The organism is Leifsonia sp. YAF41 (assembly GCF_052113185.1).
Lineage (GTDB): Bacteria > Actinomycetota > Actinomycetes > Actinomycetales > Microbacteriaceae > Cryobacterium.
On sequence record NZ_JBFRCS010000003.1, the window covers coordinates 166,620 to 223,527 of the forward strand.

Here is a 56,908-nt window from a genome sequence, read left to right on the forward strand (position 1 = left end):
TGCACCTCCAGCTCGACGAGATCGTCGATGCGGTGCGCGAGTTCTCCGATGTGATCGCCGAGCGGATGCGCGCGCTCGACTGTGTGCCAGATGGCCGCAGCGAGACGGTCAGCGACACGACCAAGCTCCCGCCCTTTCCCGACGGCGAAGTCAGCACGTCGGACGCCGTCGACCTGATCACCGAGCGGCTGACCGCGACGGTGAACAACGTTCGTGCCGTGCATGACGAGGTCGACGATGAAGATCCGTCGACCGCCGATCTGCTCCACGGCATCATCGACACGCTTGAGCAGTATGCCTGGATGGTCGGCGCCGAGAACCGCACGCCGCGCAAGCCCGGGTTTGAGCGCGTGGCCCGAGTTCTCTGAGGCTCGACCATGGCAGGGCCCCGCCTTCCGGATCTGACCGACCGTCCGCACACGCTGCACGTGGAACGGGTGATGGTCTCGCATCCCTCCGACCTCTACGATGCCTGGACCGAGTGGTTCGAACTGTGGTTCGCGGCCCGCGGTTCGGTGTCGATGCTCGCCGAGGTGAACGCGCCGTTCTTCTTTCAGACCGAGTTCGAGGGCAAGAGACACCCGCACTATGGACGGTTTCTGCGCCTCGAGCACGACCGTCTCGTCGAACTCACCTGGGTGACGAGTGGAACGCTGGGTGCCGAAACCGTGGTCACGGTCGAGCTGATCCCGCACGGTGAGTCAACGCTGCTCCGTCTTACCCACGCCGGATTCCCGAACGCCGAGCTGAAGGAACAGCACGCCGCGGCCTGGCCGGAGATTCTTGATCAGCTCGACGCACGGCTCATTGAGCACAGCGGGCAGTGAAGCGCAGTCCACAGCTTCGCACGGAGTTCGCGCCAGGCCCGCCGGCATCGCTACCGTGGGACCATGTCAGAAACAGCCGAGGTGAGCATCCGTGTGCATGATGGCATCGGCCACCTCACCCTCAACCGTCCGGAGGCGTTGAACGCCCTCACCCATTCAATGGTGCTGTTGCTGACCGAAGCACTCACCGCGTGGCGGGACAGTTCTGAGGTCTCACTCGTCGTTCTCGACGGCGCCGGCGACCGCGGCCTCTGCGCCGGCGGCGACGTGCGCGTTCTCTACGACAACGCCGTGTCGGGAGACACCGCTGCCTCGCTCGCCTTCTTGCGCGACGAATACCGGCTGAACGCAATGATCGCCGAGTACCCGAAGCCGTTTGTGGCGATCATGGATGGCGTCACAATGGGCGGCGGGATCGGTCTGGCCGGTCACGCCAGCATCCGTGTCGTGACTGAACGCTCGAAGCTGGCCATGCCGGAGACCCGCATCGGCTTCTGCCCGGATGTCGGCGGCACCTGGCTGCTCGCCCGCGCTCCGGGCGAACTGGGTACCTACCTGGCGCTGAGTTCGGCGACCATGAGCGGCTCGGACGCCCTCGTGCTGGGCTTCGCCGACTACTTCGTGCCGTCGCGGTTGCTGCCGCACCTGTTGCTGGCCTTCGCCGAGCGCGCAGATCCCGGTTCACCGAGTGAGATTGTGCTCCTTTTCGACGAAACGCCTGAGCCGTCGGAACTCTCCCTTCGTCGCGACTGGGTCGACGCCTGCTTCTCGGCCGACACCGTGTCAGAGATCATCGCGCGACTCGACGACTACGCCGCGACCCATTCCAGCGAAGAGGCGAGGGCCGCCGCCGATGCGCTGGTCTCCCTCTCCCCGACCGCGGTGACCGTCACGCTCGCCGCGCTCCGCGAGGCACGCGGTCTACCCGGTCTGCGCGCCGCGCTGGAGTTGGAGCACCGCGTCTGCGCCTGGCTGCTCGATCAACCTGACCTGCGTGAGGGAATTCGCGCGCAGATCATCGACAAAGACCGCTCACCCCGTTGGAACCCGGCACGCCTCGATCTGCTTTCGCCCGATCTCGCCGCCCGCGCCCTGCAGCATCCGGTGACCGACCCACTCTGGTAAAACGCATCACAGGGTTCCACAGATGAGCCTTGTCGACCCCTTGGCACGTGGGTAGTTTGAGCCTCAAACCTGCATTCAGAGGCATTCCATCAGACCCGGTGCAGTTCACAATTGTGCGGAGCTTCCGCATAGTGCCTGCACGAAAACTCCCTGCTAAGGAGACATCATGTTTCGCACAACCAAGAATTCAAGAAGAGCACTTCGCCGCACCGCGATCGGGGTACTCGCCCTCACCGCACTACTCGTCCCGGTACAGTCGGCCGCCGCGAACAAGCCAACCGCTCAGACCGTCATTGAGCTGCCAGGCGCCACATCGGCCGAGGGAATCGCGGCCGGACGGGGGAACACCTTCTACGCGGGCGATCTGAACCTCGGCGACATCTACCGCGGAGACGTTCGCAGAGGCACCGCCGAATTGTTCATCGACGCTCCGGACGGCCGGGCAGCGGTGGGGATGAAGGCGGACGTACCCAACAATCTGCTGTTCGTGGCCGGAGGTGCCACCGGCCAGGCCTACGTCTACGACACCAGCACCGGTGACACCGTGGCGACATACCAGCTGACCGCGGAGGCCTCCTTCATCAACGATGTCACCCTGACCCGGGAAGGCGCCTGGTTCACCAACTCCGTGCGCCCCGAGTTGTATCTTGTTCCGGTCAGCCGCTCGGGTGAACTCGGCAGTGTCGAGACGCTGACCTTGACGGGCCCGGCCGCCGACATCGCATCCGCCTTCAACCTCAACGGCATTGCCGCTTCCGCCAACGGCAAGACTCTCATCGTCGCCCATTCAGGCAACGGCGCTCTGTATACGGTCGACCCGGATAACGGTTCGAGCGCTGTCATCGCCGACGTGAGCGTGCCCGCCGTCGATGGCATCGTCGTCCGCGGCAACAGTCTGTGGGCGGTGCAGAACCAGCTCAACCAGGTCAGTCGCGTCGCACTTGCCTCTGACCTTTCGTCGGGCGAAGTGCGTGACGTGATCACAAGCGCCGACTTCGAGACGCCGACAACGGCGGCCCTGTTCGGCAACACCCTCGCCGTGGTCAACGCGAAGTTCTTCACTCCAGGAGCGACTGATTTCGAGGTCGTTCTTGTCCCTGCTCGCAACTGAACTGCTCGTGCTGAGCCTGAAGCATCGGCCGCCCACCTACCCTGGTGGGCGCCTTGCAGCGCGGGCGACGCGGCGGTAGCGTGACAAATATCTGACGGGTGCCCGGTGCCGTTCGGGTGCTGACGGCGCTCGCCATTGGACGTGCGCATGACCTCATCAGTTGCCCTGGACCGTGGACGTGTTTCGTATGCGGAACACCACTGGACCGGCGCGTTCAGCGCCTGGCGAGACGCTGATCAGGAGGGCGGTCTGCCGGCGCACGACCTCGAACTCTGGGGAACAGCGGCAGTGCTGATCGGCAGAAACGCCGACGGGGTCGAGACGTTGACGAGGGCGCACGAGGAGTTCCTTCTCGAAGGAGATGTCGTCAATGCGGCACGATGCGCGGTCTGGATCGGCCTGCACATGATGGACCTCCGCGAACCCGCGCAAAGTGCCGGATGGTTCGCCCGGGCTCAGCGGCTCGTCGGCGAGAGTCCCGACTCCAGCTCTGTTGAGGGGTTCCTCTTGGTGCCGGCGGCTCTCGGTGCTCTCTACTCCGGAGAGGGGGAAGCCGCGGCGCGGGCCTTCGACCGGGTGGCTGAATTCGGAGAGCGTTTTGGAGACCCCGATCTCAGCGCTTTGGCTCGGCTGGGGCAGGGGCAGGCGCGGATCATGCTCGGCCAGCTGAATGCAGGATTGGCCATGCTCGACGAGGTCATGGTCGCCGTCACCGCCGGCGAGGTCTCCCCGATTCCCGCCGGCATCATCTATTGCGCCGTGCTTCAAAGCTGTCGCTTGGCTTTCGATCTGCGTCGTGCCCAGGAATGGACGGTGGCTCTGGATCGCTGGTGCCATGACCGGCCTGACATGGTGGCGTTCAGCGGGCAGTGCCAGATGCATCGGGCCGAGCTCTTCTGCCTGCACGGTGCGTGGACTGACGCTCTCGTTGCGGCCCGGGTCGCCGAGGATCGAGCGCAACGGGGCGACCTTGACGCATTTTTCGGTGCCTACTACCAACAGGGCGAGGTGCAACGTTTGCGCGGGGAATTTGCCGCCGCCCTGCAGTCCTACGCTCTCGCTAATCAGACAGGGTTCGAGCCGCAACCGGGGCTGGCGCTGCTCCGTCTGGCTGATGGAGAAGTGAAAGCGGCCCAGTCGGTGCTTCGGCGAGCCGTCGACAGCGCAGACCCGGCAACCCGGCGTCGCCTGCTCGCCGCCCTGGTCGAGATCGAGTTGGCGGCCGGCGACGTCGTCGCGGCGCGCGCGGCCGCCGACGAATTGACCGCGTTCTGCAACACCATCACGATGCCGATGGTGCTCGCCGTCACCGAACAGGCAGAGGGCGCGGTACTGCTCGCCGAGCGAGATGCTCGCGGCGCGCTCGCCAGGCTGCGTCGGGCGAGGACACTCTGGCTGGAGCTCGACGCACCCTACGAAGCGGCCCGCTGCCGGGTGCTCGCCGGACGAGCCTGGCGCACGCTCGGAGACGAAGAGTCGGCGCTCCTGGAGTTCGAGGCCGCGCGGGTGGTCTTCGTCGAGCTCGGTGCGGCGCCGGCGATCATCGAGCTGGATGTCCTGACGCAGGCCACACAGGCACCGGCCGGACCGCTGACCGCGCGTGAGATTGAGGTCGTGAGGTTGATCTCGGCGGGTCTGACGAATCGGGCCATCGCGGGCGAGCTGTTCCTCAGCGAAAAGACGGTTGCCCGACACATCAGCAATGTGTTCGCGAAACTCGGACTCTCGTCCCGGGCTGCCGCCACGGCGTACGCGTACGAACACGGACTGGTCTGACGCGAGCGGCGCCGCCACCGGAGTCTGCATAGTTCTACCCATGCCCGCAGAAGGCGAATGCGCATTACGTCCGACGCGCACGCTCCCGGCCGCTTCATAGCGTTGAGGCATGAACCTTCCGATCCTCGCCGGCGCACTGTCGACCATCCTCTTCGCGCTGAGCTACCTGCCGATGCTGCACAAGGCTGCGCGCACAAAGGACCTGTCGTCGTACAGCCTGAGCAACATCACGATCACCAATGTGGGGAACGTCGTGTATTCGCTCTACGTCTTCAGCTTGCCGGTCGGCCCGATCTGGGTTCTGCACTCGTTCTACCTGGTGGCCTCTGCGCTCATGCTGTTGTGGTTCCTCCGCTTTCGGGCCGCGCATGCGCTCACCCCCACCGGGACGCAACTCGCCGAACAGGAGGCAAGATCATGAACACCAACACCAACACCAACACCAACACCAACACCAACGGTCAGACGGAGGTCGACACCGTCATCGTCGGCGGCGGACAAGCCGGGCTTGCGCTCGGCTATCACCTCGCCCAGCAGAAGCGCGATTTCATCATCCTCGACGCACACGAACGGGTCGGTGACGCGTGGCGAACGCGTTGGGATTCGCTTCGACTCTTCACCCCCGCCAAGTACGACGGACTCCCTGGCCTGCCATTTCCGGGCGACCGCCTGTCCTTCCCGACCAAGGATGACGAAGCCGACTACCTCGAGGACTACGCGGCCCGCTTCCGGCTGCCCGTGCAGACCGGTGTGCGGGTGGACCGACTTTGGCCGGAGGACGATCACCACGTTGTCACGTCAGGCGCCCAGCGCTGGGTCGGGCAGAACGTCGTGGTGGCGACCGGCGGCGGCCAGGATCCCCGGCTGCCGGCTTTCGCCGCCGAGCTTGACTCGCACGTCGTGCAGCTGCATTCCAGTGACTATCGCAACCCCGGCCAGCTTCAACCGGGTGCGGTGCTCGTCGTGGGCCTCGGCAACTCCGGCGCCGAAATCGCGCTTGAACTGAGCCGAACGCATCCGACCTGGCTCGCCGGCCGGCCGAGCGCAGAACTCCCGATTCGTCATGGTCGGATGGCTGCACGGTTTGCCCTCCCCCTGGTGCGATTCCTGGGACTGCATGTGCTCACCCTCAACACGCCCATCGGGCGGAGGTCTGCGCCGAAATTCACGGCGCACGCCGCACCGCTTATTCGCACCAAACTCAGCAACCTCACCGCTGCCGGCGTTCGGCCGACCCCGAGGGTGGCGGGGGTCAGGGCCGGCCTGCCGCGGTGTGAGGGGGGCGAGGTGCTGGACGTCGCGAACGTGATCTGGTGCACCGGCTACCGCGAGGACTGGGGCTGGGTGGACGCGCCCGTTTTCGACTCGGAGGGGCGGCCGCAGCAGCGCAGAGGAGTCGTCGAATCGACCCCCGGCCTGTACTTTCTCGGGCTGGAATTCATGTTCGCCGCCGCGTCGGCGACGGTGACCGGCGCCTGCCGCGATGCGCGGTACCTGGCCGGACGCATCGCCGACACCTCGCCCGGGCTGACCGGCACCAGTGTCAGTCAGAGGTCGCCTGGCGGTACCCGTCGAGTAGAGCATCCGTGAACTGGACCGGTCGTACCACGCTGACCATGTGGCTGGCGCCGGGCACCGTCACCAGCCGGCCGTTGCGGGTGGCCGCGAGATAACGGCGGGCATGGGCGCGCACGTGGTCGAAGCGGCCGTTGACGAAAAGCACGGGCACGTCGATCTCCCTCAGCCGGTCGACGGGGTGCAGCGCCAGCAGTGACAGCAGCACATCATCCATGACCTCCAGGGCGACTCCCCCGGCGATCACGTCGGTTGCCCCCGGCTGCGGAACGAGGAGTCGCACCGTGAAGTCGTTAAGCGCCCGGCCGCGATCGGGAAACGTGTGAATCACCTTCGACGCGACCCGCCAACCSTGCATGATGACGGGGTGAGGCACCGTCGCACAGGCGGCCGCGAGCAGCCCGGCGACCCGGCCGGGGTTCTGCGCCACCCATTCGATCGAGAGATAGCCGCCCAGCGAAAACCCCACCAGGTAGGGCTTGCTCCCGGATGCCTCTGCCGCTGTCACCGCGTCACCGATGACCTTCATGGCGAGGTCGAGAGTGAAACGCTCCCCCAGGCGCTGCCCGTGCCCGGGTAGGTCGATCGCGAGGGTGGGAATGCCGAAGCGGCCGAGGTGCTCCACCTGGTGGCGCCAGAGGGTCGCCGAGGTGCGGAGGCCATGCACAAAGATGACGGTGGCGGGAATGCCCTTCATTGCATCCACGAACTAGACGAGCTGACCGATCTCACCGATCGGTTCGAGCAGTTCAGGGCCATTGCCGTCCGCCGGAAGCGGAGCAACCGCATAGAACTGCAGACTCGCGGCCAGCGGGCGCGACGCGTCGACTGCCGCATCCGCCAAGCCTTGATCACCCGTTGTGTGCGGGTCGAGCCAGTGATCCCACCATTCTTCGGGAAGCACGACCGGGATGCGCTCGTGAAGCGTCGCGAGCGGACCCTGCGCGTCGGTCGTCAAGATCGTCGCGGTCAGCACCCAGCGGGCCGGGTCGGTGTCGGCCAGCGCGGGGTTGCGCCACCACGAGTAGAGGCCGGCAAAAGCGAGAGGCAACCCATCGTCGGAATGCACGAAGTAGGGAGTCTTCTTCGTGCCGGTCGTGTGCCATTCGTAGTATCCGGTGGCCGGGATCAGCGCCCGCTTGGAGGCCAGTGAGTTCTTGAAGGTCGACTTCTCGCCGACGGTCTCGGCACGGGCGTTGAACGTGGGGTAGGGGGCGACGAGCTCTTTCGCGAAGGAGGGAACCAGCGACCAGCGTGCCGATTCGAGGCGCCGTACTGCCGGCTCCTGCTTGGCCGACTCGAGCACGATCGGAATCTGCTCGGTCGGCTTGACGTTCCACGACGGCTCAGGCAGATTCTCGCCCTCATGCTCAACGTCAAACATGGCGACGAGATCGGGCGCCGTATCGGTAATGATGAATCGACCACACATAGGGCTAGGTTACTCCCGGACCCGGTTGATATTGGGAAAGGCGAGCCCGCACGGCACGGTGCACTCACAGCGATTCAGGACGAGAATTAACGTAAACGGCAAGCAGGAGTCCTGCCGTTCGGGAGATGATTCTCATGTTCTGGACAATTCTGTGGTGGACGATCGCAGGCATTATCGTGATCGCATTGGTAATCGCGTCGATCCGCATCGTCAAGCAGTATGAGCAGGGTGTCGTGTTGCGATTCGGCCGGCTGATCGGAACCCGGATGCCGGGACTGCGGTTCATCATCCCGTTCGTCGACGTCATGCATAAGGTGTCACTGCGGATCGTGACGCTGCCCATCCAATCGCAGGGCATCATCACCCGCGACAACGTGAGCGTCGGGGTCTCCGCGGTCGCCTACTATCGGGTCGTCGATCCGGTGAAGTCGGTGATTGCGATCGAGAACGTTGGGGCAGCGATCGACCAAATCGCGCAGACGACGTTGCGCAAGGTGGTCGGTCAACATGCATTGGATGAGACGCTCGCCGAGACAGACACTTTGAACGTGAACATTCGCGAGATTCTTGATGTGCAGACTATCGACTGGGGTGTCGCGGTGACCTTGGTCGAGCTCAAGGACATTCTGCTTCCTGATTCGATGAAGCGCGCCATGGCCAAGCAGGCGGAAGCCGAGCGGGAGAAGCGCGCGAAGATCATCGCCGCCGAGGGCGAGTCCCTGGCTGCTGCGGCGTTGGGTGATGCCTCGGACACGATGATGGCGCATCCGCTCGCCCTCCAGCTGCGCACTCTGCAGACCCTGGTCGACATCGGCGTCGACAAGAACACGCTCGTGGTCTTCCCTGCGCCGTTGATGAGCACGATCGGTGAGCTGAGCAACTTCTTGGCGCGGGAATCCACGGCGAGCGGTGAGTTCGAGGGTGGCGACAAGCCGGGCGATGCCGTCGTCTCTGCGCATCCGTCGGTTCCGCTCGCCGGTCCGCGCACGGTTCCGGAGGCGGTGTGAACCGGGGGTGATCCGGATGTCGGTGGTCACTGTCAGAGTGGTCGGTGTACGGAATTCAGTCGGTCGATGAGCCGCCTTCCGACTCGCCGTGAATGCTGAATCTCGATTGACTTAATAGAACAAGTGTTCGAACATTGAGGTATGTCCATTCCCGCCGTTTCCCCCTCGCTTGCAGCGGGTGCAGACGAGCACGGCGCAGATCAACAGACCGCGCACAGCCGGGTGGCCCAGCTGCAACAACGCATCCAGGGCATGCAGGCCACCAAACTGTCGACGAAGGCGCTGCCCACCCTTCCCGCCCTGGCCGATGTCTTGCCCGGCGGTGCGTTGCGGGAGGGCGCTGCCTACTCGGTCGACGGCTCCACCACCCTCGTGATGGCGCTGCTGGCGGGCCCGTCGCAGAGCGGCGCCTGGTGCGGGGTCGTCGGCCTGCCGCACTTCGGCGCCGAGGCGGCGACCCGGTTCGGCATCGACCTCGAACGACTCGTCTTGGTGCCGTCACCCGGCGAGCAGTGGCTCACCGTCACCGCAGCCCTCGTCGACGTGCTCACCGTGGTGGTCACCCGCCCGCCGCAGAAGGCCAGTGATGCGGATGTCGCCCGGTTGGGCGCCCGCCTCCGCCAACGCGGTTGCGCGCTGATCGTGGTGGGCGAGTGGCCGCAGAGCGAAGCGCAGTTGCGGGTGACCTCGAGCCGGTGGAGCGGCGTGGGGCGCGGGCACGGCCTGCTGACCGGGCGTGAGGTGACGGTCTCGTCCTCCGGGCGCACCGGGTTCGCCCGGGCGAACAGCACGCGGCTGTGGTTGCCCGACGGCGAGCAGCAGTTCAAGCCGGCGAAACCCCAGCTCGGGGCCGTGTCGGCACTCGCTCGGGCCGGCAACGCAGCCGCCCGGAACGGCCTGACCCATGCGGTGGCGGGGTGACCATGTCTTCCCGGCTGACCCGCACGATTGTGCTGTGGTGTCCCGACTGGCCGATTGTTGCGGCAACCCAGGCGCTGGAGTCCGGGGTGAGCGCCGACGAACCATTGGCCCTGATCGAGCACGGCCTTGTCTTCGCGTGTTCGCGTGCCGCCCGGGCCGAGGGGGTGCAGCGCGGTCTGAAACTGCGCGAGGCCCAATACCGCTGCACGACGTTGACCGTTCTTCCCTATGACCCGGTGCACGACGCCCGCGCGTTCGAACCGGTGATCCGTCGCATCGAAGAGATCACGCCGGGAGTGCAGGTGCTGCGGCCCGGAACCAGCGCCATCCGCGCCCGCGGGCCGAGCCGTTATTACGGGGGCGAGGAGGCCGCCGCGCGGGAGCTCATCCGCTGCCTGGTCGAACTGGGCATTCCCGATGTGCGGGTGGGAATCGCCGACGGACCCTTCGCCGCTGAGCAGGCGGCGCGTGCCACCCGGAACCCTGAGAACCCGGTGCTCATCGTCGAGCCCGGCGACTCGCCCCGCTTTCTCGCCCCGCTGCCGGTCAACATCCTGGTCGATTCCCGGCTCGCCACCCTGCTGCACCGGCTCGGCGTGCACACCCTCGGCGACTTCGCCGCGCTGCCCGCCCTCGATGTGCGCCGCCGGTTCGGTGCGGAGGGCGCTGCGGCCCATGAGAAGGCGAGCGGGCTCGACAGCAGAAGCGTCATCGCCCGGGTTCCGCCGAAACTGCACGATCTCACGGTGGAGTTCGACCCGGCGCTCGACCGCGTCGATCAGGTGACCTTCGCCATCCGGGCGGCGACCGAGGGATTCATCGATGCGCTCACCGAGGCGCGGTTGGTGTGCACGGCGGTGGCGATCGAGGTGCACACCGAATCAGGCGAGATCTCGCTGCGCAGCTGGCTGCATCCGCGTTGGTTCACCGCCGGGGATGTCGTCGACCGGGTGCGCTGGCAGCTGCAGGGAGGCGGCAACATCGATACCGGGCTGCGCTCAGGCATCGCGAAGGTGCAGATCACGCCGGAACGGGTCGACTCGACCGGTCACCACGAGCAGGGGCTGTGGGGTTCGGGACCCGACGAACGCATTCACCACGGACTCACGCGGGTGCAGAGCATGCTCGGGCACGACGGCGTGCTCACCGCGGTCATCGGCGGCGGGCGGATGCTGGCCGACCGGCAGATTCTGGTGCCCTGGGGCGATGAGGTGCCCGGGGCCGGCGCCGTACTGCGCGGTGCACAGGCACAGCCCTGGCCGGGCAGCCTGCCCGGGCTGGCACCCTCGACGGTATTCACTGTGCGACGGCCCGTTGCCGTCGTTGCCGCAGGGGGTGAGTCGATCGATGTCGACGAGCGGGGCATCCTCACCGGGGCGCCCAGTTGGTTCTCCCCCACCGCGAAGGCCGCCGACCAGCGCCCGATCGACGCCTGGGCCGGGCCGTGGCCGGTCACCGAGCGCTGGTGGGATGCCGAACGCGGGCGCGGGTTGCACCGCTTTCAGGTGGTCGACGCCGACGGCAACGCCTGGCTGCTCGCGCTCGAAGAGCACGTGTGGTGGGCGGAGGCGCGCTATGACTAACCCGAATCCGCCGAGTTTGACACTTGCGGTCGAGTACCCCCGGTGTGCCGGGGAGTCTCGACCGGAAAGGTCAAACTCGGCGAGGGAGACCTCGCGACAAACCCCGCAACATCCCCTCGTTGATCGAGGAGGATTAAGGACGTGCCCCCATGGGCTGGAGTAACCCCCCGATCCCCTGGTCTGAGCTCGAACGCAAACTGTCCGACCAACGCCGCCCGGGCGGCGCCCCTCCCGCCGCCAACGGGGGTGACAGCCCGGCCTGGTCGAGCAAGCGTCAGCCGTACGAGCCGCACGAGCCGGCTCCGGCGCCGTCCGGCGAGACGGTGCCCTACGCCGAGCTTCACGCACACTCCAACTTCAGCTTTCTCGACGGGGCCAGCTCGCCAGAGCAACTGCTCGAAGAAGCAAGCCGGCTGGGCCTGACCGCCCTCGCCTTGACCGACCACGACGGCCTCTACGGCGTGGTGCGCCTGGCCGAGACCGCCGAGAGCTTTCCGAACGTGGCCACGGTGTTCGGCGCCGAACTCTCGCTCGGGCTCAGCGCGCCGCAGAACGGCGTCGCCGACCCGGAAGGAACCCACCTGGTCGTGCTCGCCCGCCAGGAGGAGGGCTATCACCGGCTGGCCTCGGCGCTCACTCACGCCCAGTTGAACGGCCAAGAGAAGGGCCGTCCGGTCTACGACCTCGACACGCTCGCCGAGCAGGCATCCGGGCACTGGGTGGTGCTGAGCGGATGCCGCAAGGGCGCCGTGCGTCAGGCCCTCGCCACGAGCGGTCCGGCTGCGGCCGCCGCCGAGCTGGCCCGCCTGGTCGACCTCTTCGGCGCCGACAACGTCTACGTGGAGCTGTTCGACCACGGGCACCCGACCGACAGCAGCACCAACGACGTGCTGGCCGAGCTCGCCGCCCAGGCCAGTCTGCCGATCATCGCGACGAACAGCGTGCACTACGCCACCCCGGCTGAGCACCGGTTGGCCGGCGCGCTCGCCGCGGTGCGCGCGCGGCGCAGTCTCGACGAGATGGACGGCTGGCTGCCGGCATCCGGCGGCGCGCACCTGCGAAGCGGCGCCGAGATGGCAGAACGGTTCGCCCGCTTTCCCGGTGCCGTCGCCAACACGGTTCCGCTCGCCGCCGAACTCGCTTTTCCGCTGCGCCGGGCCCGACCGCGGCTGCCAAAATTGAAGGTGCCCGATGGACACACGCCGATGAGCTGGCTGCGCAAGCTCACCTGGGAGGGAGCGGCCACGAAGTACCCCGGCTACGACGACCCCGGCTCGCACAACAGTGTGGCTGAGCGAATCGAGAAAGAGCTCGCCGTGATCGAGGCGAAAGACTTTCCCGGCTACTTTCTGATCGTGCACGACATCGTGCACTTCGCGAAGGGCCGCGGCATCCTCTGCCAGGGCCGCGGCTCCGCGGCGAACTCCGCCGTCTGTTTCGTGCTCGGGATCACCGCCGTCGACTCGATCTACTATCGGCTGCCCTTCGAGCGTTTTCTCTCGAGCCTCCGTGACGAAGAGCCGGACATCGACGTGGACTTCGACTCCGACCGCCGGGAGGAGGTCATCCAATACGTCTACGCCACCTATGGGCGGCTGAACGCGGCCCAGGTGGCCAACGTGATCACCTACCGGCCCAAGTTCGCGGTACGGGACATGGCCAAGGCGCTCGGCTACAGCACCGGGCAGCAGGATGCCTGGTCGAAGCAGATCGAACGCTGGGGCGGGCAGGTGGCCAGCGGCGACCACGACATCCCCGCATCCGTCGTCGAACTCGCCGAGCAGGTGCTCACCTTTCCGCGGCACCTCGGCATCCACTCCGGCGGAATGGTGCTCACCGACCGGCCGGTGGGCGAGGTCTGCCCGATCGAACACGCCCGCAAAGAGAACCGCACGGTGTTGCAGTGGGACAAAGACGACTGCGCCTGGATGGGGCTGGTCAAGTTCGATCTGCTCGGGCTCGGCATGCTCGCCGCCCTGCAGTACACCTTTGATCTGACCGCCGAGCATCTCGGTGAGTCGTGGGCGCTCGACACCATTCCGCGTGAAGAGCAGGGCGTCTACGACATGCTCTGCCGGGCCGACTCGATCGGCGTCTTCCAGGTGGAGAGCCGGGCGCAGATGGGCACGCTCCCCCGGCTGCAGCCGCGCCGGTTCTACGATCTGGTGGTCGAGATCGCGTTGATCCGCCCCGGCCCGATTCAGGGCGGCGCCGTGCACCCGTACATCAGGCGCAAGCTCGGCACCGAGAAGGTGACCTACCTGCATCCGAAACTCGAACCGGTGCTCGAACGCACCCTCGGGGTTCCGCTCTTTCAGGAGCAGCTGATGCAGATGGCCATGGCCGTCGGTGGCTGCACCGGTGAAGACGCCGACCTGCTGCGCCGGGCGATGGGCTCCAAACGCGGGATCGAGAAGATCTCCTCACTCAAAGCCAAGCTCTATGCCGGGATGGCGGAGAACGGCATCGAAGGAGAACTCGCCGACAACATCTACGACAAGATCGAGGCGTTCGCGAACTTCGGTTTCGCCGAGAGCCACTCAATCAGTTTCGCGCTGCTCGTCTACGCCAGCGCCTGGCTCAAGCTGCACTACCCCGGCGCGTTCCTCGCCGCACTGCTGCGCGCCCAGCCGATGGGCTTCTACTCACCGCAATCGCTCGTGGCGGATGCGAGACGACACGGGGTGATCGTGCTGCGCCCCGACATCCTCTGCTCGGGTGCCGATGCCGGGCTCGAGGTGTTGGGGAGTGCGCCGGGCAGCCCGCCAGATGCGCCGGCCTCGGCGACGGCTGCCGCCCCGGGCGGCCAAGACCGCTGCCTCGTTCACGACCAACCGGAGGTGCCGCTCTTCGACCGGTCGATTCCGCCGGACTGGGCGAAGCACCGCCGCGACGGTGGCTTCGCCGTGCGGCTGGGCCTGGCCGAGGTCAACACCATCGGGCAGGATCTCGCCGAACGCATTGTCGCCGAACGCGAGGCCTATGGCCACTTTCGGTCGATGGCGGATGTCGCGCGTCGCGTCGGATTGACCACCGAACAGCTCGAGGCGCTCGCCGCGGCCGGCGCGTTCGACGCACTCGGCCTGGAACGGCGCGAGGCGCTCTGGAACGCCGGGGATGCCAGTCAAGACAAGGCCAGCTATCTGAGCGGCTCGATGGTGAGCGTGCAACCGCCGCTGTTGCCGCTGCTGAGCCCCGCCGAGCAAGTGGTCTACGACCTTTGGGCCACCGGGATCTCGACCGACGACCATCCGATCCGCCATGCCCGCGAGAAGCTGACCGCCCGGGGCGCGCTGCGGGTCGACCAGTTGGCCGAGCATGAATCCGGCCGACGGATCGAGGTGGGCGGGGTGGTCACGCACCGCCAGCGACCGGCGACCGCGGGCGGGATCACTTTCATCAACCTGGAAGACGAGACCGGAACCCTCAACGTGATCGCCGGGATCGGGGTCTGGAACAAGTACCGGCGGATCGCCCGGGAGTCGCCCGCCCTCGTGGTGCGCGGCATCCTGGAGCGTTCCCCCGAGGGCGTGACGAACCTGATCGCCGACAAGTTCGAGCCGTTGACCGTCGGGGCGCGGATGAACTCGCGGGACTTCCGCTAGCTCGGCGGTCGAGCCATCCCGTTGGTCGAGCCTGTCGAGACGGCGTTACCCCACAATGCGTGCAGCGGCCGGAAACTCGAAATCGCGAGCCGCTCTCGAGACCCGGTCGCGAGATCTCGACAAGCTCGATCAACGGAAGCGAGCGACCATTGGCTGCACACGAGCTCCACGCGGTTCCTAGACTCAGCAGCATGGTCGAATATGCACGCCCGCCGATTCGGACTCCGTCGTTTCGGGATGCCTCCGGAGATGTCATCAACTATGGGCACCGCTGGGCCGATGGCATGCCTCCCGAAGACTCCTACACCGTCGTCTCGAACTTGGATCGGTACGCCCCGCTGCACGTGGTCGCCGAAGCGCTCATCGAACATCTTGAACGCAGATACCTCGTCACCGTGAGCCACGACCTGGCCAACGCGGCCGACATCCTCCACCATCGTGACGACATCCTGCGCGTGACCAAGCTGACCCCGATGAATGTGGATGCGGCGGCGCTGACGTTTGTCTTCACCGCGTTTCCGTCGGTCATCGTTCACGCCGGGGCGCTGCTCGATTTGTTGTACCCGGTGTGCGGTTGCGATGCCTGCGACGAGGATGTCGTGAGGCTGGCCACTGACCTGGAGTGGCAGAGTCTCGCCGTTACCGCCGGCAACTTTCAGGAGCGATACCGGCCAGGTGCCACCCCCTGGTTCGGATTTTCACTCAATGCCGTTGATGGCAGCGGAGGAACCGGCGGGGATTCCGCTGTCGAACAGCTGACGGCTGCGAGACGCGCCATGGCCACGGAGCTCTTGCTGGCCGCGCCGAACGGTTGGACGGCCTGGCGGCCACGCGCCTGAAAGTGTGTCGCTGAGACACCGGATCTCGACAGGCTCGATCAACGGGGCGGCCCGATCACCGATTCGGCTAACGTAAAACAGTGATTGACGATCGATACGGACAGGACGTGCTCGCCCCCGGATGGCGAGAAGCCGGCAGAACCCTCATCAACAAGCAGGAGGCCACCCGGGACCTCGTCGTCGAAGAGGTGGCGACCGGGTTCTGCGGCGCGGTGACGCGCGTCGAGAAGGGAATCGTCACTCTCGAAGACCGCCACGGCAAACTGCGCCTGTTTCCGCTCGGCACCGGATTCCTGGTCGACGGCGTGCCCGTCACCCTCATCAACCCCACGATGAAGACCACCCAGCAGCGCGCCCGCACCGCATCGGGATCGATGGCGGTCGCCAACACACCGGCCCGGGTCGCATTGCCGAGCCGCATCTTCGTCGAGGGCCGCCACGACGCGGAACTCGTTGAAAAGGTCTGGGGCGCCGACCTCAGGATCGAAGGCGTCGTCGTTGAGTACATCGAGGGCGTCGACAATCTGGCCGAGCTCCTCGCCGAGTTCAAGCCGAGTGCCACGCGCAAAGTCGGGGTGCTCGTCGACCACCTCGTGCCCGGATCCAAGGAGAGCCGAATCGCCGAAGCTGTGGCGCGCGGGCCGCACGGCCGTCATGTGCTCGTCGTCGGACATCCGTATGTGGATGTCTGGCAGTCGGTGAAGCCGGCCCGCCTGGGGTTGACCAGCTGGCCGAAGATCCCCCGCTCGATCGAGTGGAAGCACGGAATCTGCCAGGCGCTCGGCTGGCCACACGCCGAGCAGGCCGACATCGCCCGAGCTTGGCAGCGGATTCTCGGGCAGGTTCGCAACTACGCCGACCTGGAGCCTGAGCTGCTGGGACGGGTCGAACAACTCATCGACTTTGTGACCGTAGATAACGCTTGATAACGAATTTCTGAAAGGTTCAGGTGAAAACGCAGCTTCATGGTCTAGTGTTTAGAAAGAAGTTGTAGTGCTTGCACGTCTTAAAACGCATTGACCCCGGTCTGTGCGCCACATTCCTTTCGGAAGCGGACGACGAATACCGCGACGAACGGTCCCGACAGTCGGGACCGGTCTTACACTCCTGGAGGAGTTTCATAATGGCAACAGGTACCGTGAAATGGTTCAACGCTGAAAAGGGCTTCGGCTTTATCGCACCCGACGACGGAAGCGCCGACGTGTTCGCGCACTACTCCGCAATCGCTTCGAGCGGCTACAAGTCCCTCGATGAGAACCAGAAGGTTGAGTTCGAGGTGACGCAGGGCCCGAAGGGTCCGCAGGCCGAGAACATCCGCGCCCTCTAAATCCTTTTTTAGGGCTGGTTCTTCTGAACTGCGCAGTTCTTCGGAACTGCAACAACAACGCTCTCCGCTTCGGCGGGGGGCGTTGTTTCGTTAACCCGCATCTCGCACCGCGGCACGCGAAAACATCACGTTCCCGGTGGAATGACCCGGAACCTGATGCTTTGGGGCGAAACGCGGGAATCGTGATGTTTTCGTGCCGGCAGAGCAATCAGTTGAATCGACTCTGGCGGCGCCTACTTGACCAGGTCTTGCCAGCCATCGCCGTCAACATACTCGAAGATCAGGTTTGTCTCCGTGTGGGCGACAGCGGGATGCTCAGCCAAATGCTCGAGGACGAAGTCGCGCAGGTGAGTCGCATCGGCAGCCGCAACGTGCAGCAGATAGTCGTCGGCGCCGGCGGTGTGAAAGAGGCCGATCACGCCGGGCCAATGCGGGGCGGCATTGCGGAAGGCGTCAATCTGACCGCGCGCATGCTTGGCCAGCCGCACCGAGATGAGCGCCTGCAGTGAGGCACCGAGGGCGGCGAGGTCGATGTTCGCCCGGTACCCTCGAATGTGGCCGAGTTGTTGCAGGCGTCGCAATCGCAGTGACACCGTCGACTCGGCAACGCCAATCTCGGCCGCGAGGGCAGCGCCAGAAGCCCGAGCATTCACTGACAGCGCCCTGAGCAGCGCCCGATCGACTCTGTCGAGTTCGGCCTTCTTCGAATCCATGGGTCCAACTTTCTGTTTCAAGAAGTTTATGCGACCTGGACCCCTGATTTGGAAGAGACTGCGAGCCAACTTGTACATCTGAGCAGGATCTGCTTTTCTCGGGTCATGACAACGACGCATGAGCAGCTCGACACGACGCACGAGCACATCGAAACACGGGCCGTTCACGGTGGAATGCGCGGGGTGGCCGCGGGCGGTTCACACGTTCCGGTGATTGATCTGTCGACGACCAACCCATTGGCCGGCGTCGAATCGGGCGGCGACTCCTACGAGAACCTTGCCACCGGCGGCGACCTCGGTGAAGGCGATTCCGCCGTCTATCAGCGTCTCTGGCAGCCGGGTGTCGCCCGGTTCGAAGAATCGCTCAGCGCACTCGAAGGCACAGAGGGCACAGTCGCGTTCGCGACAGGGATGGCAGCGCTCAGCGCCGTGCTGATCGCCGCCGTTGCCGCCAAGACTCCGCACATCGTCGCCTTACGTCCGCTCTACGGCGGAACCGACCATGTTCTGGCTTCCGGCCTGCTCGGCACCGACGTCACCTGGACCGATGTTGCGGGAGTTGCCGCCGCGATTCGCCCCGATACCGGACTCGTCATTCTCGAAACGCCGGCCAACCCCACGCTCGAGCTCACCGACATCCGCGCGGTGGTGGATGCGGCGGGCACCGTTCCGGTGCTCGTCGACAACACATTCGCCACGCCTGTGCTGCAGCGTCCGCTGGAGTCGGGAGCAACCCTGGTTCTGCACAGTGCCACGAAGTACCTCGGTGGTCACGGTGACGTCATGGGCGGCACGGTGTCCGGCCCGACCGAGTGGATCGTGCGCCTGCGCCAGGTGCGCGCCCTCACGGGTGGCCTGCTTCACCCCTTCGCGGCGTACCTGCTGCACCGCGGTCTTCGCACGCTGCCGGTGCGCGTACGCGCCCAGCAGGACACCGCGGGCGAGGTGGCCCGCCGCCTCGTCGGACACCCTGCCCTCAACCGGGTGCTCTACCCCGGCCTGCCGGGACAGGACCCGGCAGGCCTGATCGGCCGCCAGACGTCGGGTGCCGGATCGCTGATCGCTCTCGACCTCGCCGGCGGCTTCGACGCCGCCGTGCGCTTCACTGAGGCCTGCGAATTGATCACCCACGCCGTGTCACTCGGCGGCATCGATTCGCTCGTGCAGCACCCGGCTTCACTCACCCACCGCCCGGTCGAGGCCAGTGCTCGCCCGTCGGCCGGAGTCGTGCGCATCTCCATCGGCCTCGAGCACGCCGACGACCTCACCGCCGACATCCTGCGGGCGCTCGACGCGGTGTAACGGAATCGTTGGTCGAGCGTGTCGAGACCAGGTCACCAGGTCTCGACACGCTCGACCTACGATACGAACCGGGCCGGCTCAGCGAACTGCCGGCGCAATGTTCTGATTGATATGGAAGAAGTTGTCGGGGTCGTAGGTCGCCTTCACCTCGGCGAGCCGGGCGTAGTTCGACTGATAGTTGTCGGCGACCCTGCTCTGGTCGTCGGCATCCATGAAGTTGATATAGCCCCCGGCCTCTGAGTACTGGTGCAGCGCGGTCCAATAGTCCTTGACCCAGGCGATATTCGCCGGGTTGTCGGCCGGGTCCGGCCACATCCCGGCGATGACCGGGGCGAAGCTGACGTTGCGGTAGGCAAAGGCCGTTTCATCGGCGCCCACCCGCTGCACGGCGCCGTTGATCGGATAGTAGTGATTCGCCGACTCGAGACTCGGCACCCGGCCGCCGAAGTCTGCCGCAACCTTCAAGGCATCGTCGGAAAGCTCGGTGAGAAAATCTGCCTTCCAATACGCCTGCAGGCCCTTCGGCAGCATCGGATCGAAGAGGGTGTTCAACGCGGGATAGGGCAGGGGTCCGACGAAGGAGCCGAGCACCGGTGCGGCGTCGAGAATGGGTTGCCATTGCGCCGGACCCTCAGCCGGATCGCCGGTCCAGGCGCCCACAATGACGCAGACCGGCTTGCCGTGCCACTCCTCGGGCAGGAACGGCACGGGAGGCCCCTGATGGAAGCCCAGGAAGACGCCGAGCTCTTCCGGGGCCGAAGCGATCAGATCGCGATACATCTCCCCCACCGCCACGGCGTGTTCTGCCGAGAAGATGACGACTCCGCCATAGATCATGTCGACCGGGTGCAGCTGAAACTCCAGGGAGGTGACGACCCCGAAATTGCCGCCTCCACCCCGGAGCGCCCAGAACAGGTCGGCATTCTCCTCTGCACTCGCCGTCACAAACCGACCGTCGGCCGTGACGACATCCGCCGACAGCAGATTGTCGCAAGACAACCCGTGTTGGCGAGCCAGGTAGCCGATGCCGCCGCCGAGCGTCAGGCCGGCGACTCCCGTCGACCCGATGATTCCGCCCGTCGTGGCCAGTCCGAAGGCGTGGGTGGCATGGTTGAAGTCGGCCCAGGTCGCGCCGGGTTCGGTGCGAGCCGTGCGGGTCGAGGGGTCGACGCGCACGCCCTTCCGCGCGGCGAAATCAATGACGACCCCTCCGTCGCAGGTGCCAAAGCCGGGGGCGCTGTGCCCGCCGCTTCGAATGGCGAGGTCGAGTCCGGCGTTTCGGGCAAAATTCACCGTGGCCATCACATCCGCAACCTGGCTCACGCGCACGATTGCTGCTGGATGTTTGTCGATCGACCCGTTGTAGACAGCCCTCGCTTCCTCATAGTCGGCGTCGCCGGCGACGATCACTTGACCGCGGACGAGTTCGCGGAGGGAGTCGAACTGATCAGACATGGGTGTCCTCGTTTCAATTTTCTCGGGTCGCAGATGTTCTTCGGAGGCGACCCTAAATCTCATCGGCGGCGTACGATATACGTAGATTGCGCATGCTTCTGCCGCGGGTGAAACCCGCGCTCGCGCGAATCGAGTCGCCCGTGGATTCATTCTCAGAACAGCACCCTGAAGGTCGAATTCGCTCGGTCGCTAGGCCGGGCGATCCCAGAGCGCCCGCTCTCGTGCCACCGGCACCATCAGTCGCCTCAGTCAGCGTTCTCACGCCACGAGAGCTCAGGGTGCTCACCCTGGTCGCCGGCGGGAGCACCAACGCCGCTATCGCTGTTTCACTGTCGTGCAGCCCCCGCACGGTGGCGAAGCACCTTGAGCATGTCTACGCGAAGCTTCACGTGGCGAACCGGGCCGCCGCCGCAGCGCGCCTTGCCACGGCGGTCGCTGAGCAGCGCTGACGCACGATGTCGTCAGAGTCGTCAGACGTCTGGTGGCTAGCTGCGCCCGAGACGCCGCCGGAGCAAGTCGATCCGCTTCTGCAGCTGGGTCACGCTGGCTTGGGCGACGGCAGGGCCGCCGCAGAGCTGACGCAGTTCGGCGTGCACCATGCCGTGCGGTTCTTGCGAGAGCTTCGACCACATTCCGACGAGGCTGTTCAGCAGGGTGCGCTGCTCCTTGAGGGTGCGGAAGAGCGCTGGCTCACCCGGCTGCTCCTCGCCGGTGACCGGGTCTTTGCGCTTGTCCGATGACCGCTTGGATTGCCGGGCCTGACGCTGCTGCAGCAACTCAGAGACCTGCTCGGGCTCCAACAGTCCGGGGATTCCGATGAAGTCGAATTCTTCGTCGGTGCCGGGTTCGGCGAGTTGGCCGAAGTCGGCGCCGTCGAAGACCACGCGGTCAAACGTGGCCTGCGAGTCGATCGCTTGCCAGCTGAACTCCTCGCCGAGCTCATCTGACCCCTTCTCCTGCCGGTTCGCCTCGGCGACCATGGCGTCTTCGGGGTTGTACATCCCGTCGCCCTCGTCATCGCGATTGCGGCGATCGAGTGCGTGATCGCGCTCCAGCTCCATGGCGCCGGCGAGTCCGGTCAGGGCGGGAACGTCAGGCAAGAAGATCGAGGCGGTCTCACCGCGGCGACGTGCCCGCACGAACCGGCCGATGGCCTGGGCGAAGAAGAGCGGAGTGGAGGCACTCGTCGCGTAGACGCCGACGGCCAGTCGCGGCACGTCGACGCCCTCGGAGACCATGCGCACGGCCACCATCCAGCGCTTGCTGTTCTGGGAGAACTCTTCGATCCGGTCGCTGGATTCCTTCTCGTCGGAGAGCACGATCGTGACGCTCTCCCCCGAGATCTCCTCGAGGATGGCGGCGTAGGCGCGGGCTGCCGTCTGGTCGGTCGCGATCACCAGGCCACCGGCATCCGGGATGCCGTGGCGCACCTCGGTGAGACGCAGATCTGCGGCGCGCAGCACGGCAGGGATCCACGAACCGCCGGGGTCGAGCGCGGTGCGCCAGGCCTGAGAGGTGATGTCTTTGGTGTTGCCCTCGCCGAGCTTGGCTTCCATCTCTTCGCCGGCCCGCGTGCGCCAGGTCATGTGGCCGGCGTAGACCATGAACATGACCGGGCGAACAACACCGTCTTCGAGGGCGCGGCCGTAACCGTAGTTGTAGTCACTCTGCGAGAGACGGATGCCGTGCTTGTCGGGCAGGTAACTCACGAACGGAATGGGCGACGTGTCAGAACGGAACGGGGTTCCTGTCAGCGAAAGACGACGCGTGGCCGGATCGAAGGCTTCACGGATCGCATCGCCCCAGCTCAAGGCATCGCCACCGTGGTGCACCTCGTCGAGGATCACCAGGGTGCGGTTGGCCAGGGTGATGTCGCGGTGCAACGCAGCACGGGTCGCCACCTGGGCATAGGTGACGGCGATGCCGTGATAGTGGTTGCCGTAGCGGCCGTCGCTGTTTTTGAAGGTCGGGTCGAGACGGATGCCCGCGCGCGCCGCGGCATTCGCCCACTGCGTCTTCAGATGCTCGGTGGGAGCGACGACGGTGATGCGGTCGATCACTCGGCGAGAGCGCAGCTCAGCGGCGAGGCGGAGGGCGAAGGTGGTCTTGCCGGCGCCGGGGGTTGCGGCAGCCAGAAAGTCGCGCGGCTCGTTCTGGAAATAGGCTTCGAGCGCCTCAGCCTGCCAGGCACGCAGCTTGCTTGCGGTTCCCCAGGCGGCTCGTTCCGGGAAGGAGGGCGACAGATGTTCGGCTGCACTCGTTCCCTGGGCGGGGCCGAAAACAGGTGGAGTAGTCACTTCATAAGAACCTATCAAGTTGTGTCGGCCTCCGCTGGACGAGGCACAATGTTTGGATGACCAAATCAGAGCATCCGTGGAGCAGGTACGTCGCACTCGGTGATTCCTTCACGGAAGGAATCGGCGACCCGGAGCCCGCAAGTCCGGGCGGAAACCGAGGTTGGGCCGATCGCGTTGCCGAGCAACTGAGTGCCGGCACCGACGACTTCGCTTATGCGAATCTTGCTGTTCGCGGAAAGCTGATTCGTCAGATCAGTTCCGAGCAGGTCGAGCCGGCGCTGGAATTACGCCCCGACCTGATCACGATTTCAGCCGGCGGCAACGATGTGATTCGGCCGGGGACCGACCCTGACGACATCGCGGTCCAGTTCGACGAGACGATCCGTCGGCTCGCGCGCGACAATGCGACAATCGTGGTCTTCACAGGCACCGATGTCGGCTTCTCCCCCGTCTTTCGCACGCTGCGTGGCAAGGTCGCGATCTATAACGAGAACATTCGGGCGATTGCGGCCCGGCATGACTGCATCGTCGCCGACCTCTGGGCCCTGTCCGAGATCCAAGACCCGCGGATGTGGTCACCCGACCGACTGCACTTGAATGCCCTCGGCCATCACACCGTGGCACGCATGGTGCTCGACACTCTGAACGTTGAACATTCGCTCACACCGCTCGTTCCCGAGCCGATGCCGGGGACGACCTGGCGACAGGCCCGCACGGAGGACTTCGCCTGGGCACGCGAGTACCTGATGCCGTGGGTGTTGCGGCGCATCCGTCACCAGTCGTCGGGCGATCACGTGCAGCCCAAACGACCGGATGCCGGTCCCTACGATGCGGAGAACCGCCCGGTCTAGAGCGGAGCGGGTCGAGACCGGCGCGGCCGAGAGGACTAGAAGATCTCGCCCGGGTTGGACAGGCGCCACCCGAGACCGGGGTCGCTGACYGTGCCGTCCAGGATCAGCGGCACGCTGATCGTGCGCGAGCCCACCTGGAAGTCGATGCTGCCGACGGCGTCACCCGAATGTGCGGTGCCAACCGGCTTGGCCGTGACCGTACCGGTGACGGGCGTGTCAGACCAGACGAGTGCGGTCTTCGACTCGGCTGCGACAGCCTGACCGGTTTGACCCCACGCCGACGCGTACGAGGCGTACGGTGCACCGGCTTCGGTCAGCGTCAGCTCCTGAAAACCGGGCTTCACGCTCTGGATGAGTTCCGCGATCGCGTCGTTGAGCTCGGAGTGCGTGTCTCCGCCGAGCATCACGCCGACCAGGGTCACCGTCTCGGAGCCGACCGTGAAGTCGGCGGAGAAGAGCAGACAGGCGCCCGCTTCATCGGTAGTGCCGGTTTTGATCCCGTCGACGCCGAAGTCGCCGAGCAGCTTGTTCGTGTTGGTGAGCACGCCAATGGTCGGCAGATCGGCCTTCGTCATTGCGACGATGTCGGCGAGCACCGGGTTGGTCGCCACCATCTTGCCAATCTCGACCAGATCGGCCGGGCTGCTCATGCTGCCCGCCGATAGTCCGCTCGTGTCGACAACTGTCGTGCCGGTCAAGTTGTGCTGGTCGATCCACGCAGATGCGGCGGCCAGGTAGTTGTCGACCGACCCATAGGCCCAGTTCGCGAGCGAGACGGCGTAGTTGTTCGCAGAAGGAATCAGCATCGCCTCGAGCGCCTGGCGCTCGGTCAGCACCATGCCGGCGACCACCGGGGCGGACGAGCCATCCTCGGCGATCGTGTCGTAGTAGATGTCGACGTCGGCATCGGTGAAGGTGATGTTCGGTCCCTGCTCACCGGCGGCCAGCGGCTTGGCTTCGAGAATGACCAGTGCCGTCACCATCTTGGTGATGCTCGCAATCGGAACGGCGCCTTGCTCGCCGCTGGAGGCGAGAACACCGTCGAATCCGACGGCGCCGATGGCCGTCTCCCCGAAGTCCGGCCAGGCCGGCTGTGCCGCTGCAGCGGTCAACGCTTCGGGCTGGCTCAGCGCTGCGGCGGCGGCGGGAAGCGGCGCGGCTCCGGCACTGACCACGTAGACAAGTCCGGCAAGAACGAGGGCCAGCACCCCGAAGAAAGCGATCCGGCGGTTGCGGTACTTCTGGCGTCGGGTCAGCTGTTGTCGCGGGGAAGGCATCCGTCAATCCTAACCAAGCTGCGCTGACTAAACGCGGAGAACGTAGAGCGCCAGGGCGCTGGCGGATGCGACGTTGAGCGAGTCGACGCCGTGCTTCATCGGAATCGTCACCACGGTGTCCGCGGCGGCGAGTGCCTGGTTGCTCAGCCCGTCACCCTCGGTCCCGAGAATGAGGGCGAGTCGCTCGGGAGCATCCGAGGCGAATTCGTCGAGCGTGACCGCCGTGTCGGAGAGCGCCAGTGCGGCGAGGTGGAACCCCGCGTCATGGAGCAGCGGGCGGGCCTCAGCCCATTCCGGCAGGCGGGTCCACGGCACCTGGAGCACTGTGCCCATGCTGACCCGCACGCTGCGGCGGTAGAGCGGGTCGGCGCAGCGCGGGGTGATCAGCACCGCGTCGGCACCCAGACCGGCAACCGAGCGGAAGATGGCCCCCACATTGGTGTGATCGACGATGTCTTCGAGGATCACGATGCGCCGGGCATCCGCGATGAGGTCGGCGACCGGCGCCAGGGGCGGCCGGTGCATGGCGGCGAGGGCACCACGGTGCAGGTTGTACCCGGTGAGTTTCTCCAGCAGGCGCGCTTCGCCGACGTAGATCGGCACATCGGGCCAGTCGGCCAGGAGTGGTTCCACATCGGCCAGCCACTGCTCCTGCAACAGCACGGAACGCGGGCGGTGCCCGGCGTTCAACGCCCGGGTGATCACCTTGGCCGATTCGGCGATATACAGACCGCCGGCCGGCTCTGAAACGCGACGCAGGGCGACATCCGTCAACCGCGAATAGTCGGAAAGACCCGGAAGGTCGAGGTCTTCGATGTGGATTACCGGCACGGGGTGACGCCTCTTTCGCAGTTGTCGGGATCACCAGCCTGACAGGTGCGGAAACAAACTGCGAAACGCCGGTGTTTAGACTCAGGAGAACACGAGTTTTCGCTCTCACGCGACTGCTCGTCAGGGAAGGACGACGGATGACCGTGGAGAGTGGCATGAGGGTCGAAGCCGACGTCGACAATGCGATGGAGCAGGTCGTGGATCTGCTGCGCGGGCGGCAGGCGGCCGTGCTGACCGGCGCCGGCCTGAGCACCGACTCCGGCATCCCCGATTACCGGGGCGAGGGCTCGCAGCCGCGCACCCCGATGACGTTTCAGATGTTCGTCGGCGACGAACGCACACGCAAACGCTACTGGGCGGGCAGCCACCTCGGCTGGCAGCGGTTCAACTCGGTGACCCCGAACGCCGGGCATGAGGCATTGGTTGCCCTTGAGGCGGCCGGGCACATCAACGGGGTGATCACTCAGAACGTCGACGGTCTGCACACCGAGGCCGGGTCACGGCGGGTCGTTGAATTGCACGGGGCGATGGACACGGTGGTGTGCCTCGCGTGTGGGCAAGCGTTTGGGCGTGAGAGCGTCGCCGAACGGCTCGAGGCGGCAAACCCGGTCTTGAGCACACCGGAATCGATCCGACTTGCGCCCGATGGCGATGCGGATGTCGGCGAAATCGACGACTTCGTGATCCCCGACTGCACAGTGTGTGGCGGGATGCTGAAACCCAACGTCGTGTTCTTCGGGGAGTTCGTTCCCACCGAGACTTTCGCCGAAGCTGCAGCTCTCGTTGCCGCCGCCGACGCACTGATTGTCGCCGGGTCGTCGCTCACAGTGAATTCGGGCATCCGCCTGGTGGAGCAAGCGCGGCGCGCGGGCAAGCCGATCGTCGTGATCAACCGTGGGGCCACCAAGGGCGATGGGCGGGCGGTTGTTAAGATTGATGCAGGAACCTCAGAAGTGCTCGCCGAACTGGCTGAGCGCCTCGGGGGCAACGCTGATTCCGGCGGTGATGGACTCTCATGACCGCGGCACATTCCACCTCCGAAAAAATTGATGCAGGGAAGAACAGCTCGATGACACGCATCTCGATCGTGCGCCACGGTCAAACCGATTGGAACTTGCACAAGCGCATTCAGGGCAGCACCGACATCCCGCTGAACCACACGGGGCGCGCGGAGGCTGCTGAGACTGGAGTTCGCCTGCGGGAGCGCACCTGGGATGCCATCGTCGCGAGCCCACTCGCCCGGGCCGAGGAGACGGCGCGCATCATCGCGGGTGAGCTCGGGCTCTCCGCTCCCGAGACACTCGCTGACATCACCGAGCGTCATCACGGCGAGATTGAGGGTCTGACCTTCAGCGAACGTCAGGCCCGTTTCCCCGACGGCGTCCCTGTGCCGGGGCTGGAGAGCCGGCAAGACGTGCTCGACCGTGTGCTGCCGGCACTCGGTCGCATCGCCGACCAGCACCAGGGCAGGTCCGTGCTCGTGATCAGCCACGGCGGCGTGATCGGCACGCTCCTCCGGCACGCGACCGATGGCGAACGACCACGCCACGATGAACTCATCGCCAACGGTTCGGTTCACGACTTCGTCTGGAAAGACGGCGAACTCGTCTTGACCCACTTCGACGCGACGGTGCGTCACATCGACGAGACTTTCACGCCGATCGCCTGAGCAGGTCCAACACCCCTGCGTCCCGATCGCCTGAGCAAATACTCGACATCGAACCCGCGCAACTGTATCTTTCACTTGATACAAGTTGTGCAGGCGGTGTTGCCTGCACGGCTCAACAGCGGGGGCGGTTGCGGTGCTTGGATTCTGGTACACCTACATCGGTTACATCAACTTGGCGACGACCATCCTCGTTCCGCTCGGGGTGTTGCTTCACTACATGCGCAAGGCAGACCGTCATCCGCCTGTCGCTCGCGGTCTCAGTGCGGATGCGGCCGCCTTCTGGCAACTCAGCGCTCGGCGGGTTGTCGCGCGGGGACGGTGGGCCAGCGGATGCGCTCTCACGCTCGCTCTGCCGTTCATCTACATGCAAAACGCGCTCTACATTGAGGAATCCAAATGGATCACCTATCTGGGGCCGCTCGTCGTAGTCACCGCGATCATCATCGTCTTTCTGTGTCGACCGGCAGCGCACCGCGTGGGGAACGGCGATCTCGCTCGGCAAGTTGATCTGAATCAGCGGACGGTGTGGTCGTTTGGGCGGCGTTGGTGGTTCGTCGGCACTCTCTCGGCAGCCGCCATGCTGGTTCTCAGCCTGGTCGCGGCTGGGCTCGCCTCAAGTCCCGACGAGAATGGCGACTTTACGCAGCTGTCTGTCGACGTCGGTTCGGCAAGCGCGGCCACCGAACTCATCGGCTGGTACTACGGCGTGCCGATCATGGTGGCGGCAACCGCTCTGGCGCTCGCAGCGCTCGGCGCACTGTGGCTCAACGCGCGGACGCCTCTCGCCGTAACGGCCGGAGAGCGCGCTATCGATGTGTGGCTGCGGAACCGAAGCACCCGCGCCGTGGTCGCGCTCAGTGGCGGCGCCCTGATTCTGACGCTGGCCTACGTCTGGTCCCAAATCGGCGGTGCCGCCTCGCTCGGCTTTGAAGATGGTGCCACTGGCATCAAAGTCGGAACCCCCATCGCTGCTCTATCCGTTCCGCTGATAGTGTCCGGCCAGCTGCTGAAGGGCCTCGGATACGCACTCATCGCGCTCCCTTTCCTCACGAGGTCCCCTCGGCTGACGTTCGCGGCGCCAGTTGGCCCACGCGCTGAGACCCTCCCTGCCGAGGAACCGTCCAACGGCGCCGCTGGCGTGACGCACGTCGATAGCGTGGCCTCGGTGGAGCGGCCCTGATCATGCCCGCCATCTCTTTGTCGGGTCACGGCCTTCCGGCCGATCAGATTCACCGCCAGCTCGGCAGCGTCATCGCTGCGGGTCAACTGGCTGCTGGCGAGAAACTCCCGTCCGTTCGACAACTCGCACGCGACTTGAATGTTGCGGCCGGCACCGTGGCCAGGGCCTACAAACTGTTGGAGCAGGATGGTCTCGTCACGTCGCGCGCGGGTAGCGGCACCCGGGTCAGCGCGCGGGTCACGACGACCCCGAGCGAGGTGTTGCACGCGGCCCGCACTCTCGCTGAAGCTGCCCAGCGCTACGGTCTGAGCAACGACGAGGCGATCGGCGCGCTTCAGGCGTCATGGCCCAGGGACGTGCCGGATTGACGCGCGCCCGAGGGCGGTGCTTAGCGAGAAACCTTCGCGCTCTGAATCTCCGTCTTCGACTCACCGACGGAAATCAGCAGCTCGAAAAGTCGCGCGGCCGACGCCTTCCAGGTGAACGAACTCGCCTGCGCGACGGAGCGCCGTGAACGCTCGCTCCACTCTCCCGGCTTTTCCAGCGTGAGCACCGCATCGGCCAGGCGCTGCGGGTCTTCAGCGGGGAAGAACAGCGCGGCATCGCCGCCGATCTCGCGAAAGATCGGAATGTCGCTGACGACAATCGGGATCCCGAGACCCATCGCCTCAACGAGCGGAATGCCGAAGCCCTCATCGAGCGAGGCGGTGACTAGAGCTGTTGCCGAACGCAACACCTCGACATAGTCCTCATCAGACACGCCGTTGTGGAAGACGAGACTGGCCTGTGGCGCGAGCAGCGTGAGACGCTCGCGTTCGGAATCGCTCACCCGACTCATCAGGTGCAATTCGTAGCCGGGCAGCGCCGCGGCGGCGCGCACCAGCGTGTCAACGTTCTTGTACGGCATGTACGAGCCCATGTAGACCAGCCGCGCAGTCTCGGGAGTTGTCCGCTGCACAGGCCCAGACGCGACGGCATCCGCAGCGTTGTAGATCACCGTGACCGGGCGAGTGGTGAGACGGTGCTCCGCAATCAACTTCTTCGTTGTCTCGGACACAGAAACTACCGCGTCGGACCGATTGAGCAACATCCGCTGCGGCCACCACGAGAGGTGGTACAGCCGCCAGATCGCCCGGATCGGGGCGGGAAGATCACGCGGGGGCGTGCGATTGCGGTAGTAGATCAGGTCATGCACGGTGAGAATGAGGCGGTACTTGCGCCCCCACGAGCCCATGGTTTGCATCGGGCTGTAGACCACATCGGGGCGCAACCGGTTGACGGTCAGGGCGAGGAACGGTTCACGGATGCTGGTGGGCGGGCTCACCAGCTGCCAGGGCAGAGACGGGAGCAACGCCAGTTGGCGGTGATCGCTGATCAGCATCGTCACCGGATGCAGTTTCGCGAGTTCGGTCACCAGCCCAGCCGTATAGCGGCTGATGCCGTCGTGTTGATCGAAACGGGTGTACCGGCAGTCGAAGACTATTCTCACGCTGACTTCTCCTCGTCAAGAAAACTCTGCAGATGGGCGGCGGCAATGGCAGGTACTTCGTAATGAATCAGGTGCCCGACCTTGTCGATGACCTGCAGCGTGGCATCCGGAAACAGCTTCTGCAACCGCTGCTGAGCGGCCACCGTGGTGATGTCGTCTTTCTCAGCGGCGATCAGAAGCGTGCGCTCCGGGATGTCCGCGGCGAATTCGCTCACATCGTTGCCGACGGAAGCGCGGAACGCTTCGAGGACGACCCGGCGATCGGAGAACGCCGAGAAATAGCGATCGTGCTGATTGTGGATCCAGCGACGCAACTCCGGGTCTTTCGTCTTGACCATCGCCAGACTCGTCACGCGCACGATCACGCGATTGCGAAGCAACGCGAAACCGAGGCGCTCCGGGAGTTTTGCTCCGGCCCAGTAATAGAAGACCGCGAGCCGGGTCAAGATGCCGCGGGGGCCGGACAATGCCGGGGCCGCGATCGGGTTGACCAGCACGACGTCGTCGGCGCGCAGTCCGCCCGCCACCGTCGCCGAGACGACAATCGACCCGAACGAGTGGCCGAGGATCACGAAGCGACCGGACGGAGCGACCGCGGTCACGAAAGCGGTCAGCCAGCGGCGATAGCCGTCGATGTCGTGGGTGGCGTCGATCAGCGGCTCGGACTCGCCGAACCCGGGAAGGTCTGGGGAGATGATTCGAAAACCGGACAACTGGGCCACAACGGGTTCAAGTCCATGGTGGTCGCCGCGAAAGCCGTGCACGGCCACGATCGTCGTTGGCGACTGGGGGTCGCCGTATTCCCAATAGCGGGTGGCGCTGCCGAGCACCGAAACCGTGTGCTTCTGCACGGGAATGGGAGCGAGCAGGTCGTCATAGGGCGAGGGAACGATCATCGAACCCAGTTTAGGCCGCTCGGGTCGTGGAGTTCGCACCGATCGATGTGAAGCAAAAACGGCCTCGTGAATCTAGACTGCTGTGACCTGCCCTGAGTATTCCGGGGCCGAAAGGAGAACGGTGAGCTTCACTGCCCCCATCCAATTGCCCGGGTTGACACTCGACCCACAGTGGTATCGCCGTTCCGTCTTTTATGAAGTGATGGTGCGGTCATTCGTCGACAGCAATGCCGACGGTTCCGGCGATCTGGCGGGGCTGGTCTCCAAACTCGACTACCTGCAATGGCTCGGAATTGACGCGTTGTGGATACCACCGTTCTTCACCTCACCGCTCGAAGACGGCGGATATGACGTGGCCGACTACCGGTCAGTGCTGCCCGAGTTCGGAACACTCGACGAGTTCAAAGATCTCGTCACGAAGGCGCACGAACGCAATATGCGCGTCGTGATCGACCTGCCCCTGAACCACACCTCTGATCAGCACGAGTGGTTTCAGCAATCGCGCGAAGACCCAACCGGTCCGTACGGTGACTTCTACGTCTGGAGTGACACCGACGAGAAGTATCCGAACATTCGGATCATCTTCACCGACACCGAAGACTCGAACTGGGCGTTTGACCCGGTCCGCCGTCAGTTCTTCTTCCACCGCTTCTTCTCGCACCAGCCCGACCTGAACTTCGAGAATCCCGCCGTGCATGAGGCGATGTTCGAGATCGTGCGATTCTGGCTCGATCTGGGCGTCGACGGATTCCGGCTCGACGCCATCCCGTATCTCTACGAATCCGAGGAAGGAAACGGCGAGGGCGAACCGCCGACGCACGAGTTTCTGCGCAAGCTCCGGGCGATGTGCGACCGTGACTACCCCGGTCGCATCATGATCGCCGAGGCCAACCAGTGGCCGCGCGAGGTTGCGGCGTTCTTCGGAACCGAAGACGAGCCGGAATGCCACATGGCCTTCGACTTTCCGGTCATGCCGCGCATCTTCTACTCGCTGCGTTCTCAGCAGGCCGACGAGCTCGTGCGGGTGCTCTCAGAGACCACCGACATCCCCGACGGCGCCGGCTGGGGCGTCTTCCTGCGCAACCACGACGAGCTCACGCTCGAGATGGTCAGCGAGGAGTATCGGCAGGCCATGTACGGCTGGTACGCCTACGACCCGCGGATGCGCGCGAACATCGGCATCCGACGCCGGCTGGCCCCGCTGCTCGACAACTCGCGGGCGGAACTGGAGTTGGCGCACGCGCTGCTCTTTGCCCTGCCCGGCAGCCCGTTTCTCTATTACGGCGATGAGATCGGGATGGGCGACAACATCTGGCTGCCCGACCGCGACAGCTCGCGCACGCCGATGCAGTGGACCCCCGACCGGAATGCGGGATTCTCGCATGCCGACCCGGGCAAGCTGTATCTTCCGGTCGTGCAGTCGCTCGTCTACAACTACACACAAACGAACGTCGAGACGCATCTCGCTCAATCGGGCTCCTTGCTGCACTGGGTGCGCAACGTGATCCACGTGCGCAAGGCGCACCCGGTCTTCGGGCTGGGCGGCATCCGCGTGCTCCAAACCAACCACGAGTCGGTGCTGGCCTTCACCCGGGAGTACGCCGGTTCGGGCACCCAGCACGGCGATCAACCGGAAACGGTGCTGTGCGTGTTCAGCTTCGCCCACAACCCGGTGGCCTTCCGCATCGAGGACGCCAAGATGGCCGGCGTTCGCCTGTACGACATTTTCGGGGGCGCCGTATTCCCCCAGTTCGATGAGGACGGTGGGCTCACCCTCACCCTGGGCGCGCAGAGCTTCTACTGGTTGCACTGCGGCTAAGTTGCACTGCGGCTAGGTTTCTCTGCGGCTTCGTTGCCCTGCGGCTAGGTTTCTCTGCGGCTTCGTTGCCCTGCGGCTCGGTTGAACGGCTTTGTCGGTGGTCGCCCGTAGGCTGCTTTCATGAGCAATTGGAGCGATACCCTCGCCGTCTTCGACCTTGAAACCACCGGCATCGACGTGGAGACGAGTCGCATCGTCTCGGCGACCGTCGCCGTTCTCGATGCGATGGGTCACGTCACCGAGCGCACCGACTGGCTGGTGAACCCGGGCGTCGAGATCCCCGAACAGGCCACTGCTGTGCACAAGATCACCACACAGCACGCCGTCGAGAACGGCCGGGATGCGGCAGAGGCCGTCGCCGAGATCGTCGCCGCGCTCCGGGTGCCGCTTCTGCAGGGCATCCCGCTCGTTGCGTACAACGCCCCCTACGACCTCACCCTGCTCAACCGTGAGGCGATCCGCTACGGCATCGCCCCGCTGGTCTCCCCCACCCCGGTGATCGACCCTCTCGTCATCGACAAGGCGGTTGACCGTTACCGCAAGGGCAAGCGCACCTTAGAAGCGGCCAGCGCCTTCTACGAGGTGGTGCTTGACGGAGCCCACGATTCGGGTGCGGACGCGATCGCCGCCGGGCACGTCGCCCAAGCCATTGCACGGGTTCACGCTGCGACTCTGCCGCTCACCGCTGCAGAACTCCACGACCTGCAGATCACCTGGAGCCAGGAACAGGCTGCGAACTTTCAGTCCTACATGCGCCGGGAGCGCGACCCGCAGTTTGTCGCGAACGGCAGCTGGCCGGAGCGCTAACCTCTCGGTCTCGACGACCGACACAGAAAGGGCAACCGGCCGAAGCCGGTTGCCCTTTTCAGTGCGCCACCCTGAGGTGGCATGAAGCGGTAGGTGACTACGCGCCGAAGCCCTTGTAGCGGGTGTTGAACTTCTCAACGCGGCCTGCGGAGTCCATGATGCGCTGCTTGCCGGTGTAGAACGGGTGCGACTCCGAGGAGATTTCAACGTCGATCACCGGGTAGGTGGTGCCGTCTTCCCACTCGATCGTCTTCGAGCTGGAGACCGTCGAACGGGTCAGGAACGTCGCGCCAGACGCCAGGTCGCGGAAAACCACGGGAGCGTACGTGGGGTGAATGTCAGACTTCATGAAGACTTCCTTGTTGCTATTCGATAGGTGGAGCGCGATAAAACGATGCAGTACTGCGCAATGAACGAGTGATGCGAAGCCGAATACGGCATAAAACTGGTTGGCCTGAGGGCCAGCTATAAAGTTTAGCAGAAACCAACGCATCCGAGCGCCACGGTAAACCGGGCAACGGAGTGAGCCTTGACTAGATCAGTTTCCGTCTCACTGAGTTTAGACTGCGCGGGCGTTGTAGCGGCCGTCTGTTTCGGTGAGTTCGATCCGCAGACCGAAAGTCTCGGTCAGTGATTCGGAGGTGAGCGCCTCAGCGAGAGGGCCCGCCTTGACGATCTTTCCACCGGCCAGCAACAGAACGTGAGTGAAGCCCCGGGGGATCTCTTCGACGTGGTGGGTGACCATGATGATGGCCGGTGAGCTGGTCTCGCTGGCGTAGCCGCCGAGCAGCTGGAGCAATTCTTCGCGGGCGCCAAGGTCGAGGCTGGCCGCCGGCTCATCGAGCAACAGAATTTCGGGGTCGGTCATCACTGCGCGCGCAATCTGAACCCGCTTCTGCTCGCCGTCACTCAGCGTGCCGAACTTGCGGTCGGCCAGGTGGTCGAGGCGCCATTCGCTCAGCACGCGCTGGGCGCGACGCTCGTCGATCTCTTCGTACTCTTCGTTCCAGCGACCCGTCACCGAGTAGGCGGCGGTCATGACGACGTCGATGACTTTCTCGGCGCCGGGAATCTTGCGGGCCATCGCCGTTGACGCGAAGCCGATCCGCGGGCGCAACTCGAAGACATCGGTTCCGCCGAGCGGCTCTTCGAGAACTTCGGCCTGTCCCGTTGTCGGGTAGGCGATTGCTGCGGCGATCTGCAGCGTCGTGGTTTTCCCGGCGCCGTTGGGCCCCAGGATGACCCAGCGCTGATCGTCGTCAACACTCCAGTTCACGGTGTCGAGAATGGTGTTGCCACCTCGAACGACGGATACGTCAGTGAATTGAAGAACGTTGACCATGTAGCCATGTTATCTGGCGTGCGGATGCCCGGGGCACGCATCCGTCTGCCTGCGAGACAGCGTCGACCGCCCCGCTTCCCCGATCAGAGCAGGGTCGCGTAAATCTCGCGGGTGCGTGCGGCGATGTGATGCCAGCTGAACTCGCGCTCTGCCCGCACTCGTCCGGCCCGGCCCATCTCGGCGGCCCGATCGGGGTCGGCGAGGACCTCGGCCATCACGCGCGCGAGATCCGCCACGAATCGATCGGGATCTGTCGGTGTTCCCGTTCCGTCATCCACCTGTTCGATCGGCACAAGGCGTCCGGTCACCCCATCGGCGACGACCTCAGGAATCCCGCCGGTTGCGGTGCCGACCACAGGCAGCCCGCAGGCCATTGCCTCGAGATTCACGATTCCCAGCGGTTCGTAGATCGACGGGCAGACGAAGAGGGTGCCGGCGGTCAGCACGGCAGAGAGCTCATGCTGCGGGAGCAGCCGGTCAATCCAGATCACGCCGTCGCGTTCGCGTTGCAGCGCCTCGACTCCGGCGGTGACCTCGGTCATGATCCCGGGGGTGTCGGGGGCACCGGCACACAGCACGATCTGAACGTCTTCGGGCAGCAGCGCCACGGCGCGCAACAAATACGGCAGGCCCTTCTGACGGGTGATTCGCCCGACGAACACCACTGACGGGCGATCGGGGTCGATACCGAGGCTGCGGACCAGCGCGCTGTCGGGGTTGGGCTTCCACCGTTCAATGTCGATGCCGTTGTACACCACGTGCACCCGGGCGGGATCGAGTGCCGGGTAGCTGCGCAGGATGTCGCGGGCCATCCCGCCGCTGACGGCGATGACGGCATCGGCGGCTTCGAAGGCCGACTTCTCAATCCAGCTTGAGACTCGGTATCCCCCGCCGAGTTGCTCGGCTTTCCAGGGACGGAGGGGCTCGAGGCTGTGCGCGGTGACGACATGCGGAATCCCGTGCAGGAGCTGGGCCAGGTGGCCGGCGCCGTTGGCGTACCAGGTGTGGGAGTGCACGAGATCGGCGCCGTGTGCGTCGTTGGCCATCTGGAGATCGACGCCGAGCGTGGCCAACGAGGCGTTCGCATCCATCAATTCAGCGGGCACCGGATAGGCAATTGTTTGCGGGGCCGAGCGTGCTTCACCGAAACATCGCACGGTGACATCGATGTCGGCGCGCAGGGCTCGAACGAGCTCTGCGACGTGCACCCCGGCGCCGCCGTAGACCTCCGGCGGGTACTCCTTGGTCATCAGATCCACTCGCATGCAGCAAAGCTAGCGCAACGGTGTGGTTAACACTGCTTCATCCTCTGGTTCCGCCCGCCGGAATGGCCGTACTGTAAAGACATGAAGGCCACGAAGATCTTTGGAATCGTTCTCGCGGGCGGCGAAGGCAAGCGCCTGATGCCTTTAACCGAAGACCGGGCCAAGCCCGCGGTTCCCTTCGGCGGGCATTATCGGCTGATCGACTTCGCGCTGTCGAACCTGATCAACTCGGGTGTGACGCAGGTCGTTGTGCTGACGCAGTACAAGTCGCACAGCCTCGACCGTCACGTTTCCCAGACCTGGCATGTCTCCGGCGGACTCTTCAACTCCTACATCGCGTCCGTGCCCGCGCAGCAACGGCTGGGCAAGCGGTGGTTCAGCGGTTCCGCCGACGCAATTCTGCAGAGTCTCAACCTGATCCACGACGAGAAGCCCGACTTCGTCGTGGTGGTCGGCGCCGACCACGTGTATCGGATGGACTTCAGCCAGATGATTGACGCTCACATCGCCTCTGGCGCGGAGGCCACAGTTGCCGCGATCCGGCAACCGATCGGCCTCGCCGACCAATTCGGTGTGATCAGCGTTTCGGCCGACACTCCGGACCGGATCACGGCATTCATCGAGAAGCCGAAGGATGCGGTTGGCCTGGCCGATGCTCCGCACGAGGTGCTCGCGTCAATGGGCAACTACGTGTTCAACACCGACGCGCTCATCGACGCGGTGCTGCGCGACGGCGACCGCCCCGACTCCAGCCACGACATGGGTGGCGACATCATTCCCGATTTCGTCTCGCGGGGAACAGCCGGCGTCTACGACCTGAAGAACAATGCTGTTCCCGGTTCGACGACGCGCGACCGCTACTACTGGCGTGACGTGGGAACCATCGAGTCATTCTTCGAAGCCCACCAGGATCTGATTTCCACTCTGCCGATCTTCAACCTTTACAACCGCGACTGGCCCATCTTCAGCCAGCAGCTCAACTCTCCCCCGGCGAAGTTCGTGCGGGATGCCGCCGGTGCGATCGGCACGACCATCGATTCGATCGTCTCCCTCGGCAGCGTCATCTCCGGTGCTCACCTCGAGCGCAGCGTGCTCGGACCATGGGCAACCGTCGAGTCGGGCGCCAAGGTCGTCGATTCGATTCTGTTCGAACGCGTGCACGTGCAGCCGGGCGCTACCGTTCGCCGCGCCATCCTCGACAAGGACGTGGTGGTCTCAGCCGGGGCGGGCGTCGGGGTGAGCCGTGATCGAGACCTCGCTCGAGGATTTAGTGTGACTGATACAGGTATTACCGTCGTTGGCAAGGGAGTGCACGTTCAACCGTGACCGTTTCAAACCGTTTTTTGATAGTTCTAGACGCAGATTCCACCTTGATCGAAGACGAGGTTATTGAGCTTTTAGCGGATGCTGCAGGGTCACGGGAGTTGGTGGCTGACGTCACCGAACGCGCAATGCGCGGTGAACTCGACTTCGCCGACAGCTTGCGCGAGCGCGTGAAGACCCTCGCCGGCTTGCCGACCAGCGTGTTCGCCGAGGTCGGCCGACTGATCCGGCCGACACCGGGCGTGCATGACCTGATCGCCGGCATCCACGCGCACGGCAGCCGGGTCGGAGTCGTCTCCGGCGGATTCCATGAGCTGCTCGACCCCCTGGCCGACACGCTCGGGCTCGATCACTGGCGTGCCAACCGGCTCGAAGTGGTCGACGGGCGTCTCACCGGCGGTCTCGTCGGACCGATCATCGATGCCGCGGCCAAGGCCGAGGCACTCCGCGAGTGGGCTGCAGCCGACCAGGTGGACATCCGCCAGACCGTCGCCGTGGGCGACGGCGCGAACGACCTCGAGATGATGGCCGTGGCCGGACTCTCCGTGGCGTTCAACGCCAAGCCGCGGGTGAAAGAGGAGGCGGATGTTGTGATCGACGTCTGCGACCTCAGCCAGGTGCTGCCGCTTCTCGGCCTGCGCGGCTAGAGCCGACTGGCAGCTTCATGGAGTGGACGGCGGAGGTCAGCAGCGGAGATTGGCTGAAGTTGCGCACCACGCCTGCCGGATGGCCGGGGTTGCGAAGCTTCATCCCGTCGGGATTCGAGGCTTATCTGCGTGTGTTCCATCCGATGACGAGGGACCGTGTTCTGGGCCACGAGTGGGCACAGATTGAAACTGATTTCGGTCGGGGAACGTTTTACGAGATCGAGACCGACGTTGAATCGGCCACCTGGGCCGAGACTGCTGCAGCCTTCGGCACGACAATGCACCCGCTCGCCCAGTCCCACCGGATCCTCGGTCGAGAATACGGAAGCAACGTGCTGCGTGTCGACGCTGCGGGCTGGCGATACACCGATCCGTCGGTGGGTCGGCTGCCCGTTGAGGAGTTGGCGTCGATCGTCTCGGCGTTGACCGCCGGCTCCCGAGCGACCGGTCACGGAATTGCAGCCATTTGGGAGGGGTTCGGTGGTTTGACGAGTTCCACCGGATACGCCGACGTCGGATTGGGCCTCAGCGACGATGACGCAGCAGAACGTCCAGACGATGACGCCGCGGTTGGGACCCCGAACACCATTTCGTGGTCAGACTCGGCGCCCGGAACCGGCTTGCTTTCCGCAGAAGCAGCATCCGGCCCGCGCCTCGCAGCGCCCAACCGGGACTACATCCTCTTCCGGGTTGGCCGCGCAGAGTTCACCGACATCAGTTGGCCACATCGGGCGCCGTGGGTCCGCCCGTCAGAGATCAGCTCTCCCCCGACGCCGACAATGCTCTGGCCCGACGACCATTCGTGGTTTCTGATCAGTGAGATCGATTTCGACAGCACGATCATCGGTTGCTCACGCACTCACGCAGCCGACCTTCTCACGCGCACCGGCATTGAGGCGTTGCCAATCACTCTCGACGCAGACCTCACCACGCTGGGCGATCGGGTCAACTTCTAGCTACCTTCGACCCGGGCGTGGGGAATCCCGCTGGGCGTGGGCTTTATCGCACGCCCAACCGGGTTCCCCACGCCCAGATGGCGCGAAGGGTGAAAGGGTTAGTGGCCCATCCCCAGGCCACCGTCAACGGGGATGACCGCACCCGAGATGTACCCCGCGTCATCGCCGGCAATCCAGGTGACCACACGGGCAACCTCGGTCGGGCTGGCAAAGCGACCGGCCGGGATGTTGCGCTTGTACTCGGCCTGCTGCGCCTCGGGCAGCTCGGCCGTCATGTCTGTTTCGATGAAACCGGGCGCGACGACGTTCGCGGTGATTCCGCGCGAGCCGAGCTCGCGGGTCACCGAGCGAGCGAGGCCGACGAGTCCGCTCTTGGACGCCGAATAGTTGACCTGGCCGGCGGAGCCGTACAAGCCGACGACGCTCGAGATCAGCACGATGCGACCGAAACGAGCCTTGAGCATCCCCTTCGACGCGCGCTTGACGACGCGGAAGGCACCGCTCAGGTTGGTGTCGATGACCGAGGTGAAGTCGTCCTCGGACATGCGCATCAGCAGGGTGTCGCGGGTGATGCCGGCGTTGGCGACGACAACCTCAACGGGGCCGTACGCAGCCTCAATCTCGGTGAACGCGGCATCGATGGATGCGGCGTCCGTCACGTCGGCACGCACGGTGAGGCTTCCCTCCGGGCCGGCGCCGCTGCGCGCGGTCACCGCGACCCGGTGGCCCTGCGCCAGAAACTCTTCGGCGATGGCGAAACCGATTCCGCGGTTGCCACCGGTAACAAGCACTGTACGAGCCGTTGTCATGCACTGATCCAATCTCTCGCCCGGCCGATTGCTGCCGCGCATACGTGAAATCAAGCTTAGAGCGTCGTCCACGCAGCCCAGCGAGACGTAGGCTGGAGTTAGCACAACTCCCACCGGCTCACCGAAGCGACAGCCTCCATGAAACAGCAATCGATCACCTCCCTCCCCCTCTCCCCCGAGGCGGAACGACGCAATCGAATGATCAAATATTCGATCACGATGGGTATTCGTGTCGTCTGCATCCTTCTGATGCTGTTCGTACAGGGCTGGTGGCTCGTCGTCTGCGCCATCGGGGCCATCGTTCTGCCCTACATCGCCGTTGTTATCGCCAATGTGCACGCCGATCCCAGCGGTTCCCAGGTGATGCGCCCCGGCGGCGTTCAGGTTTATCGTCCGGAGCCATTCACCCCCGACGCGAAGCCGACAGGCCCGTCAGACGAAACGCCTGGTACCGACCAGCAGAAGGACGCTTGATGATCGGGCTCAGCACCCCGCTCGATTCTCCGACCTGCTCACGCGCAGGCTGCCGCGACGACGCAATCTGGCGGCTGGACTGGCGCAATCCGCGCATCCACGCTGCAGACCGCACCAAGACCTGGCTCGCCTGTGCCGAGCACGTCGACTACCTCCGCGATTTTCTCGCGACCCGCGACTTTCCCCTCTCCGTTTCCCTCCTCGTCGACCAGGCGTCAGATGAGTCACACCTCGACCAGACAGCTGATTCAGTGATCACTCCTCCCGCCCAGTCCGTCACCGAATCCGCGGTTGCTACCGACACCACGGCGGATGCCCGATGACCGGGTGGAAGTTCGCGTTCAGTCGCCGCTGGGCCGGCTATCTGGCGATCGCCATTCTGTTCGCCGCGGCGTGTGCTGGTCTCGGCATGTGGCAGGTTGCCCGTCGCGAAGAAGCATTGGCCGAGATCGCAAAGGTCAACGCAAACTGGGATTCCGCACCCATCCCCGTCACCGAGGCGCTCCCGACTCTTGACGCGTTCACAGACTCGCAGAAGTGGCTCCCGGTCACCCTCACCGGAACCTACCTGGCCGAAGACGAAATGCTCGCCCGCAACCGGCCGTTGAACGGCATGCCGGGGTTTGAGGTGTTGACTCCACTGCAGCTGGCTGATGGCACGGTCTTCATCGTCGATCGCGGCTGGCTGACGACGGGCTCGAAGCAAGACGCTCCCGACGCCGTTCCTGCTGCGCCGACTGGCGAGGTGACGGTTGTGGCCCGTCTGAAGGCGGGAGAGCCGAACTTGGTGGGTCGCTCCGCGAGCGGCAATCAAGTTGCGACGATCAACCTCAACGACATCGCGAAGCGCTTGGACACCCCGACCTATACCGGCGCCTACGGCCTGATGGCCTCGGAAGACCCGGCCCCGGACACCCGACCGACGGCAGTGGTTCGGCCCCCGGCCGACGAAGGCCCCCACCTCTCGTATGCCTTCCAATGGTTTGTCTTCGGAGTGCTCGCCTTCCTCGGGCTCGGTTGGGCGGTGCGTGAGGAGTACCGCAACGTGAACTCGGAAGACCCCGAAGAGCAGAAGCGCGCCGAAGAGCGTGCCCGGCGAAAGGCCGCGAAGCCGCGAAGTGACGCAGAAGTCGAAGACGAGCTGCTGGGCTCCTCACACTGACGGATAACGAAGAAAGCGGCGGTCCCGATTGATTCGGGACCGCCGCTTTCTTCACTCTGAAGCGCCTGACTACGCCAGCGTGATCAGATCCAGGTAGTCCCGGTTCCAGTGGTCCTCGACGCCATCGGGGAGGATGAGCACGCGCTCGGGGTTCAGCGCCTCCACTGCTCCCTCATCGTGGCTGACCAGAACGACAGCTCCGCTGTAGTTGGCCAGTGCGTCGAGGATCTCTTCGCGGCTGGCCGGGTCGAGGTTGTTCGTGGGCTCATCGAGAAGCAACACGTTGGCGCCGGAGACCACGATCATCGCCAGTGCGAGTCGCGTCTTCTCACCACCGGAGAGCACGCCGGCCAGCTTGGTCGAGTCGTCACCGGTGAACAGGAACGAGCCCAGCACGCGCCGGGCTTCCATCTCGGTGATGTTCGGCGACGACGAGACCATGTTCTCGAGCACCGAGCGCTTCACGTCGATGGTCTCGTGCTCCTGGGCGTAGTAGCCGATGCGCAGACCGTGGCCGGGGATGATCTCTCCGGTGTCTGACTTGTCGACGCCGGCGAGCATCCGGAGCAGGGTCGTCTTGCCGGCACCGTTAAGGCCCAGGATGACGACCTTGGAGCCGCGGTCGATCGCCAGGTCGACGGCGGTGAAGATCTCGAGGGAGCCGTAGCTCTTCGACAGGTTCGTCGCCATGATCGGAGTGCGACCACAGGGCGCGGGCTCGGGGAACCGCAGCTTGGCCACGCGGTCGACGGCGCGCACGTCATCGAGGCCGGCGAGCAGCTTCTCGGCGCGTGCCACCATCTGGTGGGCCGCGGCGGCCTTGCTGGCCTTGGCGCCGAACTTGGCAGCCTGCAGCTGCAGCGTCGACGCCTTCTTCTCGGCGTTGGAGCGTTCCTTGCGGCGGCGCTCCTCGTCGGAGGCACGCTGGCGCAGGTAGTTCTTCCAGTTCATGTTGTAGACGTCGATGATGGTGCGGTTCGCGTCGAGATAGAACACTCGGTTGACCGACTCGCCAACGAGCTCGATGTCGTGGCTAATGATGATGCAGCCACCGCGGTAGCTCTTGATGTGCTCGCGCAGCCAGACGACGGAGTCGGCGTCGAGGTGGTTGGTGGGCTCATCGAGAATCATGGTCTCGGCGGCCGAGAACAAGATGCGGGCCAGTTCGATGCGACGACGCTGACCACCCGAGAGGGTCTTCAACTGCTGGTCGAGAATGTGGTCGGGAAGGCTCAGGTTGCTGGCGATCGATGCCGCTTCCGCTTCGGCGGCGTAGCCACCGAGAGCGTTGAACTGGTCAGTGAGCGTGGAGTACTTGCGCATCGCGGCTGAGCTGACGGAGGCATCCGCGTCACCCATCAGCAGGCTGGAGTCATGCATGCCCAGCGCGATGGTCCCGAGGCCGCGGGCATCGAGGATGCGCGTACGAGCGAGCATCTCCGGGTCGCCGGAGCGCGGGTCCTGCGGCAGGTAGCCGATCTCGCCGATGCGTTCGATCGTGCCCTTGGTCGGCAGYGTCTCACCGGCGAGGGTCTTGGTCAAGGTGGTCTTGCCGGCACCGTTGCGACCGACCAGGCCGATCTTGTCGCCATTGGAGACGCGGAAGTTCACGCCTTCCATGAGCACGCGTGCCCCCACTCGGATTTCGAGATCTTGCACACTGAGCACAGCAATAGTCCGTTCGGAAAGAAGTGAAGAGAGACGGCCCGACCGGGCCAACTCTCTAGTATATTTGCCCGCGCGCACTCCCACGTGCGCATCGAGGTTCTGAGCTCTAGGAGAGAGCCCCGCGCAGAGCCTTTTCGAGCCAGTCGCGGTAAGCCTCGCTCGACCAGCCGAACTCGGTGACGAGCATTCGATAGACCTGCGGATGGCCGAGGGCCCAGATCGCAGCGGCGGCTTCCGGATCGCTCATCCCACCACGCAAGCCCCGCAGAGCGCGGAGCGACGACGCAACCTCGCCGAACGTGTGAAGGCGTGACGCAACGGACCGACGTTCAATCGCTCGGACATCGCCGTCGACGGCCGCAGCCTGACTGATCATCAGCAAGACATTCACTGTGCGTTCGTTGACAGCGAGAAACCAGTCAGCAACGACCCGCAGAATCTCGGCCGCCGACGATGACGCCACCACGCGTTGCCTCAGCGCCGCCGGAACAAGGTCTTCCGTGCCGGGTCCCTCTGCAGCCAGCTCGAGTACGGCAGCGAGCAGTTCGGCCTTACTGCCGACCGAGTTGTAAATGGTCTGCACCGCGACATCCGCTTCGGCGGCTATCGCGCCGATCGACGTGGCGACATAGCCCCGGTGCAGCATGAGGCGACCGGCGGCGCGCACAATGTCGCGCCGGGTTTCACCGGCACGCTCAGTTCGCCGTCGTTCTGCGGGAGTTTCGTGTTTCGTCACTCCATTAGAGTAGCATTCCAGTAGGTAGAACCGGATTCCAAGTGAGGCCGCGCGATGGCACGCGGCACCGAGCTTGACCGTTCCGGTCAAGTTTCCCTGGTACGCCGGGGTGTCTCGACCGCAAGTGTCAAACTCGGCGAGATTGCCTCGGCGGGATTGAGTCGTGACAGCGAAAACGCCCGGTCCCTCAGGAGAGGGACCGGGCGTTGGGATTACGAGAACTAGATCGAGAAGCCGAGCGCGCGCATCATGTCGCGGCCGTCATCGGTGATCTTGTCTGGACCCCACGGCGGCATCCACACCCAGTTGATGCGGAACTGGTCGACGACGCCGTCCAGCGCCTCGGCCGTCTGCTCTTCCAGCACGTCGGTCAGCGGGCAGCCGGCCGAGGTGAGGGTCATGTGGATGATGAGAGCGTCGTTCTCGTCGTCCCACCCGAGGTCATAGATGAGTCCGAGGTCGACGACGTTGATGCCGAGCTCGGGATCCATCACGTCTTTCAGCGCTTCTTCGATCTCATCGAAGCGCGCCGGACTCAGTGTTGAAACCATGCTTCTAGCCTACGTTCGGCAGTGCCAGAAAGCGATCGTAACCTTCGTCTTCGAGGCGGTCGGCCAGCTCGGGGCCACCCTGCTCTGCAATGCGTCCGTTGACGAACACGTGCACGAAGTCGGGCTGGATGTAACGCAGGATGCGCGTGTAGTGGGTGATCAGCAGCAGACCGAGGCCAGTGTTGGCCTTGGCGCGGTTGACACCCTCAGAGACGATCTTCAGCGCGTCGACGTCGAGGCCGGAGTCGGTCTCGTCGAGCACGGCGAACTTCGGCTTGAGCAGTTCGAGCTGCAAGATCTCGTTGCGCTTCTTCTCGCCACCGGAGAAGCCCTCGTTGACGTTGCGCTCAGCGAAGCTCTTGTCCATGCGCAGGTTCGCCATCGACTCGCGAACGTCCTTGATCCAGCCACGGATGGCCGGGGCTTCGCCATCGATTGCGGTCTTGGCGGTGCGCAGGAAGTTGGTGACGGAGACACCGGGAATCTCGACCGGGTACTGCATCGCGAGGAACAGGCCGGCGCGGGCGCGCTCGTCGACGCTCATGGTGAGCACCTCTGCGCCGTCGAGCAGGATGGAACCGCTCTCGACGTGGTACTTCGGGTGTCCGGCGATCGTGTAGGCCAGCGTGGACTTGCCCGAACCGTTCGGACCCATGACGGCGTGAATCTCGCCTTCCTGGATGCTCAGGTCGACACCGCGCAGGATCTGCTTGGTGCCCTGGTCGGTCTCGACGCTGACGTGCAGGTCTTTGATCTCAAGAACAGACATGAATTTCGTTTTCTCTTTCGTAAGTGTGAACGCCTGGGCGACGGGATGCGTTGGCCCGGTGGCGAGGTCAGTTTCGGTCAGACGGCCAGAATGACGGCGGTGTCGATGTACACGTCGCCGTCGATCAGCTCGACCTTGTACGCGGGAACCGGCTCGTAGGCCGGGAGGGTGAGCGGCTTGCCGGTGCGTAGCGAGAACTTCGAGCCGTGAGCCCAGCACTCGAGCGTGTCGTCTTCAACGAAACCCTCCGACAGTGAGATGTCGCCGTGCGTGCAGGTGTCGCCGATGGCGAAGACCTCTCCGGCTGAATCACGAACGACGGCGATCGGGATGCCGTCGATGTCGACCTTGATGGCCTGATTGGCTTCGAGCTCGTCGAAACCACAGATCTTGATGGACGCCATGTTTACTCGCCTTCCGTTCCGGTGAGTTCTGCCTCGATGGTGATCTGCAGGCGTTCTTCAAGCTGCGGGGAGCCGATCTGCTGCACGATCTCGGTGAGGAAGCCGCGCACGACGAGGCGACGTGCCTCGTCTTCGCTGATTCCGCGTGACTGCAGGTAGAACAGCTGTTCGTCGTCGAATCGACCGGTAGCGCTGGCGTGGCCGGCACCGAGGATGTCGCCGGTTTCGATCTCCAGGTTCGGAATCGAGTCGGCACGTGTGCCTTCGGTCAACACCAGGTTGCGGTTCTGCTCGTAGCTGTCCGTGCCGGTCGCCTTGTTGCCGATCAGCACATCGCCGATCCACACCGTGCGAGCGCCCTGCCCCTGCAGTGCACCCTTGTAGGTGACACGGCTGCGGCTGTGCGGTGCGTCGTGGTTGACGTAGACCTGCTGCTCGAGGTGCTGTCCGGCATCCGCGAAGTAGAGACCCAGCGCATCGATGTCCGAGCCGGAACCGGCCAGGTGCACCGACGGGTTGACGCGCACGATGCTGCCGCCGAGGGAGACGACGACGTGCTTGAGGCGCGCGTCGCGGCCGACAGATGCGAAGTGGTTGGCCAGGTGCACTGCGCCGTCGTTCCACTCCTGCAGCGTGACAACCGTGAGGTTGGCCGATTCGCCGAGGATGATCTCGACGTTCTCGGTCAGGCGGGCGTCACCGTTGTTCTGCAGGATGACGACGGCGCGGCTGAACGGCTTGGCCTCGATGATGGTGTGGGCGGCACGCGGGGCTGAACCGAGGTTCGCACGACTGACCGTGATCTCCTTGGCGTCTTCACCGCTGACCGTGATGGCCAGAGCCTGCTCGAAGGAGGTCCACGCGTTGGCGGAGGCGCGCTCTTCCGGCAGTCCGGCGAGGCCGATGCGGGAGTCGTCGCGGCCGACCCAGCCGACAGTGATGTCAGATGAATCGACGTCGGCCGTGTCGGTCGAGCTGATCTCGTAGGCAGAACCGTCAAGCTCGCCGGCGGTCAGATCGGTGAACTTGGCGACCGGGGAGAGCTTCCAGACGGCTTCACGGCCGGTGACGGCTTCGAAGTCGGTGACCTCGGCGCTCTTGAACCGGGCAGAGCGAGTCTGCACCGGAACAAAACCGAAGCGACCGTCTGAGTGCTCCTTGATCCCGTGCTGTTCGGTGGTGGGCAATGCGTTTGAAGTTGAGGCGACGGACATTTAACCGACGGATCCTTCCATGCCCATTTCGATGAGCTTGTTGAGTTCGAGGGCGTACTCCATGGGGAGCTCCCGGGCGATGGGTTCGATGAAGCCACGCACGATCATGGCCATTGCTTCGTCTTCCGGCATGCCGCGGCTCATCAGGTAGAAGAGCTGCTCTTCGCTCACGCGCGACACTGTCGCCTCGTGGCCGAGCTGCACGTCGTCGACACGGATGTCGATGGCCGGGTAGGTGTCGGAGCGTGACTTGGTGTCAACCAGCAGTGCGTCGCAACGCACGGTGTTGGCCGAGTGGTGGGCCGCAGCATCCATGCGCACCTCGCCGCGGTAGCCGGCACGACCGCCGCCACGGGCGATCGACTTCGACACGATCGAGGACTGCGTGTACGGAGCCATGTGGATCATCTTGGCGCCGGCATCCTGGTGCTGGCCGGGGCCGGCGAACGCGACGGACAGGGTCTCGCCCTTGGCGTGCTCCCCCATCAGATAGATCGACGGGTACTTCATGGTGACCTTGGATCCGATGTTGCCGTCGATCCACTCCATGGTGGCGCCTTCGGCAGCCGTCGCACGCTTCGTGACCAGGTTGTAGACGTTGTTCGACCAGTTCTGGATCGTCGTGTAGCGAACGCGGGCGTTCTTCTTCACGATGATCTCGACGACGGCCGAGTGCAGCGAGTCCGACTTGTAGATCGGGGCGGTGCAGCCCTCGATGTAGTGAACGTAGCTTCCTTCATCGGCGATGATCAGGGTGCGCTCGAACTGACCCATGTTCTCGGTGTTGATGCGGAAGTAGGCCTGCAGCGGGATCTCGACGTGCACGCCGGGCGGCACGTAGACGAATGATCCGCCCGACCAGACGGCCGTGTTGAGCGCGGCGAACTTGTTGTCGCCCGACGGGATGACGGTGCCGAAGTACTCGGTGAAGAACTCCGGGTGCTCCTTGAGCGCGGTGTCGGTGTCCATGAAGATGACGCCCTGAGCCGCGAGGTCTTCGTTGATCTGGTGGTAGACCACTTCGGACTCGTACTGAGCCGCGACACCGGAAACGAGGCGCGAACGCTCAGCTTCGGGGATGCCGAGCTTCTCGTAGGTGTTCTTGATGTCGTCGGGCAGGTCTTCCCAGGTCTGGGCCTGGCGTTCGGTCGAACGAACGAAGTACTTGATGTTGTCGAAGTCGATCTCCGACAGGTCAGCTCCCCAGGTCGGCATCGGCTTGCGCTCGAACAGTTCGAGAGCCTTCAGGCGACGCTTGAGCATCCACTCTGGTTCGCTCTTCAGGTTCGAGATGTCGGTGACGACCTCGGGTGAGATGCCTCGGCGAGCGGATGCGCCGGCGGCGTCGGAGTCGGACCAGCCGAACTCGTACACCCCCAGGCTCTCCAGCTCGGGGCGGTCAAGCAGAACGTCCGACATACTTACCTCTTCTCCTATCCAACACAACCCGGATATCAGTCCGGTCATTCCCAGACATGCCTCCGTGACGGAGACCCTGCCAGGGAACGGGTTGCGTGGACGGCTACGTTGCGTACCTACGATTGTTCAGGATCACTCCTTGCTGCGTACCATTGGAACGAAGCCAGCGCGCGAGAAATCCACGAAACACCTAATTCTACAGGTTGATCCGTGGATTCGGAGTGACTGCTCGGCATTTTCACACGCGCACGACAGAACAGGATCGACTCCCGGTGAAGCGGATTACAAATTGGTTGCCCGATCGCGTCGATGGTCGGCTGCGTGTGATCGCCTGGGTCTACCTGGCGGCACAGATTCTGCTGGTCGGAACCGGTGGACTGGTGCGGTTGACCAGCTCAGGTCTCGGCTGCCCGACCTGGCCGAGGTGCACGGCCGAATCCTTCGTGAACACGCCGGAGATGGGCATCCACGGAGTGATCGAGTTCGGCAACCGCGTGCTCGGCATCCTGCTCGGCCTGCTGGCCATCGTCGCGTTCGTCGCCATCCTGCGCATCCGCAAGGAACGCCCTGATCTCTTCAAGCTCACCCTCTGGGCCGGCCTCGGCATTCCCGCGCAGGCCGTCATCGGCGGAATCAGCGTGTTGACCCAGCTAAATCCGTATGTCGTCGGATTCCACTTCATCGTTTCGGTTGTGCTTGTCGTGCTGTGCACCGCCTTCGTCTACCAGGTGTACACCCCGGTCGGTCCGCGTGTTCCGGCCACTCCCCGTTGGTTTGCGCTGCTCGCCCACGTGACCAGCGCCGTCATCGGGCTCACGATCCTCGTCGGCATTCTGACCACCGGGTCCGGACCGCACGCCGGCGATGCCGATGCCCCGCGCAACAACCTCAACTCCGAGTTTCTGCAGCATGTGCACAGCTGGCCCGCCTACCTGACGCTGGCCCTCACGCTCGTTCTGGTGATCGCAGCCATCAAGCTGCAGCTGGGCTCGGTACGCACCTGGACCGTGGCGCTGCTCGCCGTCGAATTGGTGCAGATCGGCGTCGGTCTCTGGCAGGCACGCAGCGGGCTGCCGCCGTTCCTCGTGGGCATTCACATGGTGCTGGCCTGCTGCCTCGCCGCCGCCATGGTCGCCGTCATCCTGAACCTCAAGAAGCCGGTGACAGCTTCGACTGCTTCAGCTGAGGCCTCTGCGGACGCAGCGGTCAACGCCTAGCCAACGTCACCCCCCGATCACGCCTCACGGCCCCATCGGGTGCCGGGCGTTCATGGCGCCCCGGGAGGCGACAGCAGGCTGTCCGCGCAGTATTCTGCAGGCATGTGGCAGAGCGACGACGCCCCATCTCCCCCGCCGGACGATGCCGCGCGATTGGCCGAATTCGGTCCTCCGGTGTTCGGGTTCGTTCCGCAGCCCCGGCTGCGTGAGCGCGGCTGGAGTTGGTTTGCCCGCGATGGGATCACTGTGGAAGCGCAGGCCCACTACTGGCTCGCGGATGCGAACGGCGACTTCAGGTTCACCGAGTCACCGCTCGGGTTGCCCGGCACGGAATTGCGGGGCTTCGTCTTCACCGATGTGATCGGTTCGACGGGCCGCCGCGACGAACCGATTCATGCCGCGCTGGTGCAGCATCTCGACTACGTGGTCAGCAATTTTCAGAAGTCACGCTACGAACCCGGCACGCCCCAATGGATCGACCACGGCCAGTCACGACGTGCAGCGATCGAGACGGCCGACGTCTCCCCCGCAACGCTGACGGTTCTGGGCGACTCGACGCGTGATCCCTCAGATCAGAACCGCTCGGTCAACGCGATGTCGGCATCGGCCGCCGTGTTCTCGGCGACGACGGCAGCGATCGACGGGCGCATCGTGACGGTCGTCATCCACCACGCCGATCGCGAGCAGATCGACATCCGTCTCGTTCGTCGAGTTTGAGACTTGCGGTCGAGTTGCCCTGCTCTACCCGGCAAACTCGACCGGAACAGGCAAACTCGGCGCCGCACGCAGGGTGCGAGAACGGTTAGAAGGGCAGCAGCGGGTCGACGCCGACAGCCACGAAGACCAGCGTCAGATAGGCGATTGAACCGTGGAACACGCGCATCGGTGAGACGTGCTCGTGGCGAATCGCGAAATTGTAGAGGCGGTGCGTCTCGTAAATGAACCAGCCGCCGGCGACCAGAGCCGTGAACGTGTAGAGCAAGCCCATGTCGGCGATCGGAATGAGCAGCAGTGAACAGGCAACAGTTGCCCAGGCGTAGAGGATGACCTGCAGGCCGACCTGAGTGCGACCGCGCACCACGGCGAGCATCGGCACGCCGGCCGCCTGGTAGTCGTCGCGGTACTTCATCGACAGCGGCCAGTAGTGCGGCGGCGTCCAGAGGAAGATGATCGCGAACAGGATGAACGGCGGCCAGGACAGGTCGCCGGTGACGGCGGCCCAGCCGATCAGCACGGGCATGCAGCCCGCTACTCCGCCCCAGACGATGTTCTGTGCCGTGCGGCGCTTCAGAATGAGCGTGTAGAACACGACGTAGAGCAGGATCGCGCCGAGCGAGAGCGCTGCGGCGAGCCAGTTCGTGAAGATCCAGAGCCAGGCGATCGAGGCGGCACCGAGCACCCAGGCGAAAACAAGAGCCTGGCGGTCGGTCAACTCACCGGTGACCAGCGGGCGGCCCTTGGTGCGCTTCATCACGCGGTCCATGTCGCGGTCGATGTAACAGTTGAAGGCGCCGGCCGAACCGGCGCTGAGGGCGCCACCGATCAACGTCGCAAGAACCAGCCAGAGGTTCGGGATACCCCGCTCGGCCAGGATCATCGTCGGCGCGGTGACCACGAGAAGCAGTTCGATCACCCGCGGCTTGGTCAGGGCGATGTACGCCTGCAGGGTTCGACGGAAGCCGGGCTTCCCGCCTACGGTGCGTGTCTTTTCGGCGACGTCCATTGCTCCTCTAACGCTGTGCGATCCCATCAATTCTAGGCCATCCCCCGCCGACGTCGGACTGACAGCGAGGATGCAGCATGCCCACTGCACGCGTGCCGCCTCCCTCCCTATACTGAGAGTGTTCCCCCAACTCACAGTGAACGTGCCTCTGGGAGCCGCTCTGGCCCCCTGGTAGTTCGCAGCGATGCCGATGACGTCAAAGGGCGCGCACACCTCTATCAGGGAGCGGGTTGACGTCAACCTGCCCTCATTGCATTCAGAAGGGTCAGATCAAGTGGCAGCATTCCAGTGGGACTCCATTGACAACAAGGCAGTAGACACGGCGCGAATTCTCGCAGCGGATGCCGTTGAGAAGGTTGGAAATGGGCATCCTGGCACCGCCATGAGCCTCGCCCCCGCCGCCTACCTTCTGTTTCAGAAGGTCATGCGTCGCGACCCGTCCGACATGGACTGGCTCGGCCGCGACCGCTTCATCCTCTCGGTCGGCCACAGCTCGCTGACGCAGTACGTTCAGCTGTACTTCGGTGGATACGGCCTCGAGCTCGATGACATCAAGGCACTGCGCACCTGGGGCTCATTGACCCCCGGTCACCCCGAATTCGGCCACACCAAGGGTGTCGAGATCACCACCGGCCCCCTCGGCCAGGGCCTGGCCTCCGCCGTGGGCTTCGCCTACGCCGCCCGCTTCGAGCGCGGCCTGTTCGACCCTGAGGCCGAAGCCGGCACCAGCCCGTTCGATCACTTCGTCTACGTCATCGCCGGCGATGGCGACCTGCAGGAGGGCATCACCGCCGAGGCCTCCTCACTGGCCGGCCACCAGCAGCTCGGCAATCTGATTGCGATCTACGACAGCAACCAGATCTCCATCGAAGACGACACGAACATCGCCTTCACCGAAGACGTGCATGCCCGCTACGAGGCCTACAACTGGCACGTGCAAGTTGTCGACTGGAAGAAGACCGGCGAATACATCGAGGATGTCGCCGAGCTCAACGACGCCATCGAAGCGGCCAAGGCCGTCACCGACAAGCCGTCGCTGATCATCCTGAAGACCATCATCGGATGGCCGAGCCCGAAGAAGCAGAACACCGGCAAGATCCACGGTTCGGCACTCGGTGCCGAAGAACTCGCCGGAGTCAAGGAAGTTCTCGGTTTCGACCCGGAGAAGAACTTCGAGGTTGCCGACGACGTCATCGCTCACACCCGCCTGGCGGTGGAGCGTGGCGCGGCCGAGCACGCCGAGTGGAACGTGGCGTTCGACGCGTGGGCCGCCGCAAACCCCGACCGCAAGGTCTTGCTCGACCGTGTTCTCGCCGGCGACCTGCCCGACGGCGTCGACGAGGCTCTCCCCGTCTTCGCCAGTGGCGTCGAGGTGTCGACCCGTGCGGCTTCCGGCAAGGTGCTGAACGCACTCGGGCCGGTTATCCCCGAGCTGTGGGGCGGCTCGGCCGACCTCGCCGAATCGAACAACACCACGATCGCCGGTGGCGCGTCGTTCATCCCGAGCGAGCACTCCACCCACGAGTGGACCGGCAACCCGTACGGACGCGTTCTGCACTTCGGAATCCGCGAACACGCGATGGCCGCCATCCTGAACGGCATCGCCCTGCACGGCAACACCCGCGCCTTCGGCGGAACCTTCCTGATCTTCAGCGACTACATGCGGCCCGCAGTGCGTCTCGCCGCGCTGATGAAGGTGCCGTCGATCTTCGTCTGGACCCACGACTCCGTCGCCCTCGGTGAAGACGGCCCGACGCACCAGCCGATCGAGCAGCTCGCGACGCTCCGTGCCATCCCCGGACTCGACGTGGTGCGCCCCGGCGACGCCAACGAGACCGCGTGGGCCTGGAAGACGATCCTCGAGCGCCGCAACGGCCCGGCCGGCATCGCGTTGACCCGCCAGAACATTCCGGTGTTCGAGCGTGGCGACGGCGACGCCGTCGGCGATGTCTTCGCCTCGGCCCAGAACACGGCCAAGGGCGCCTATGTGCTTGCTGAGGCAGCGAACGGCACGCCCGACGTCATCCTCATCGCGACCGGCTCCGAGGTTCAGCTGGCCGTCGACGCCCGTGAGGCGCTGAAGGCCGACGGCATCAACGCCCGCGTCGTGTCCGCCCCGAGCCTCGAGTGGTTCGAGGAGCAGTCCGCCGAGTACCGCGAGTCGGTTCTTCCGGCTGCGATCACCGCGCGGGTATCGGTTGAGGCCGGAATTGCGTTGACCTGGAATAGCTACGTCGGCGACAAGGGCCGCTCCGTCTCGATCGAACACTTCGGTGCTTCGGCCGACTACAAGACCCTGTTCCGCGAATTCGGCATGACGACTGAAGCAGTGGTCGCCGCTGCCAAGGATTCACTCGCCGCCCACTGAGCGCCGCTCACCGTTCGCGCTCAACGGCGCAGCACTTAAGAAGTATTGAAGGAGATAGACATCATGACTGAAACCACTCCCCTCGCCCAGCTCTCCGCTGCCGGCGTCAGCATCTGGCTCGACGACCTCTCACGCGACCGCATCGTTTCGGGTGGCCTGCAGAAGCTCATCGACGAGAAGAACGTCGTCGGTGTCACCACCAACCCGACGATCTTCGCCAACGCTCTGGCCAACGGCACCTCGTACAGCGACCACGTTGCCGAACTCGCCGCCAGCGGCACCAGCGTGCACGACTCGGTCTTCGAGATCACCACCGAAGACGTGGCAGCTGCCTGCGACATTTTCCGTCCGGTCTACGACCGCACCAACGGTGTCGACGGTCGCGTCTCGATCGAGGTCGAGCCGGGCCTCGCCCACGATGCAGCGGGCACCATCGCCCAGGCCCAGCAGCTTTGGGCCAAGGTCGACAAGAAGAACGCGATGATCAAGATTCCGGCGACCATCGCCGGTCTCGAAGCGATCACCGAGACCATCGCCCTCGGCATCAGCGTCAACGTCACGTTGATCTTCAGCCTGGAGCGCCACCGCCAGGTCATCAACGCCTACCTGTCGGGTCTCGAGAAGGCCAAGGCAGCCGGCATCGACCTGTCGACCATCCACTCGGTTGCCTCGTTCTTCGTGTCGCGTGTCGACACCGAGATCAACAACCGTCTGGAAGCCATCGGCACGGATGCCGCACTCGCGCTGAAGAGCAAGGCCGGCGTCGCCAACGCACAGCTGGCCTACGAGGTCTACGAGCAGGCTTTCGCCAGCGAGCGGGCCGTTGGCCTTCTTGCTGCCGGCGCCAACAAGCAGCGTCCGCTCTGGGCGTCCACCGGCGTCAAGGACCCGTCGCTTCCCGACACCCTCTACGTGACGAACCTCGTCGCCCCTGAGGTCGTCAACACGATGCCGGAGAAGACGATGGAGGCGACGTTTGACCACGGCGTCATCCCCGCCGATTCCGTGACCGGTTCCTACGCCGCGGCCAACGCCGTTCTCGACGAGCTCGCCGCCCTCGGCGTCTCATACGACGACGTCACCCGCGTTCTTGAAGAAGAGGGCGTCTCCAAGTTCATCGTCTCGTGGGACGAACTGCTGGTGACCGTCACCAACGCACTCGAAGCCGCACAGGTCAAGGCATAGCATTGAGTTTTCGCATCTCGGTGAGCGGTGCGGCAGCTGACGCTGTCCGCACCGCGGTGCCCGTGCTGGTTGACGACCTCGTCGCGTCCGGCATCACCGCGCTTGACCCCGCACTCTGGGGCCCGGCCGCGGAGGACGAAGCAAGCAAGCGACTCGGCTGGACCGAGTCGGTCGCGATTTCGCGCCCGCTCGTTGCGGAGATCGTCGCCCTGCGCCAGAGCCTGCTCGAAAAGGGCGTGACGCACATCGCCCTCGCCGGCATGGGCGGCTCGTCGCTTGCTCCCGAGGTCATCACGCGCACAGCCGGTGTCGAACTCACCGTGCTGGACGCCACCGACCCCGGTCAGGTTCTTGCCGCGCTGAACGACCGACTCGCCGAGACGGCGCTCGTCGTCTCGTCGAAGTCCGGCTCGACCGTCGAAACCGACAGCCAGCGCCGTGTGTTCGAGCGTGCGTTCGTCGCCGCCGGCATCGACCCGGCTGAGCGCATCATCGTGGTGACCGATCCCGGCTCGCCGTTGGAGGCATCCGCCACCGAAGCCGGCTACCGCGTTTTCAACGCCGACCCGACCGTCGGTGGACGCTACTCAGCGCTGACCGCCTTCGGCCTGGTGCCGTCCGGTCTCGCCGGCGTCGACATCGCCGAGCTTCTCGACGAAGCTGAGTCGATCTCGCTGGCCCTGGCCATCGATTCGGCCGAAAACCCCGGCCTGGTGCTCGGTGCGGCCATCGCCGCCACCGCGCCCCGGCGTGACAAGCTGGCCATCGTCGCCGACGGCACCCACATCGTCGGGTTCGCCGACTGGGTGGAACAGCTGATCGCCGAGTCGACCGGCAAGCTCGGCACCGGCATTCTGCCCGTCGTGCTCGACACCGATGCACCGGAACTGGCCGAGAACCTGGCCGACGTTCAGGTCGTGCGTGTGGTCGACGACGCCGGGCTGGAGATCTTCCCGGCGCACGACAACTCGGGCGAGATCCGCGTCAGTGGAACTCTCGGCGCCCAGTTCCTGGTCTGGGAGTACGCGACGGTCGTCGCGGGTCGTCTGCTTCAGATCAACCCGTTCGACCAGCCCGACGTCGAATCGGCAAAGATCGCCACCCGCGGTCTTCTCGACTCCCGCCCGGAGCCGGAGCCTGCCGCCTTCATCTCTGACGGCATCGAGGTGCGCGGCACCCCGCACGTCATCGGTGCGGCAAGCGACCTGGCCTCCGCGGTCGACGCCCTGCTCGAAGAGCTCGGACCCGACGGCTACGTCGCGGTGCAGGCCTACGTCGATCGCCTCGCGCTGCCCGAACTGGTGCAGGTGCGCGATCTGCTGGCCGCGCTGTCCCACCGTCCGGTCACGTTCGGATGGGGACCCCGGTTCTTGCACTCCACCGGTCAGTTCCACAAGGGTGGCCCCGCCACCGGCGTATTCCTGCAGATCCTGGCCACCCCGGCCGAAGATCTCGACATTCCCGGGCGTCCGTTCACCTTCGGTGAGCTCATCCAGGCGCAGGCGAGCGGCGACGCGAGTGTGCTCGCCGAGCACGGTCGTCCGGTCCTAACCTTGACGCTGACCCAGCCGGCATCGAACCTCACCACACTGTTCGACGCGCTGCGCTAGCTGCACAGAGCGTCTTTTCAAGCTTTTCAAAGGAGCTGCATGTCCCCGGTGGAAATCACCCCGGAGTTCAACCCGCTACGATCGCCGTCTGACTATCGCCTCAATCGGATAGCCGGACCGTCGAGTCTCGTCATCTTTGGCGTGACCGGTGACCTGTCGCGTAAGAAACTCATGCCCGCCGTCTACGACCTCGCCAATCGCGGCCTGCTTCCTCCCGGCTTCGCGCTTGTCGGTTTCGCCCGGCGCGACTGGGACGACCAGGACTTCATGAAGGTCGTCTACGACGCGGTGAAGGAACACGCTCGCACGGAGTTCCACGAGGATGTCTGGGCACAGTTGGCCGAGGGCATCA

The 56,908-nt window shown here is 64.9% G+C and carries 55 protein-coding genes and 1 pseudogene (2 of these 56 only partly in view); 35 read left to right on the forward strand and 21 right to left on the reverse strand.

Annotated elements, in window-relative coordinates:
- From AB4Y63_RS04290 to AB4Y63_RS04320, 7 genes are all read left to right on the forward strand, one after another.
- Positions 1–368, forward strand: the 3' portion of a protein-coding gene (locus tag AB4Y63_RS04290; RefSeq protein WP_441789808.1) for a Dps family protein. 118 nt of this gene lie to the left of the window's left edge; only the last 368 of its 486 coding nucleotides appear in the window; the start codon falls outside the window, past its left edge; the stop codon is at positions 366–368.
- Between the two features lie 9 nt (positions 369–377).
- Positions 378–827 carry an SRPBCC family protein gene (locus AB4Y63_RS04295; protein WP_441789809.1) on the forward strand — a complete coding sequence of 150 codons (450 nt, stop codon included), beginning with the start codon at positions 378–380 and terminating at the stop codon, positions 825–827.
- 63 nt (positions 828–890) lie between these two features.
- Positions 891–1,952 carry an enoyl-CoA hydratase/isomerase family protein gene (locus AB4Y63_RS04300; protein WP_441789810.1) on the forward strand — a complete coding sequence of 354 codons (1,062 nt, stop codon included), beginning with the start codon at positions 891–893 and terminating at the stop codon, positions 1,950–1,952.
- A 166-nt stretch (positions 1,953–2,118) separates the two neighbouring features.
- Positions 2,119–3,063: an SMP-30/gluconolactonase/LRE family protein gene (locus AB4Y63_RS04305; protein ID WP_441789811.1), complete on the forward strand. Its 945-nt coding sequence runs from the start codon at positions 2,119–2,121 to the stop codon at positions 3,061–3,063.
- 147 nt (positions 3,064–3,210) lie between these two features.
- On the forward strand, positions 3,211–4,839 hold the full coding sequence (locus AB4Y63_RS04310) for a LuxR C-terminal-related transcriptional regulator (RefSeq protein WP_441789812.1): 1,629 nt from the start codon (positions 3,211–3,213) through the stop codon (positions 4,837–4,839).
- A 109-nt stretch (positions 4,840–4,948) separates the two neighbouring features.
- Positions 4,949–5,260 (forward strand): hypothetical protein, encoded by a 312-nt coding sequence (locus AB4Y63_RS04315; RefSeq protein WP_441789813.1) that lies wholly within the window; start codon positions 4,949–4,951, stop codon positions 5,258–5,260.
- Positions 5,257–6,429: a flavin-containing monooxygenase gene (locus tag AB4Y63_RS04320; protein ID WP_441789814.1), complete on the forward strand. Its 1,173-nt coding sequence runs from the start codon at positions 5,257–5,259 to the stop codon at positions 6,427–6,429. The genes AB4Y63_RS04315 and AB4Y63_RS04320 overlap by 4 nt, the downstream gene beginning before the upstream one ends.
- Here AB4Y63_RS04320 and AB4Y63_RS04325 read toward each other — a convergent pair.
- Positions 6,383–7,111: an alpha/beta fold hydrolase gene (locus tag AB4Y63_RS04325; protein ID WP_441789815.1), complete on the reverse strand. Its 729-nt coding sequence runs from the start codon at positions 7,109–7,111 to the stop codon at positions 6,383–6,385. The two genes, AB4Y63_RS04320 and AB4Y63_RS04325, sit on opposite strands and share 47 nt — an antisense overlap.
- Before the next feature lie 12 nt (positions 7,112–7,123).
- Entirely contained in the window at positions 7,124–7,846 is a 723-nt protein-coding gene (locus tag AB4Y63_RS04330; RefSeq protein ID WP_441789816.1) for an SOS response-associated peptidase, read from the reverse strand.
- A 134-nt stretch (positions 7,847–7,980) separates the two neighbouring features.
- Here AB4Y63_RS04330 and AB4Y63_RS04335 point away from each other — a divergent pair, with 134 nt between their 5' ends.
- The 7 genes from AB4Y63_RS04335 (at position 7,981) to cspE (ending at position 17,128) form a co-directional block, all read left to right on the forward strand.
- Positions 7,981–8,853 carry a slipin family protein gene (locus tag AB4Y63_RS04335; RefSeq protein WP_441789817.1) on the forward strand — a complete coding sequence of 291 codons (873 nt, stop codon included), beginning with the start codon at positions 7,981–7,983 and terminating at the stop codon, positions 8,851–8,853.
- 141 nt (positions 8,854–8,994) lie between these two features.
- Positions 8,995–9,774: a hypothetical protein gene (locus tag AB4Y63_RS04340; protein ID WP_441789818.1), complete on the forward strand. Its 780-nt coding sequence runs from the start codon at positions 8,995–8,997 to the stop codon at positions 9,772–9,774.
- Positions 9,775–9,776: 2 nt separating this feature from the next.
- Positions 9,777–11,357 carry a DNA polymerase Y family protein gene (locus AB4Y63_RS04345; protein WP_441789819.1) on the forward strand — a complete coding sequence of 527 codons (1,581 nt, stop codon included), beginning with the start codon at positions 9,777–9,779 and terminating at the stop codon, positions 11,355–11,357.
- A 149-nt stretch (positions 11,358–11,506) separates the two neighbouring features.
- The gene (locus AB4Y63_RS04350; RefSeq protein ID WP_441789820.1) at positions 11,507–14,962 is read left to right on the forward strand and encodes an error-prone DNA polymerase; all 3,456 of its coding nucleotides are present in this window, start codon (positions 11,507–11,509) and stop codon (positions 14,960–14,962) included.
- A gap of 191 nt (positions 14,963–15,153) precedes the next feature.
- Positions 15,154–15,801, forward strand: coding sequence for a DUF6226 family protein (locus AB4Y63_RS04355; RefSeq protein ID WP_441789821.1), 648 nt, complete (start codon positions 15,154–15,156; stop codon positions 15,799–15,801).
- Positions 15,802–15,884: 83 nt separating this feature from the next.
- Complete coding sequence (locus tag AB4Y63_RS04360; RefSeq protein ID WP_441789924.1) at positions 15,885–16,727, forward strand: DUF3097 domain-containing protein; 843 nt, start codon at positions 15,885–15,887, stop codon at positions 16,725–16,727.
- Between the two features lie 197 nt (positions 16,728–16,924).
- Positions 16,925–17,128: a transcription antiterminator/RNA stability regulator CspE gene (cspE, locus tag AB4Y63_RS04365; RefSeq protein ID WP_055814297.1), complete on the forward strand. Its 204-nt coding sequence runs from the start codon at positions 16,925–16,927 to the stop codon at positions 17,126–17,128.
- A 233-nt stretch (positions 17,129–17,361) separates the two neighbouring features.
- Here the strand turns inward: cspE and AB4Y63_RS04370 are convergent, their stop codons facing one another.
- Positions 17,362–17,841 (reverse strand): Lrp/AsnC family transcriptional regulator, encoded by a 480-nt coding sequence (locus AB4Y63_RS04370; RefSeq protein ID WP_441789822.1) that lies wholly within the window; start codon positions 17,839–17,841, stop codon positions 17,362–17,364.
- 105 nt (positions 17,842–17,946) lie between these two features.
- Between AB4Y63_RS04370 and AB4Y63_RS04375 the strand changes: the two genes are divergently transcribed.
- Complete coding sequence (locus AB4Y63_RS04375) at positions 17,947–19,143, forward strand: trans-sulfuration enzyme family protein (RefSeq protein WP_441789823.1); 1,197 nt, start codon at positions 17,947–17,949, stop codon at positions 19,141–19,143.
- A gap of 78 nt (positions 19,144–19,221) precedes the next feature.
- On the opposite strand, the gene AB4Y63_RS04380 is transcribed toward AB4Y63_RS04375, so the two are convergent.
- Positions 19,222–20,598, reverse strand: coding sequence for an FAD-binding oxidoreductase (locus tag AB4Y63_RS04380; RefSeq protein ID WP_441789824.1), 1,377 nt, complete (start codon positions 20,596–20,598; stop codon positions 19,222–19,224).
- Positions 20,599–20,819: 221 nt separating this feature from the next.
- On the opposite strand from AB4Y63_RS04380, the gene AB4Y63_RS04385 reads away from it, so the two are divergent.
- Positions 20,820–21,047, forward strand: coding sequence for a response regulator transcription factor (locus AB4Y63_RS04385; RefSeq protein ID WP_441789825.1), 228 nt, complete (start codon positions 20,820–20,822; stop codon positions 21,045–21,047).
- 36 nt (positions 21,048–21,083) lie between these two features.
- Here AB4Y63_RS04385 and AB4Y63_RS04390 read toward each other — a convergent pair whose 3' ends face one another.
- Positions 21,084–22,895, reverse strand: a complete 1,812-nt coding sequence (locus tag AB4Y63_RS04390; RefSeq protein WP_441789826.1) for a DEAD/DEAH box helicase — start codon at positions 22,893–22,895, stop codon at positions 21,084–21,086.
- Between the two features lie 56 nt (positions 22,896–22,951).
- On the opposite strand from AB4Y63_RS04390, the gene AB4Y63_RS04395 reads away from it, so the two are divergent.
- Positions 22,952–23,746, forward strand: coding sequence for an SGNH/GDSL hydrolase family protein (locus tag AB4Y63_RS04395; protein WP_441789827.1), 795 nt, complete (start codon positions 22,952–22,954; stop codon positions 23,744–23,746).
- A 35-nt stretch (positions 23,747–23,781) separates the two neighbouring features.
- Here the strand turns inward: AB4Y63_RS04395 and AB4Y63_RS04400 are convergent, their stop codons facing one another.
- Both AB4Y63_RS04400 and AB4Y63_RS04405 read right to left on the reverse strand, forming a co-directional pair.
- Positions 23,782–25,023: a D-alanyl-D-alanine carboxypeptidase family protein gene (locus AB4Y63_RS04400; RefSeq protein WP_441789828.1), complete on the reverse strand. Its 1,242-nt coding sequence runs from the start codon at positions 25,021–25,023 to the stop codon at positions 23,782–23,784.
- Positions 25,024–25,050: 27 nt separating this feature from the next.
- Positions 25,051–25,854, reverse strand: a complete 804-nt coding sequence (locus AB4Y63_RS04405; protein ID WP_441789829.1) for a TrmH family RNA methyltransferase — start codon at positions 25,852–25,854, stop codon at positions 25,051–25,053.
- Positions 25,855–25,991: 137 nt separating this feature from the next.
- Here AB4Y63_RS04405 and AB4Y63_RS04410 point away from each other — a divergent pair, with 137 nt between their 5' ends.
- The 4 genes from AB4Y63_RS04410 to AB4Y63_RS04425 all read left to right on the forward strand — a co-directional run bounded on the left by AB4Y63_RS04410 (position 25,992) and on the right by AB4Y63_RS04425 (position 29,071).
- On the forward strand, positions 25,992–26,873 hold the full coding sequence (locus AB4Y63_RS04410; protein ID WP_441789830.1) for an NAD-dependent protein deacetylase: 882 nt from the start codon (positions 25,992–25,994) through the stop codon (positions 26,871–26,873).
- Positions 26,874–26,923: 50 nt separating this feature from the next.
- Entirely contained in the window at positions 26,924–27,523 is a 600-nt protein-coding gene (locus tag AB4Y63_RS04415; protein ID WP_441789831.1) for a histidine phosphatase family protein, read from the forward strand.
- Between the two features lie 133 nt (positions 27,524–27,656).
- A complete protein-coding gene (locus AB4Y63_RS04420) occupies positions 27,657–28,703 on the forward strand; it encodes a hypothetical protein (protein WP_441789832.1) in 1,047 nt (348 codons plus the stop codon).
- Positions 28,704–28,705: 2 nt separating this feature from the next.
- On the forward strand, positions 28,706–29,071 hold the full coding sequence (locus tag AB4Y63_RS04425) for a GntR family transcriptional regulator (RefSeq protein WP_441789833.1): 366 nt from the start codon (positions 28,706–28,708) through the stop codon (positions 29,069–29,071).
- Positions 29,072–29,091: 20 nt separating this feature from the next.
- Here the strand turns inward: AB4Y63_RS04425 and AB4Y63_RS04430 are convergent, their stop codons facing one another.
- Together AB4Y63_RS04430 and AB4Y63_RS04435 are read right to left on the reverse strand one after the other, a co-directional pair.
- A complete protein-coding gene (locus AB4Y63_RS04430) occupies positions 29,092–30,192 on the reverse strand; it encodes a glycosyltransferase family 4 protein (RefSeq protein WP_441789834.1) in 1,101 nt (366 codons plus the stop codon).
- A complete protein-coding gene (locus tag AB4Y63_RS04435; protein ID WP_441789835.1) occupies positions 30,189–31,088 on the reverse strand; it encodes an alpha/beta fold hydrolase in 900 nt (299 codons plus the stop codon). The genes AB4Y63_RS04430 and AB4Y63_RS04435 overlap by 4 nt, the downstream gene beginning before the upstream one ends.
- A gap of 121 nt (positions 31,089–31,209) precedes the next feature.
- Between AB4Y63_RS04435 and treS the strand changes: the two genes are divergently transcribed.
- The gene (gene treS / locus AB4Y63_RS04440) at positions 31,210–32,907 is read left to right on the forward strand and encodes a maltose alpha-D-glucosyltransferase (RefSeq protein WP_441789836.1); all 1,698 of its coding nucleotides are present in this window, start codon (positions 31,210–31,212) and stop codon (positions 32,905–32,907) included.
- A 120-nt stretch (positions 32,908–33,027) separates the two neighbouring features.
- Positions 33,028–33,714 carry a 3'-5' exonuclease gene (locus tag AB4Y63_RS04445; protein ID WP_441789837.1) on the forward strand — a complete coding sequence of 229 codons (687 nt, stop codon included), beginning with the start codon at positions 33,028–33,030 and terminating at the stop codon, positions 33,712–33,714.
- Positions 33,715–33,811: 97 nt separating this feature from the next.
- Here the strand turns inward: AB4Y63_RS04445 and AB4Y63_RS04450 are convergent, their stop codons facing one another.
- The 3 genes from AB4Y63_RS04450 to glgA all read right to left on the reverse strand — a co-directional run bounded on the left by AB4Y63_RS04450 (position 33,812) and on the right by glgA (position 36,321).
- Entirely contained in the window at positions 33,812–34,063 is a 252-nt protein-coding gene (locus tag AB4Y63_RS04450; protein ID WP_179578121.1) for a type B 50S ribosomal protein L31, read from the reverse strand.
- 210 nt (positions 34,064–34,273) lie between these two features.
- Positions 34,274–35,056, reverse strand: a complete 783-nt coding sequence (locus tag AB4Y63_RS04455; RefSeq protein ID WP_441789838.1) for an ABC transporter ATP-binding protein — start codon at positions 35,054–35,056, stop codon at positions 34,274–34,276.
- 83 nt (positions 35,057–35,139) lie between these two features.
- Positions 35,140–36,321 (reverse strand): glycogen synthase, encoded by a 1,182-nt coding sequence (glgA, locus tag AB4Y63_RS04460; protein ID WP_441789839.1) that lies wholly within the window; start codon positions 36,319–36,321, stop codon positions 35,140–35,142.
- Positions 36,322–36,402: 81 nt separating this feature from the next.
- Between glgA and AB4Y63_RS04465 the strand changes: the two genes are divergently transcribed.
- From AB4Y63_RS04465 to AB4Y63_RS04475, 3 genes are read left to right on the forward strand one after another with little or no spacing between them, the layout of a single operon-like run.
- Complete coding sequence (locus AB4Y63_RS04465; protein WP_441789840.1) at positions 36,403–37,647, forward strand: glucose-1-phosphate adenylyltransferase; 1,245 nt, start codon at positions 36,403–36,405, stop codon at positions 37,645–37,647.
- Entirely contained in the window at positions 37,644–38,291 is a 648-nt protein-coding gene (gene serB, locus AB4Y63_RS04470; RefSeq protein WP_441789841.1) for a phosphoserine phosphatase SerB, read from the forward strand. Before AB4Y63_RS04465 ends, serB begins: the two co-directional genes overlap by 4 nt.
- A gap of 17 nt (positions 38,292–38,308) precedes the next feature.
- Entirely contained in the window at positions 38,309–39,247 is a 939-nt protein-coding gene (locus AB4Y63_RS04475) for a hypothetical protein (protein ID WP_441789842.1), read from the forward strand.
- 98 nt (positions 39,248–39,345) lie between these two features.
- On the opposite strand, the gene fabG is transcribed toward AB4Y63_RS04475, so the two are convergent.
- The gene (fabG, locus tag AB4Y63_RS04480; RefSeq protein ID WP_441789843.1) at positions 39,346–40,056 is read right to left on the reverse strand and encodes a 3-oxoacyl-ACP reductase FabG; all 711 of its coding nucleotides are present in this window, start codon (positions 40,054–40,056) and stop codon (positions 39,346–39,348) included.
- A gap of 138 nt (positions 40,057–40,194) precedes the next feature.
- Between fabG and AB4Y63_RS04485 the strand changes: the two genes are divergently transcribed.
- From AB4Y63_RS04485 to AB4Y63_RS04495, 3 genes and pseudogenes are all read left to right on the forward strand, one after another.
- Positions 40,195–40,530, forward strand: coding sequence for a DUF3099 domain-containing protein (locus AB4Y63_RS04485; RefSeq protein WP_441789844.1), 336 nt, complete (start codon positions 40,195–40,197; stop codon positions 40,528–40,530).
- Positions 40,530–40,733, forward strand: a pseudogene (locus AB4Y63_RS04490) (hypothetical protein); the annotation flags it as partial. The gene AB4Y63_RS04485 and the pseudogene AB4Y63_RS04490, both read left to right, overlap by 1 nt.
- A gap of 116 nt (positions 40,734–40,849) precedes the next feature.
- Positions 40,850–41,692 carry an SURF1 family cytochrome oxidase biogenesis protein gene (locus AB4Y63_RS04495; RefSeq protein WP_441789845.1) on the forward strand — a complete coding sequence of 281 codons (843 nt, stop codon included), beginning with the start codon at positions 40,850–40,852 and terminating at the stop codon, positions 41,690–41,692.
- Between the two features lie 69 nt (positions 41,693–41,761).
- On the opposite strand, the gene AB4Y63_RS04500 is transcribed toward AB4Y63_RS04495, so the two are convergent.
- From AB4Y63_RS04500 to sufB, 7 genes are all read right to left on the reverse strand, one after another.
- Positions 41,762–43,360 (reverse strand): ABC-F family ATP-binding cassette domain-containing protein, encoded by a 1,599-nt coding sequence (locus AB4Y63_RS04500; RefSeq protein WP_441789846.1) that lies wholly within the window; start codon positions 43,358–43,360, stop codon positions 41,762–41,764.
- Between the two features lie 106 nt (positions 43,361–43,466).
- Complete coding sequence (locus tag AB4Y63_RS04505) at positions 43,467–44,096, reverse strand: TetR/AcrR family transcriptional regulator (protein WP_441789847.1); 630 nt, start codon at positions 44,094–44,096, stop codon at positions 43,467–43,469.
- Positions 44,097–44,317: 221 nt separating this feature from the next.
- A complete protein-coding gene (locus tag AB4Y63_RS04510) occupies positions 44,318–44,647 on the reverse strand; it encodes a metal-sulfur cluster assembly factor (RefSeq protein ID WP_345062610.1) in 330 nt (109 codons plus the stop codon).
- A 4-nt stretch (positions 44,648–44,651) separates the two neighbouring features.
- Positions 44,652–45,416: a Fe-S cluster assembly ATPase SufC gene (gene sufC / locus AB4Y63_RS04515; protein WP_441789848.1), complete on the reverse strand. Its 765-nt coding sequence runs from the start codon at positions 45,414–45,416 to the stop codon at positions 44,652–44,654.
- 77 nt (positions 45,417–45,493) lie between these two features.
- Entirely contained in the window at positions 45,494–45,820 is a 327-nt protein-coding gene (locus AB4Y63_RS04520) for a non-heme iron oxygenase ferredoxin subunit (RefSeq protein WP_441789849.1), read from the reverse strand.
- Between the two features lie 2 nt (positions 45,821–45,822).
- On the reverse strand, positions 45,823–47,034 hold the full coding sequence (sufD, locus tag AB4Y63_RS04525; protein ID WP_441789850.1) for a Fe-S cluster assembly protein SufD: 1,212 nt from the start codon (positions 47,032–47,034) through the stop codon (positions 45,823–45,825).
- The gene (gene sufB, locus AB4Y63_RS04530; protein WP_345062602.1) at positions 47,035–48,453 is read right to left on the reverse strand and encodes a Fe-S cluster assembly protein SufB; all 1,419 of its coding nucleotides are present in this window, start codon (positions 48,451–48,453) and stop codon (positions 47,035–47,037) included. It abuts the gene before it with no gap.
- A gap of 272 nt (positions 48,454–48,725) precedes the next feature.
- On the opposite strand from sufB, the gene AB4Y63_RS04535 reads away from it, so the two are divergent.
- Both AB4Y63_RS04535 and AB4Y63_RS04540 read left to right on the forward strand, forming a co-directional pair.
- Entirely contained in the window at positions 48,726–49,670 is a 945-nt protein-coding gene (locus AB4Y63_RS04535; protein ID WP_441789851.1) for a COX15/CtaA family protein, read from the forward strand.
- 102 nt (positions 49,671–49,772) lie between these two features.
- The gene (locus AB4Y63_RS04540; RefSeq protein WP_441789852.1) at positions 49,773–50,387 is read left to right on the forward strand and encodes a hypothetical protein; all 615 of its coding nucleotides are present in this window, start codon (positions 49,773–49,775) and stop codon (positions 50,385–50,387) included.
- An 85-nt stretch (positions 50,388–50,472) separates the two neighbouring features.
- Here AB4Y63_RS04540 and AB4Y63_RS04545 read toward each other — a convergent pair whose 3' ends face one another.
- Positions 50,473–51,393: a heme o synthase gene (locus AB4Y63_RS04545; RefSeq protein WP_441789853.1), complete on the reverse strand. Its 921-nt coding sequence runs from the start codon at positions 51,391–51,393 to the stop codon at positions 50,473–50,475.
- Between the two features lie 274 nt (positions 51,394–51,667).
- On the opposite strand from AB4Y63_RS04545, the gene tkt reads away from it, so the two are divergent.
- From tkt to zwf, 4 genes are all read left to right on the forward strand, one after another.
- The gene (gene tkt / locus AB4Y63_RS04550; RefSeq protein WP_441789854.1) at positions 51,668–53,761 is read left to right on the forward strand and encodes a transketolase; all 2,094 of its coding nucleotides are present in this window, start codon (positions 51,668–51,670) and stop codon (positions 53,759–53,761) included.
- A 63-nt stretch (positions 53,762–53,824) separates the two neighbouring features.
- Positions 53,825–54,946 (forward strand): transaldolase, encoded by a 1,122-nt coding sequence (gene tal / locus AB4Y63_RS04555; RefSeq protein ID WP_441789855.1) that lies wholly within the window; start codon positions 53,825–53,827, stop codon positions 54,944–54,946.
- 2 nt (positions 54,947–54,948) lie between these two features.
- Positions 54,949–56,556 (forward strand): glucose-6-phosphate isomerase, encoded by a 1,608-nt coding sequence (locus AB4Y63_RS04560; RefSeq protein WP_441789856.1) that lies wholly within the window; start codon positions 54,949–54,951, stop codon positions 56,554–56,556.
- 39 nt (positions 56,557–56,595) lie between these two features.
- Positions 56,596–56,908, forward strand: the start of a protein-coding gene (zwf, locus tag AB4Y63_RS04565; RefSeq protein WP_441789857.1) for a glucose-6-phosphate dehydrogenase. Its footprint extends 1,229 nt past the window's final position; only the first 313 of its 1,542 coding nucleotides appear in the window; it begins with the start codon at positions 56,596–56,598; the stop codon falls past the right edge of the window.

Coding starts and splice junctions, on each gene's coding strand:
- AB4Y63_RS04295 (WP_441789809.1), top strand. CDS start 378: ATGGCAGGGCCCCGCCTTCCGGATCTGACCGACCGTCCGCACACGCTG.
- AB4Y63_RS04300 (WP_441789810.1), top strand. CDS start 891: ATGTCAGAAACAGCCGAGGTGAGCATCCGTGTGCATGATGGCATCGGC.
- AB4Y63_RS04305 (WP_441789811.1), top strand. CDS start 2,119: ATGTTTCGCACAACCAAGAATTCAAGAAGAGCACTTCGCCGCACCGCG.
- AB4Y63_RS04310 (WP_441789812.1), top strand. CDS start 3,211: ATGACCTCATCAGTTGCCCTGGACCGTGGACGTGTTTCGTATGCGGAA.
- AB4Y63_RS04315 (WP_441789813.1), top strand. CDS start 4,949: ATGAACCTTCCGATCCTCGCCGGCGCACTGTCGACCATCCTCTTCGCG.
- AB4Y63_RS04320 (WP_441789814.1), top strand. CDS start 5,257: ATGAACACCAACACCAACACCAACACCAACACCAACACCAACGGTCAG.
- AB4Y63_RS04330 (WP_441789816.1), bottom strand. CDS start 7,846: ATGTGTGGTCGATTCATCATTACCGATACGGCGCCCGATCTCGTCGCC.
- AB4Y63_RS04335 (WP_441789817.1), top strand. CDS start 7,981: ATGTTCTGGACAATTCTGTGGTGGACGATCGCAGGCATTATCGTGATC.
- AB4Y63_RS04340 (WP_441789818.1), top strand. CDS start 8,995: ATGTCCATTCCCGCCGTTTCCCCCTCGCTTGCAGCGGGTGCAGACGAG.
- AB4Y63_RS04345 (WP_441789819.1), top strand. CDS start 9,777: ATGTCTTCCCGGCTGACCCGCACGATTGTGCTGTGGTGTCCCGACTGG.
- AB4Y63_RS04350 (WP_441789820.1), top strand. CDS start 11,507: ATGGGCTGGAGTAACCCCCCGATCCCCTGGTCTGAGCTCGAACGCAAA.
- AB4Y63_RS04355 (WP_441789821.1), top strand. CDS start 15,154: ATGGTCGAATATGCACGCCCGCCGATTCGGACTCCGTCGTTTCGGGAT.
- cspE (WP_055814297.1), top strand. CDS start 16,925: ATGGCAACAGGTACCGTGAAATGGTTCAACGCTGAAAAGGGCTTCGGC.
- AB4Y63_RS04370 (WP_441789822.1), bottom strand. CDS start 17,841: ATGGATTCGAAGAAGGCCGAACTCGACAGAGTCGATCGGGCGCTGCTC.
- AB4Y63_RS04375 (WP_441789823.1), top strand. CDS start 17,947: ATGACAACGACGCATGAGCAGCTCGACACGACGCACGAGCACATCGAA.
- AB4Y63_RS04380 (WP_441789824.1), bottom strand. CDS start 20,598: ATGTCTGATCAGTTCGACTCCCTCCGCGAACTCGTCCGCGGTCAAGTG.
- AB4Y63_RS04395 (WP_441789827.1), top strand. CDS start 22,952: ATGACCAAATCAGAGCATCCGTGGAGCAGGTACGTCGCACTCGGTGAT.
- AB4Y63_RS04410 (WP_441789830.1), top strand. CDS start 25,992: ATGACCGTGGAGAGTGGCATGAGGGTCGAAGCCGACGTCGACAATGCG.
- AB4Y63_RS04415 (WP_441789831.1), top strand. CDS start 26,924: ATGACACGCATCTCGATCGTGCGCCACGGTCAAACCGATTGGAACTTG.
- AB4Y63_RS04425 (WP_441789833.1), top strand. CDS start 28,706: ATGCCCGCCATCTCTTTGTCGGGTCACGGCCTTCCGGCCGATCAGATT.
- AB4Y63_RS04435 (WP_441789835.1), bottom strand. CDS start 31,088: ATGATCGTTCCCTCGCCCTATGACGACCTGCTCGCTCCCATTCCCGTG.
- AB4Y63_RS04445 (WP_441789837.1), top strand. CDS start 33,028: ATGAGCAATTGGAGCGATACCCTCGCCGTCTTCGACCTTGAAACCACC.
- AB4Y63_RS04450 (WP_179578121.1), bottom strand. CDS start 34,063: ATGAAGTCTGACATTCACCCCACGTACGCTCCCGTGGTTTTCCGCGAC.
- AB4Y63_RS04455 (WP_441789838.1), bottom strand. CDS start 35,056: ATGGTCAACGTTCTTCAATTCACTGACGTATCCGTCGTTCGAGGTGGC.
- glgA (WP_441789839.1), bottom strand. CDS start 36,321: ATGCGAGTGGATCTGATGACCAAGGAGTACCCGCCGGAGGTCTACGGC.
- AB4Y63_RS04465 (WP_441789840.1), top strand. CDS start 36,403: ATGAAGGCCACGAAGATCTTTGGAATCGTTCTCGCGGGCGGCGAAGGC.
- AB4Y63_RS04475 (WP_441789842.1), top strand. CDS start 38,309: ATGGAGTGGACGGCGGAGGTCAGCAGCGGAGATTGGCTGAAGTTGCGC.
- fabG (WP_441789843.1), bottom strand. CDS start 40,056: ATGACAACGGCTCGTACAGTGCTTGTTACCGGTGGCAACCGCGGAATC.
- AB4Y63_RS04485 (WP_441789844.1), top strand. CDS start 40,195: ATGAAACAGCAATCGATCACCTCCCTCCCCCTCTCCCCCGAGGCGGAA.
- AB4Y63_RS04495 (WP_441789845.1), top strand. CDS start 40,850: ATGACCGGGTGGAAGTTCGCGTTCAGTCGCCGCTGGGCCGGCTATCTG.
- AB4Y63_RS04510 (WP_345062610.1), bottom strand. CDS start 44,647: ATGGTTTCAACACTGAGTCCGGCGCGCTTCGATGAGATCGAAGAAGCG.
- sufC (WP_441789848.1), bottom strand. CDS start 45,416: ATGTCTGTTCTTGAGATCAAAGACCTGCACGTCAGCGTCGAGACCGAC.
- AB4Y63_RS04520 (WP_441789849.1), bottom strand. CDS start 45,820: ATGGCGTCCATCAAGATCTGTGGTTTCGACGAGCTCGAAGCCAATCAG.
- sufD (WP_441789850.1), bottom strand. CDS start 47,034: ATGTCCGTCGCCTCAACTTCAAACGCATTGCCCACCACCGAACAGCAC.
- sufB (WP_345062602.1), bottom strand. CDS start 48,453: ATGTCGGACGTTCTGCTTGACCGCCCCGAGCTGGAGAGCCTGGGGGTG.
- AB4Y63_RS04540 (WP_441789852.1), top strand. CDS start 49,773: ATGTGGCAGAGCGACGACGCCCCATCTCCCCCGCCGGACGATGCCGCG.
- AB4Y63_RS04545 (WP_441789853.1), bottom strand. CDS start 51,393: ATGGACGTCGCCGAAAAGACACGCACCGTAGGCGGGAAGCCCGGCTTC.
- tal (WP_441789855.1), top strand. CDS start 53,825: ATGACTGAAACCACTCCCCTCGCCCAGCTCTCCGCTGCCGGCGTCAGC.